The 57004-nt window shown below is 65.8% G+C and carries 54 protein-coding genes and 4 pseudogenes (1 of these 58 cut by a window edge); 29 read left to right on the top strand and 29 right to left on the bottom strand.

Going from position 1 to position 57004, the window contains the following annotated elements:
* Positions 1–251, bottom strand: a pseudogene (locus AB0M45_RS27880) (hypothetical protein); the annotation flags it as partial.
* A gap of 245 nt (positions 252–496) precedes the next feature.
* Between AB0M45_RS27880 and AB0M45_RS27885 the strand changes: the two are divergent.
* From AB0M45_RS27885 to AB0M45_RS27905, 5 genes and pseudogenes are all read left to right on the top strand, one after another.
* Positions 497–1867 carry an IS1380 family transposase gene (locus AB0M45_RS27885; protein ID WP_364335424.1) on the top strand — a complete coding sequence of 457 codons (1371 nt, stop codon included), beginning with the start codon at positions 497–499 and terminating at the stop codon, positions 1865–1867.
* 472 nt (positions 1868–2339) lie between these two features.
* Positions 2340–3164 carry a Dam family site-specific DNA-(adenine-N6)-methyltransferase gene (locus tag AB0M45_RS27890; RefSeq protein ID WP_364335302.1) on the top strand — a complete coding sequence of 275 codons (825 nt, stop codon included), beginning with the start codon at positions 2340–2342 and terminating at the stop codon, positions 3162–3164.
* Positions 3161–5458, top strand: coding sequence for a DGQHR domain-containing protein (locus AB0M45_RS27895; protein ID WP_364335304.1), 2298 nt, complete (start codon positions 3161–3163; stop codon positions 5456–5458). Before AB0M45_RS27890 ends, AB0M45_RS27895 begins: the two co-directional genes overlap by 4 nt.
* Before the next feature lie 896 nt (positions 5459–6354).
* Positions 6355–6627, top strand: a pseudogene (locus AB0M45_RS27900) (DUF6083 domain-containing protein); the annotation flags it as partial.
* Positions 6628–7433: 806 nt separating this feature from the next.
* Positions 7434–9077 carry a peroxidase family protein gene (locus AB0M45_RS27905; protein ID WP_364335306.1) on the top strand — a complete coding sequence of 548 codons (1644 nt, stop codon included), beginning with the start codon at positions 7434–7436 and terminating at the stop codon, positions 9075–9077.
* Positions 9078–9258: 181 nt separating this feature from the next.
* On the opposite strand, the gene AB0M45_RS27910 is transcribed toward AB0M45_RS27905, so the two are convergent.
* From AB0M45_RS27910 to AB0M45_RS27920, 3 genes and pseudogenes are all read right to left on the bottom strand, one after another.
* Positions 9259–10845: an ISL3 family transposase gene (locus AB0M45_RS27910; protein WP_364335308.1), complete on the bottom strand. Its 1587-nt coding sequence runs from the start codon at positions 10843–10845 to the stop codon at positions 9259–9261.
* A 247-nt stretch (positions 10846–11092) separates the two neighbouring features.
* The gene (locus AB0M45_RS27915) at positions 11093–11482 is read right to left on the bottom strand and encodes a DUF6188 family protein (RefSeq protein WP_364335426.1); all 390 of its coding nucleotides are present in this window, start codon (positions 11480–11482) and stop codon (positions 11093–11095) included.
* Between the two features lie 71 nt (positions 11483–11553).
* Positions 11554–12261 (bottom strand): annotated as a pseudogene (locus AB0M45_RS27920) (ATP-binding protein).
* Positions 12262–12316: 55 nt separating this feature from the next.
* On the opposite strand from AB0M45_RS27920, the gene AB0M45_RS27925 reads away from it, so the two are divergent.
* On the top strand, positions 12317–12670 hold the full coding sequence (locus AB0M45_RS27925; protein ID WP_364335310.1) for a hypothetical protein: 354 nt from the start codon (positions 12317–12319) through the stop codon (positions 12668–12670).
* Here the strand turns inward: AB0M45_RS27925 and AB0M45_RS27930 are convergent.
* The gene (locus AB0M45_RS27930; protein ID WP_364335312.1) at positions 12655–13110 is read right to left on the bottom strand and encodes a hypothetical protein; all 456 of its coding nucleotides are present in this window, start codon (positions 13108–13110) and stop codon (positions 12655–12657) included. The two genes, AB0M45_RS27925 and AB0M45_RS27930, sit on opposite strands and share 16 nt — an antisense overlap.
* Before the next feature lie 426 nt (positions 13111–13536).
* On the opposite strand from AB0M45_RS27930, the gene AB0M45_RS27935 reads away from it, so the two are divergent.
* Positions 13537–14697, top strand: a complete 1161-nt coding sequence (locus AB0M45_RS27935; protein WP_364335428.1) for a lipase family protein — start codon at positions 13537–13539, stop codon at positions 14695–14697.
* A 64-nt stretch (positions 14698–14761) separates the two neighbouring features.
* Here the strand turns inward: AB0M45_RS27935 and AB0M45_RS27940 are convergent, their stop codons facing one another.
* From AB0M45_RS27940 to AB0M45_RS27955, 4 genes are read right to left on the bottom strand one after another with little or no spacing between them, the layout of a single operon-like run.
* Positions 14762–15370, bottom strand: coding sequence for an acyltransferase family protein (locus AB0M45_RS27940; RefSeq protein ID WP_364335314.1), 609 nt, complete (start codon positions 15368–15370; stop codon positions 14762–14764).
* A gap of 27 nt (positions 15371–15397) precedes the next feature.
* Positions 15398–15643, bottom strand: coding sequence for a hypothetical protein (locus tag AB0M45_RS27945; RefSeq protein ID WP_364335316.1), 246 nt, complete (start codon positions 15641–15643; stop codon positions 15398–15400).
* Between the two features lie 7 nt (positions 15644–15650).
* The gene (locus tag AB0M45_RS27950; protein ID WP_364335318.1) at positions 15651–16664 is read right to left on the bottom strand and encodes an aldo/keto reductase; all 1014 of its coding nucleotides are present in this window, start codon (positions 16662–16664) and stop codon (positions 15651–15653) included.
* Positions 16665–16712: 48 nt separating this feature from the next.
* Complete coding sequence (locus AB0M45_RS27955) at positions 16713–16937, bottom strand: hypothetical protein (RefSeq protein ID WP_364335320.1); 225 nt, start codon at positions 16935–16937, stop codon at positions 16713–16715.
* 198 nt (positions 16938–17135) lie between these two features.
* Between AB0M45_RS27955 and AB0M45_RS27960 the strand changes: the two genes are divergently transcribed.
* Both AB0M45_RS27960 and AB0M45_RS27965 read left to right on the top strand, forming a co-directional pair.
* Positions 17136–17405 carry a hypothetical protein gene (locus AB0M45_RS27960; protein WP_364335322.1) on the top strand — a complete coding sequence of 90 codons (270 nt, stop codon included), beginning with the start codon at positions 17136–17138 and terminating at the stop codon, positions 17403–17405.
* A gap of 579 nt (positions 17406–17984) precedes the next feature.
* Positions 17985–19238, top strand: a complete 1254-nt coding sequence (locus AB0M45_RS27965) for a lipase family protein (protein WP_364335324.1) — start codon at positions 17985–17987, stop codon at positions 19236–19238.
* Positions 19239–19324: 86 nt separating this feature from the next.
* Here the strand turns inward: AB0M45_RS27965 and AB0M45_RS27970 are convergent, their stop codons facing one another.
* From AB0M45_RS27970 to AB0M45_RS27980, 3 genes are all read right to left on the bottom strand, one after another.
* On the bottom strand, positions 19325–20884 hold the full coding sequence (locus AB0M45_RS27970; protein ID WP_364335326.1) for a long-chain fatty acid--CoA ligase: 1560 nt from the start codon (positions 20882–20884) through the stop codon (positions 19325–19327).
* Between the two features lie 88 nt (positions 20885–20972).
* Entirely contained in the window at positions 20973–22100 is a 1128-nt protein-coding gene (locus AB0M45_RS27975) for a DUF5938 domain-containing protein (RefSeq protein WP_364335328.1), read from the bottom strand.
* A 32-nt stretch (positions 22101–22132) separates the two neighbouring features.
* Positions 22133–22936, bottom strand: coding sequence for an SDR family NAD(P)-dependent oxidoreductase (locus AB0M45_RS27980; RefSeq protein WP_364335330.1), 804 nt, complete (start codon positions 22934–22936; stop codon positions 22133–22135).
* Between the two features lie 210 nt (positions 22937–23146).
* Between AB0M45_RS27980 and AB0M45_RS27985 the strand changes: the two genes are divergently transcribed.
* Complete coding sequence (locus AB0M45_RS27985; protein WP_364335332.1) at positions 23147–23788, top strand: TetR family transcriptional regulator; 642 nt, start codon at positions 23147–23149, stop codon at positions 23786–23788.
* Between the two features lie 210 nt (positions 23789–23998).
* Here AB0M45_RS27985 and AB0M45_RS27990 read toward each other — a convergent pair.
* A pseudogene (locus AB0M45_RS27990) lies at positions 23999–24231 on the bottom strand (KUP/HAK/KT family potassium transporter); the annotation flags it as partial.
* A 65-nt stretch (positions 24232–24296) separates the two neighbouring features.
* Here AB0M45_RS27990 and AB0M45_RS27995 point away from each other — a divergent pair.
* Positions 24297–24422, top strand: coding sequence for a hypothetical protein (locus AB0M45_RS27995; RefSeq protein ID WP_364335334.1), 126 nt, complete (start codon positions 24297–24299; stop codon positions 24420–24422).
* A 171-nt stretch (positions 24423–24593) separates the two neighbouring features.
* On the opposite strand, the gene AB0M45_RS28000 is transcribed toward AB0M45_RS27995, so the two are convergent.
* The 3 genes from AB0M45_RS28000 to AB0M45_RS28010 form a co-directional block, all read right to left on the bottom strand.
* Entirely contained in the window at positions 24594–24953 is a 360-nt protein-coding gene (locus AB0M45_RS28000; protein WP_364335336.1) for a hypothetical protein, read from the bottom strand.
* A gap of 18 nt (positions 24954–24971) precedes the next feature.
* Positions 24972–25322 carry a metalloregulator ArsR/SmtB family transcription factor gene (locus tag AB0M45_RS28005; RefSeq protein ID WP_364335338.1) on the bottom strand — a complete coding sequence of 117 codons (351 nt, stop codon included), beginning with the start codon at positions 25320–25322 and terminating at the stop codon, positions 24972–24974.
* Between the two features lie 87 nt (positions 25323–25409).
* Positions 25410–26384 carry a helix-turn-helix domain-containing protein gene (locus AB0M45_RS28010; protein ID WP_364335340.1) on the bottom strand — a complete coding sequence of 325 codons (975 nt, stop codon included), beginning with the start codon at positions 26382–26384 and terminating at the stop codon, positions 25410–25412.
* Positions 26385–26516: 132 nt separating this feature from the next.
* Here AB0M45_RS28010 and AB0M45_RS28015 point away from each other — a divergent pair, with 132 nt between their 5' ends.
* The 5 genes from AB0M45_RS28015 to AB0M45_RS28035 all read left to right on the top strand — a co-directional run bounded on the left by AB0M45_RS28015 (position 26517) and on the right by AB0M45_RS28035 (position 31141).
* Positions 26517–26948, top strand: coding sequence for a VOC family protein (locus AB0M45_RS28015; protein ID WP_364335342.1), 432 nt, complete (start codon positions 26517–26519; stop codon positions 26946–26948).
* A gap of 121 nt (positions 26949–27069) precedes the next feature.
* On the top strand, positions 27070–27546 hold the full coding sequence (locus AB0M45_RS28020; RefSeq protein WP_364335344.1) for a DUF4254 domain-containing protein: 477 nt from the start codon (positions 27070–27072) through the stop codon (positions 27544–27546).
* A 117-nt stretch (positions 27547–27663) separates the two neighbouring features.
* The gene (locus AB0M45_RS28025) at positions 27664–28149 is read left to right on the top strand and encodes an anti-sigma factor (protein ID WP_364335346.1); all 486 of its coding nucleotides are present in this window, start codon (positions 27664–27666) and stop codon (positions 28147–28149) included.
* Positions 28142–28951: an RNA polymerase sigma factor SigF gene (locus AB0M45_RS28030; protein ID WP_364335348.1), complete on the top strand. Its 810-nt coding sequence runs from the start codon at positions 28142–28144 to the stop codon at positions 28949–28951. The genes AB0M45_RS28025 and AB0M45_RS28030 overlap by 8 nt, the downstream gene beginning before the upstream one ends.
* A 69-nt stretch (positions 28952–29020) precedes the next feature.
* Positions 29021–31141 (top strand): MMPL family transporter, encoded by a 2121-nt coding sequence (locus AB0M45_RS28035; protein ID WP_364335350.1) that lies wholly within the window; start codon positions 29021–29023, stop codon positions 31139–31141.
* Between the two features lie 85 nt (positions 31142–31226).
* On the opposite strand, the gene AB0M45_RS28040 is transcribed toward AB0M45_RS28035, so the two are convergent.
* The 5 genes from AB0M45_RS28040 to AB0M45_RS28060 all read right to left on the bottom strand — a co-directional run bounded on the left by AB0M45_RS28040 (position 31227) and on the right by AB0M45_RS28060 (position 35423).
* Positions 31227–31400 (bottom strand): CsbD family protein, encoded by a 174-nt coding sequence (locus AB0M45_RS28040; RefSeq protein WP_364335352.1) that lies wholly within the window; start codon positions 31398–31400, stop codon positions 31227–31229.
* A 213-nt stretch (positions 31401–31613) separates the two neighbouring features.
* On the bottom strand, positions 31614–32420 hold the full coding sequence (locus tag AB0M45_RS28045) for a hypothetical protein (protein ID WP_364335354.1): 807 nt from the start codon (positions 32418–32420) through the stop codon (positions 31614–31616).
* Between the two features lie 285 nt (positions 32421–32705).
* Complete coding sequence (locus tag AB0M45_RS28050) at positions 32706–33308, bottom strand: transposase (protein ID WP_364335356.1); 603 nt, start codon at positions 33306–33308, stop codon at positions 32706–32708.
* A complete protein-coding gene (locus tag AB0M45_RS28055) occupies positions 33233–33919 on the bottom strand; it encodes a transposase (protein WP_364335358.1) in 687 nt (228 codons plus the stop codon). The genes AB0M45_RS28050 and AB0M45_RS28055 overlap by 76 nt, the downstream gene beginning before the upstream one ends.
* Positions 33920–34277: 358 nt before the next feature.
* The gene (locus AB0M45_RS28060; RefSeq protein WP_364335360.1) at positions 34278–35423 is read right to left on the bottom strand and encodes an AI-2E family transporter; all 1146 of its coding nucleotides are present in this window, start codon (positions 35421–35423) and stop codon (positions 34278–34280) included.
* 210 nt (positions 35424–35633) lie between these two features.
* Here AB0M45_RS28060 and AB0M45_RS28065 point away from each other — a divergent pair, with 210 nt between their 5' ends.
* A complete protein-coding gene (locus AB0M45_RS28065; RefSeq protein ID WP_364335362.1) occupies positions 35634–36914 on the top strand; it encodes a VWA domain-containing protein in 1281 nt (426 codons plus the stop codon).
* Between the two features lie 123 nt (positions 36915–37037).
* On the opposite strand, the gene AB0M45_RS28070 is transcribed toward AB0M45_RS28065, so the two are convergent.
* Positions 37038–37313 carry a hypothetical protein gene (locus AB0M45_RS28070; protein WP_067480140.1) on the bottom strand — a complete coding sequence of 92 codons (276 nt, stop codon included), beginning with the start codon at positions 37311–37313 and terminating at the stop codon, positions 37038–37040.
* A 309-nt stretch (positions 37314–37622) separates the two neighbouring features.
* Here AB0M45_RS28070 and AB0M45_RS28075 point away from each other — a divergent pair, with 309 nt between their 5' ends.
* The 4 genes from AB0M45_RS28075 to AB0M45_RS28090 all read left to right on the top strand — a co-directional run bounded on the left by AB0M45_RS28075 (position 37623) and on the right by AB0M45_RS28090 (position 41340).
* Entirely contained in the window at positions 37623–37913 is a 291-nt protein-coding gene (locus AB0M45_RS28075) for a hypothetical protein (protein WP_364335365.1), read from the top strand.
* A 368-nt stretch (positions 37914–38281) separates the two neighbouring features.
* Positions 38282–39694 (top strand): DUF1254 domain-containing protein, encoded by a 1413-nt coding sequence (locus AB0M45_RS28080; protein ID WP_364335367.1) that lies wholly within the window; start codon positions 38282–38284, stop codon positions 39692–39694.
* 417 nt (positions 39695–40111) lie between these two features.
* Positions 40112–41071 carry a DUF1254 domain-containing protein gene (locus tag AB0M45_RS28085; RefSeq protein ID WP_364335369.1) on the top strand — a complete coding sequence of 320 codons (960 nt, stop codon included), beginning with the start codon at positions 40112–40114 and terminating at the stop codon, positions 41069–41071.
* Positions 41005–41340, top strand: a complete 336-nt coding sequence (locus tag AB0M45_RS28090; protein WP_364335371.1) for a DUF1214 domain-containing protein — start codon at positions 41005–41007, stop codon at positions 41338–41340. Before AB0M45_RS28085 ends, AB0M45_RS28090 begins: the two co-directional genes overlap by 67 nt.
* Here the strand turns inward: AB0M45_RS28090 and AB0M45_RS28095 are convergent.
* Positions 41337–41780: a hypothetical protein gene (locus AB0M45_RS28095; RefSeq protein ID WP_364335373.1), complete on the bottom strand. Its 444-nt coding sequence runs from the start codon at positions 41778–41780 to the stop codon at positions 41337–41339. The genes AB0M45_RS28090 and AB0M45_RS28095 overlap by 4 nt on opposite strands.
* Positions 41781–42037: 257 nt before the next feature.
* Here AB0M45_RS28095 and AB0M45_RS28100 point away from each other — a divergent pair, with 257 nt between their 5' ends.
* Together AB0M45_RS28100 and AB0M45_RS28105 are read left to right on the top strand one after the other, a co-directional pair.
* Complete coding sequence (locus tag AB0M45_RS28100; RefSeq protein WP_364335430.1) at positions 42038–43267, top strand: cytochrome P450; 1230 nt, start codon at positions 42038–42040, stop codon at positions 43265–43267.
* Positions 43268–43275: 8 nt separating this feature from the next.
* Positions 43276–43992: a TetR/AcrR family transcriptional regulator gene (locus AB0M45_RS28105; RefSeq protein ID WP_364335432.1), complete on the top strand. Its 717-nt coding sequence runs from the start codon at positions 43276–43278 to the stop codon at positions 43990–43992.
* An 8-nt stretch (positions 43993–44000) separates the two neighbouring features.
* Here AB0M45_RS28105 and AB0M45_RS28110 read toward each other — a convergent pair whose 3' ends face one another.
* Positions 44001–46043: a TerD family protein gene (locus AB0M45_RS28110; protein ID WP_364335375.1), complete on the bottom strand. Its 2043-nt coding sequence runs from the start codon at positions 46041–46043 to the stop codon at positions 44001–44003.
* 201 nt (positions 46044–46244) lie between these two features.
* Between AB0M45_RS28110 and AB0M45_RS28115 the strand changes: the two genes are divergently transcribed.
* Positions 46245–46742, top strand: coding sequence for a hypothetical protein (locus AB0M45_RS28115; protein WP_364335377.1), 498 nt, complete (start codon positions 46245–46247; stop codon positions 46740–46742).
* 15 nt (positions 46743–46757) lie between these two features.
* On the opposite strand, the gene pabB is transcribed toward AB0M45_RS28115, so the two are convergent.
* Positions 46758–48986 (bottom strand): aminodeoxychorismate synthase component I, encoded by a 2229-nt coding sequence (gene pabB, locus AB0M45_RS28120; protein ID WP_364335379.1) that lies wholly within the window; start codon positions 48984–48986, stop codon positions 46758–46760.
* Positions 48987–49066: 80 nt separating this feature from the next.
* On the opposite strand from pabB, the gene AB0M45_RS28125 reads away from it, so the two are divergent.
* Together AB0M45_RS28125 and AB0M45_RS28130 are read left to right on the top strand one after the other, a co-directional pair.
* The gene (locus AB0M45_RS28125; RefSeq protein WP_364335381.1) at positions 49067–50131 is read left to right on the top strand and encodes a phosphotransferase family protein; all 1065 of its coding nucleotides are present in this window, start codon (positions 49067–49069) and stop codon (positions 50129–50131) included.
* Positions 50132–50323: 192 nt separating this feature from the next.
* Positions 50324–51454 carry an NDMA-dependent alcohol dehydrogenase gene (locus AB0M45_RS28130; RefSeq protein WP_364335383.1) on the top strand — a complete coding sequence of 377 codons (1131 nt, stop codon included), beginning with the start codon at positions 50324–50326 and terminating at the stop codon, positions 51452–51454.
* Between the two features lie 10 nt (positions 51455–51464).
* Here AB0M45_RS28130 and AB0M45_RS28135 read toward each other — a convergent pair whose 3' ends face one another.
* The 4 genes from AB0M45_RS28135 to AB0M45_RS28150 all read right to left on the bottom strand — a co-directional run bounded on the left by AB0M45_RS28135 (position 51465) and on the right by AB0M45_RS28150 (position 54254).
* Complete coding sequence (locus tag AB0M45_RS28135) at positions 51465–51818, bottom strand: DUF1801 domain-containing protein (RefSeq protein ID WP_364335385.1); 354 nt, start codon at positions 51816–51818, stop codon at positions 51465–51467.
* A gap of 357 nt (positions 51819–52175) precedes the next feature.
* Positions 52176–52712 (bottom strand): hypothetical protein, encoded by a 537-nt coding sequence (locus AB0M45_RS28140; RefSeq protein ID WP_364335387.1) that lies wholly within the window; start codon positions 52710–52712, stop codon positions 52176–52178.
* A complete protein-coding gene (locus AB0M45_RS28145) occupies positions 52709–52987 on the bottom strand; it encodes a helix-turn-helix transcriptional regulator (protein WP_364335389.1) in 279 nt (92 codons plus the stop codon). Before AB0M45_RS28145 ends, AB0M45_RS28140 begins: the two co-directional genes overlap by 4 nt.
* Before the next feature lie 73 nt (positions 52988–53060).
* Positions 53061–54254 (bottom strand): serine hydrolase domain-containing protein, encoded by a 1194-nt coding sequence (locus AB0M45_RS28150; protein WP_364335391.1) that lies wholly within the window; start codon positions 54252–54254, stop codon positions 53061–53063.
* Positions 54255–54296: 42 nt separating this feature from the next.
* Between AB0M45_RS28150 and AB0M45_RS28155 the strand changes: the two genes are divergently transcribed.
* From AB0M45_RS28155 to AB0M45_RS28165, 3 genes are all read left to right on the top strand, one after another.
* Positions 54297–55130 carry a serine hydrolase domain-containing protein gene (locus AB0M45_RS28155; protein ID WP_364335393.1) on the top strand — a complete coding sequence of 278 codons (834 nt, stop codon included), beginning with the start codon at positions 54297–54299 and terminating at the stop codon, positions 55128–55130.
* A gap of 95 nt (positions 55131–55225) precedes the next feature.
* A complete protein-coding gene (locus AB0M45_RS28160; protein ID WP_364335395.1) occupies positions 55226–55759 on the top strand; it encodes a DUF3145 domain-containing protein in 534 nt (177 codons plus the stop codon).
* Between the two features lie 368 nt (positions 55760–56127).
* Positions 56128–57004: the 5' portion of a serine/threonine-protein kinase gene (locus AB0M45_RS28165; RefSeq protein ID WP_364335397.1), read on the top strand. It continues 1277 nt past the right edge of the window; only the first 877 of its 2154 coding nucleotides appear in the window; the start codon lies at positions 56128–56130; the stop codon falls past the right edge of the window.

Raw genomic sequence — 57004 nt, forward strand, 5'->3', positions numbered from 1 at the left:
AGCACGGAAGCCCGTGCGCCGTAGACGGTTCGGGCGTAGATGTCGCATCCCTGCTTGTCGAAGCCGAAGGGGTGGCCCGCGCTGCGCGGGTCTCGCTGTTCATAGAAAGTGTCGGCCGGGTGGGGAGGGAGCCAACACCAAACATTGGGAGGGATCAGGACCAGAAGAGAGAGACCGTAAGGGAGGACCACAAGGAAGGGGTGGGTGGGTGGTTGCGTCAGGTGCGGAAGTTGCGTCTTGAGCTGCGCCACCTGCGGTGGCGTGTTCGCGCGTCAGGACGCGCTCAGTGCGGTGGCGAGTTGGGTCTCGCCGCAATGGTTGGCACGGGACAGCTCCGATGCAACGGCTGCCAGTGCATGCGGTTAGCCTCGGCCAATCACGCCTATTGAGCTGAAGATGGTCCTGAAATGGCAAAAGTGGCTCTGAGCTGCGGTGATGCGACTTGTACAAGGTTGAATCAGCAGTATCGAGGAGCACCTTTCTGGTGAGGGAGTCTATGTCGTGGTACCCGTCGCTGAAAATTGACGGGGACGGATCGCAGGTGGTGTCGCAGGCCGGGGCGGTGGCGCTGCTGCGGACTGCGGCGAGGGTGGGGTTGGATCGGGCGTTGTCGCAGGTGCTGGCGCCGTGGCGGAAACCCCTCGCGATTCATGATCCGGGGAAGATCCTGCTGGACTTGGCCGTGACGGTCGCCGTCGGCGGCGACTGCGCCGCCGACCTGGCGTTGCTACGCGGTGAACCGGGCGTGTTCGGTGCCGTGGCGTCGGACCCGACGGTGTCCCGGCTGATCACGACACTGGCCGCCGACGCGCCGCAGGTGTTGGCCGCCATCGCATCTGCCCGTGCCACCGCCCGCTCGGCGGCCTGGCGGGCTGCTGGCGACCAGGCACCGGATCACTCGATCACCGCCGCGAATCCGCTGACCATCGATCTGGATGCGACGTTGCTCGATGCGCACTCCGAGAAGGAATGCGCGGCAACGACATTCAAGAAGGGATATGGTTTCCACCCGTTGCTGGCGTTCGCCGATCACGGCCCGGACGGCACCGGTGAACCGGTCGCCGAACTGCTGCGGGCGGGCAACGCTGGCGCCAATACCGCCGCCGACCACAAGCAGGTCCTGGCCGCCGCGATCGCGCAGCTGCCGTGGCAGCCGGGCTACCGGATCGGCCGCAAAGTACTGGTGCGCACGGATTCCGGTGGCGGCACCCACGATTTCGTCGACTACTGCACCGCGCGGCGGGTCCAGTATTCGCTGGGTTTCACCCTCACCGACACCATTGTCGAGGCGGTCGACCGGATCCCGAAACACGTATGGACTCCCGCCTACGACGCCGACGGCGAGGTCCGTGAAGGAGCCTGGGTCGCCGAGCTCACCGGCATGCTCGACCTGACCGGCTGGCCGGACAGTATGCGCCTTATCGTGCGGAAAGAACGCCCGCATCCCGGCGCTCAGCTGCGGTTCACCGACGTCGACGGCCTCAGGTTGACCGCGTTCGTCACCAACACTCGCCGCGGTCAGCTCCCTGACCTGGAACTACGTCACCGCCGCCGCGCCCGCGCCGAGGACCGCATCCGAGCCGCGAAAGACACCGGACTGCGCAACCTGCCGTTCAAAGGGTGCAACGCCAACCGGATCTGGGTCGCGATCGTCGCGCGCGCGCTCGATCTGACCGCTTGGCTGCAGACCCTCGGCCTGCACGACCATCCAGCCCGCCGCTGGGAACCGAAAACACTTCGCCTGCAACTATTCTCGATCCCAGCCCGGGTCGCACACCACGCCCGCCGTGTCCATCTGCGCTTATCCCGTCACCACCGCGGCACCGGCCTGCTACTCACCGCACTGAACTGCCTGCACCCAGGCTGACCAGCCCGAACCGCACCAACGACCACTGAAAGGACCGCCATCCGGGCCCGTGGAACCCGGTAGCCACCCCGCTGACCGGGCTACCCCGCATTGCCCACCGGTCGCTGATCAGCGACCGGAAACCAATCCGAACCCGATCACGCAGGGGAGGCCCGACGAAAGGTCGAGGTTAGTCTGACCTGCGGGCAAGGCGAAAGCAGCAGTACCCCAATGGGTTTGAAGCGGAAAATCGATCCTAGACTGCTCCCGATCCCGAGATCTCTTGCTAGGCTTTTCAGCCTGTCGCTTCTAGATGCTGCGGCAGTCTTCGGACGGTCCGGTCCAGTTGAGGACAGGAGGGGGTCAGTGTTGGTGCGTCGGGAGGATTTCGGGCTGACCTTGGGTACCAGCACGTTGTGTCCGAATTGCCTACGGGTGCGTTCGGGGTTCGTGGCACGAGCAGGAACAAAGCTGACGAAATAAGTAGGGGAACGTGCAAAACGTTGAACAGGCTGATCCAATCCTGCGTTGGGCAGGCGGAAAACGTTGGCTGCTGCCGACGATTAGAACCATCATCGGTGAGGAGCGGATCATAAACTACCATGAGCCATTTTTGGGTGGCGCGGCGGTATTCCTAGGGCTCACATACGCTGGCAAAGCTTTTCTAGCCGATACAAACTCAGATCTTATCGAAGTATACGAGTGCATTCGAGACGAATATCGTGCCCTGCACGAGCTGCTATCCGAGCATGTCAACACTTCTCAGCATTACTATGCAGTGCGTAGTGAAATACCGGAATTGGCCATCGAACGAGCGGCTAGATTCATCTACATGAACCATACATCATATAATGGAATATACAGGGTTAACCTCAATGGCCAGTACAACGTACCATACGGTCGTCGCGAGAACCCGAGAATGCCGACACTCGAAGCTTTAAAAACCGTCTCGCAGAGGCTGCAAAATTCTTCTTTAGATGCGCGCGATTTCGAGTCGTGCCTCGATAGTGTCGGTCCTGGAGATCTGGTATTTTTGGACCCGCCCTATACGGTCGCCCATAACAATAATGGATTTGTCAAATACAATCAAAAACTTTTTTCATGGGAAGATCAGCGCAGGCTAAGCAACGTCGTCGACGAAATTAAGAAGGCAGGAGCATACTACATTCTGTCTAATGCTGCTCACGATTCAATTGCAGAACTGTTTGATAAGGGCGACCGCCTCGTAGTCACGAAGCGCAGAAACGCGGTAGGTGGTTCTGCATCAGCGAGGGGATCGGCATCCGAGTATCTCTTCACTAACGTGGGTGTGCTGTGACCCGATTTGAATCAGACAACCAGGAATATCTGGTACCGCCTAGAAGTATTCCCGCAGAGATCCGCAGACGGTTCGCAGTCGCTCATTTTAAGACAGTGTCATTCTCTGCCGTTGCTGAATATGAGCAGAACGGCTGGTTCGTTGAAAAGCGGATGAAAACTGGTGTAAGGATGAGGAAGCCGAAGGATGTCCATGAACGATTTCGAGATCGTGCCTGGGCAGCCTTTGCAAAGCTCGGATTCGCCCACATGAACAATGAACAAGGCACTCTTCCATGGGTGCCGATTTCGGATAGCTCGCGTAGCGTAGAGATATTCGCAGCAGACGAAGAAGTTGCGCTAATCGCACTCTGTCGGTCATTCGATGACAATAAGAACCAGAGTTTCAAAGAAGATATTGCATTCATAGAAGATAACCGAGACAAGTTAATAGCTAGAGTCCGAGCTGCCTTTCCGGGAAGGAAGATTCGCTTCCTTCTTGTCACCAACAATTGTGAGGTCACTCCACAGACTGAGCGTCTGTTGGGAAGTGCCCAGATTGCTCATATGGACCATGACACTATAGAGTATTATATTGAGCTTGCGGAGCATTTAGGCAAGGCTGCCAAATATCAAATCCTTGGAAGCCTGTTTGCGAATCAGAAGATTCCCGAGCTGGATCCTCGTGTTGCTGCAATAGAGGCGCGCATGGGTGGGCACACGTACTATTCGTTTGTTATTGAGCCTGAGCGTCTACTAAAAGTGGCATATATTCTCCATCGGACTAGGGCCAACAGGGATCTGATGCCCACATATCAGCGCCTTATTAAGCGTCCAAGACTCAAGGTAATATCCAAGTTCGTAGAGGACGGCGGGTTCTTCCCTAACTGCCTGATACTGAATATAGATTCGGGCGGGCGCCGCGTGAAATTCGACCTGCTTGGTGGTCAGTTACAAGGAGCTGTGAGTCGCGTGGGAATATTGCATCTTCCGCAGAAGTACCGCGCCGCCTTTGTCATCGATGGCCAACATCGGCTATATGGATATGCCAATTCGAAGCGAGCCGGATCGGATCTTATCCCTGTTGTCGCATTTGTAGATCTGAAGCGCTCTGACCAGGTTCGCTTATTTATGGAGATAAACGAGTATCAACAAGCTGTGCCGAAGGCCCTTCGGCTTACGCTTAACGCAGATCTCCTTTCGGACTCGCCAGATCTTAGTGAGCGGGTGCGCTCACTAATTCTGCAGATTGCTCAGCATCTTGGAGAATCGAGAAATTCGGTGTTGTGTGGCCGGATTCTCATAGGAGAGAGCACCAAGTCGCCGACTCGATGCATAACGATCGATGCTGTTCGCCGCGGTATTGAGCGCGCAAACTATCTGGGCACATTTAGCAAGACTCAGGTGCTCCATGCTGGGACATTTTATAGGGGATCCAACGATCAGTCCTTCGGCCCACTAGCTAATTTCATTGAGAAGTGTCTCATGTATGTTCGTGATGGTGTAAGGGGGCAATGGGATCTGGGGAGCTCTGAAGGTGGGTTTATATTTATCAATAACGGCGTCGAAGCGATGCTTAGAATATTCAGTGACGCTGTCGATCATGTGGTCGCTGGTCGTGATTCTTCTCCGTTCTCACGAGATCCAGATAGAGTCTTCGAAGAGGTGAAGCCTCTACTGGATCCGATGATAACTCATCTACATGGACTCTCTCCTGAAGAGCGTTTAACGTATCGGAAACAATATGGATCGGGAGGGGCAATCCGATATTGGCGACGCTTGCAGATAGCGATCCACGAGTCGGTTCCCGATTTCAAGCCTCCTGGCCTTGAAGAGTATATTGCTAACGAGACTAAGCAATTTAATAAAGACTCCGTCGTCATGGTTAGAGAACTTGAGGATTTTCTTAAGAGTGACGTCCGCAAACGACTTGAGGGCGAGTATGGTAACAAGTGGTTCAAGCTGGGAGTTCCGGCCGTGGTGCGTACGAGCGCTGGGAAGCTGGCGGTGGAGAAGAATGCTGAACTCGACCTTGACGAAGAGGTAGAGGAATGGGACTGCTTGTACCTGGTCGATTATCAAAAGATACTTGTACAAAACAATGAGCTGTGGAAGAAGCTATTCGAGAAGAGGTACACCAAGCCGGGAGATGAACATAAGCGCGGGTCGTGGAAAGAGCGTACAAACTGGATTGGTCGACTCAACAAAATCAGAAATGACATCGTCCATGGGGGATCTGTCCGGGAAGATGATTATGAATTTCTGGTTACCTTGAAAACTTGGCTTGTAGAGGGTAAGGCGGACAACTACCTGTAATCATAATTACTGCTGACATCCGGATGGACGTGTCTTCGATGCGGCCCAGCCGGTCCGCCGGTTAGATGGCGCGGAACCCAAGTAGCGAATGCTCTGGCGGATGCAGAGGCTCACCGGACCGTGAAATGGGAACAAGTGCTTTTTAGGTTCCCCGGATCCGATCGCCGCTGCGCGTCGGTGGCACATGGCGGTGTATGACTTCAGCTTCATGGCGCTGGAGGGGGAGCCCTGAGCACGAGGAGGTTTGAGGCATTTCAGGATTTTGGGGACTCTTCGTGATGACTTCTATTCATCCGCGTGTACTGATCTGGGGGTGCGGGGAGCCACCCATCGCGGCGACGGCGACAACTGGCTTCCCCCGTACGTCAACTTGCGTGTCTCCAACATTGCAAGGGAAGGCGACGAAGAGGTGAGCGGAACTGTTCCGGGCGGAACGTAGGGAGTATAGACCAATAGATTATAGGAACCAGGTCTCTAACCAGCAGGTTCTTGCTGGCCGGCACATAGCTGACTGTAATTGAACTCATAATCTGGAGTTCAACAAGGAGCTTCGTGGACCTGAGCCTGCTATGGGTCGGCGACGGGTCGTGGGGCGGATCAACAACCCGCCGCCGGAGGTGCCCTTCGATGGAATTGGTGACGCGCAGACCGTCTGTGCACCGGTATATTTGGCGGTTGTGGATATTGTTGCGTGCATGGTCTGCGGCGCGAGCGAGGGGGCGCGGGAAAGACCTGTGCCGCTTCGTACGGTCGCCTGCGATGAGTGCTGGGACAAGGCGGTGCAGTTTCCCGACCGCGAACCACAGCGTCCCGATGTTGAACTGGTGGCTGAGCAAATCCGTACCGGGCCGACGGTTGATCCGAGGGAGGGTACGCCCAGCTAATGCAAGTACTGCGGTGCCGAATGTTCTTGGCACCGGACTTTGAACGGGCGTTGGCTGCTGCTGGAGCCTGGCGACTACCCACTTTCGAAGATACCACCGGGTAAGCGCTGGCGCGTTGCTGGTGACGGCACAGCAGTGAACTTGGGGTCAGCCAACCCGACTGACGAATGCCGGATCACCCACTTTGACGTCTTCCCGGCGAAACGAGCACCCGAAGACGGCACGCTGTTGCTGGCTGTGTGGCGGGGGAATCGGCGAGACTGGATGGCTAGAGAGAATCAGTAACAACATCGCCCCACTGGCGAGCGTCGGTCGACTCGAGTTGGTTGACTCACTGGGGGCGGGTTTTCATGTCGAGTAGCTGGACTCGGGGACCCACTTCGTCTCTGCAACCAAGATCGATAGAACGTGCTTCGACAGCAATGTATTTCGTCGGTATGGTCCTTACTTACGTGTGTATTGCCTGGTCAGGACAGTGTTCGGAGTGTTTGATCTCATAATCCATTGGTCGCGGGTTCGAGCCCCGCCCGCCCCACAAACGAGCCCGTCAACGGGCTTGGCGTCGAGGTGCGGACTGGGCTCCACGCGATTGTCCTCTGGGTGCGTGGGGTTCATGCGGTCCGGCAGTAGGTGCCCGTGTCGTCGGGCGGCCGGTCACCGTTCGGGCCGAGGGCGCACGGAGCCGGTGCTCGAGTTCCATTCGGGACCGACCTCGCGGGGGGTTTGCCAGGTGGGATTTCCACCCACAACAAAGAGTAGATTTTGCCCAGTGTCCCCAGTCGGAATGCGGCCTATCCGGAATGTCTCGATACCGCGCGTGTGAAAACCCTTACGCAACACGGGGACCGGGCGTATTCCGTTCTGCCGCAACGGTTCGGACTCGATTTTGAATCGTCGGGCCCGGCTCCCGGATCGACGATCCGGGCTGTGTTCTGTATCTGCATTTCAATGGAGCGGAAGGAAATCGCTCAACATGATCGATATCGGACACTCGGCGAACATGACATCGCTATACTGGCGACAGGACATCGCACCGGCTGCACTCGAGGGCATTATCCGCGAACTCTACCGAGCCGCCAGGAGGAAGCTTGATGTTCGAGCTGCCGGACGTTCCATTCAGTCGACAACTGTCAAGGCCGATCGCACTACTGGGGCTACGGCCGCCGATACTGCCCCCGGCGCTCAACCAGTTTCTGCCGAATGTGATCGAACCGCTGGGTAAAGTACCCGCCCTGCGGCGCGAGTTGAGCCGGTTTTTCGTCAACTACTACGGCTACGCGACCTCACCGCGGCCACGCCCGCTGACACTCGGTCGCGACTACACGACCTGGCGGACGCTCACCGACCGTACGTACACCGGGCGCCACCTACCGCCGGCTCCCCCGGAGCAGCAGGAGAAATGGCCCAATCAGGCCGATGTGGTCGCACTGTTCCGGCGAGATCAGGAAATCAAGTCCACTGACACCAGTGTAATGTTCATGTTCTTTGCTCAGTGGTTCACCGATAGTTTTCTGCGTACGAGTCACGGTACGGGTCCCGAAGATTATCAACGTAACACGTCCAATCATGAAATAGACTTGTGTCAGATCTACGGGCTCACCGAGGAAAAGACCTCCATGCTGCGCTCGAAGACCGGCGGCCGACTGAAGACCCAGTACATCGGCGACGAGGAATTTCCGGAATTTCTTTTCGAGCGTCGGCAGCCGGGAGCATCGCTCGTCGTCAAGCCGGAATTCAAGGGCCTCCACGACGAGGAGTTCCTCATAAAATTCATACTCGACGGTGCCCCAGAAGAGCACAAGGACACGATGTTCGCCGTCGGACTCGAGCACGGCAACTCGACCATCGGCCAGACGATGTTGAATACCGTCTTCTATCGTGAACACAACCGGATCGCACGAATACTCGAGCAGGAGTACCCGAAATGGGACGATGACCGGTGGTTCGATACCACTCGCAACGTCATGATCGTCATACTGCTGAAGCTGGTGATCGAGCAATACATCAGACACATTGCGCCTTTCGGCTTCCCGATCGAGACAGTCCCATTTTTGGCAGAAGGGGAACGCTGGAACCGCTCGAACTGGTGTGCCATCGAGTTCAACTTGCTATACCGATGGCACTCGCTCGTGCCGAACAGCATTGGCAGCGGCGCCGACCGGATGGAACCGTCCGAATTCCGCAACAATAACCCGTTGCTGTTGCGTCGGGGAATCGAGGCGCTGATGGCGCAGTGCTCGTGGGAGCGAGCAGGAAAGATCGGACTTCGCAACACCCCACACTTTCTTGTCGACCGGTCTCGACCAGAAGATCCCTCCACCGAGGAACGGACGGTCGCATTGATGAGAAAGGCGCAGTTGCGTTCCTACAACGAATACCGGGAAGCTTTCGGGCTCCGGCGATTGTCGAGCTTCGAGCAGCTCACCCGCGACCCGGAATTGCGCCGTAGGATCGAGGAACTCTACAAGAACATCGATGATCTCGAGTGGTATGTCGGGATTTTTGCCGAGGACTACCCCGATTACCTCATGATGGGTGAGTTGTTGACGACGATGGTGGCACACGACGCGTTCACTCAAGCCTTCACCAACCCGCTGCTGGCTCGCAACGTCTTCAACGAGGAGACATTCTCACGCATCGGCCTTGAAATCATAGAGGAGACCAACTCGCTCGGACAGATCGTCGCCCGCAATTCCACCTCGCCTGACAAGGTGGTGGTCGAGTTCAGCTGCTGAACTCAGCCCTCGAAACCGCGCGGACTGCTGCCTCCTGCACTTGTCCAGCACCGCCGGGAACGCGGCAGCCGTCGGAACCAGATGGACGACGTTATCGCCAACATCAAACCGCCGCAGGTGGGTGCAAGGTCACGCAGCTTGTCGCCTGCCAGGCTGAAGGGTTCTGGCGCGGGAAGCGTGATCATTTCGCCATAAGTTTGCTCACGGTGGGGTGGGTGAGTAGAAGGCGCTTGCGTATCAAGTCCAGCTTCGCCCGTCCGAAGCATTGGCGTTTCTGATGCTTCAGTTTGTTGACGGTGCCCTCGGTGGGCCCATTGCTCCATTCCAGAGTGAGTCCTGCGGTGACGGCGGCGAAGTCGTGTTCCAGGCCGGTGGCGAAAGAGTGCAGCGCGGGCAGGTCCTCGGCGCGGACCTGCGCGATCCAGTCCGGCAGGCGATCACCGTGTCGGTCGCGCATCATGACCGCGAAGGCGCCGACGTGGCGGCGGACAGCTGCCAGTTGGGAACAGCAGTCCAGGATCGCGGTCAGTTGTTGGGCGTCGTCGCCGGTGAGGGTGTCCGGGTCTCGCATGATCCAGGCGGTGACGGCACGGATTTTCGGTTTCGCTGGTGGAATTGCCGCTGGGCGAGGGGTTTTCCTGTCACTGCGGTAGGGCTGCAGGTAGCGGTAGACGGTGCGCTGGCTGCCGCGGTAGCCGAGCTGGTGCAGTTCGGCGGTGAGGACGGCGATGTCGGTGCAGCCGGCGTTCCAGCGGGTGAGTAGGTGTCCGGCGTACTCGTCCAGCAGCGCCGCCCGGGACGTGGCGGCAGCGATCACGTCGTCGGGGCTGGATGCGGCGGCGAATCGGCGGGCGGTTTTCCGGTCGATGTCGAGCTGTTTGGCGATCGTGCGCAGCCCGACGCCCTGGTCGAGCAGTTCGTGCACGGCGTGGTAGCGCTCGGCGGTGCGTGCCCGCAGCTGCGCATACCGATCGCCGGGATCCGCCGCCGGCACCGGCGGCAGTGTGCCCGCCGGACTGGATGCTTCCGTGGTTGCAGGCTGGTCAGCTACCGTGGAATCGGTTGCCGCCGTGGATGCTTCGCGCAGGCAGTTGCGATGGGCGACAACGGTTTTCTCCACCGCCTGGCCCAGGTTGTGCCACAGATGCCATCGGTCCGCGCACTGGATGGCCTGCGGTGCGCCGCGGCGCGCGCCGTCAGCGTAGGCTCCGGCTCGGTCTCGAGTGATCACCTCGACCCCTGGATGCGCGGACAGCCATTCGGCCAGGGTGTCGGCTTCCCGGTCGTCGAGGATGTCGATGGGCCGATGCGTCGACATGTCCAGCAGGACCGTGCCATAGGTGCGGCCGCGGCGAACGGCGAAATCGTCGACGCCGAGCACCGTGACGGTGCCCACCGGCGGATCCGGGACCGCACGGACCAGCCGCAACAGCGTGTCGCGGCTGGCGGCCAGACCCAGCCGCCGCGCCAGCCGCGCACCAGCGCGTCCGGCCAGCTCCAGCCCGATCGTGGTCAGCATCGACGTCAGCTGATTCGTCCGCCGCGACCTCCGCGTGGTCAGCCCATCCACCTGCTCGGCGAAAGTCTTCGCCGCACACCCAGTATTGCCGCAGAAGAACCGTCGCACGATCAGCACCAGAACCATCGCGCGCCCTGCGACAGCGGCGTCGCTCAACGTTCGCCGGTACCGGGAATGCACACGCCCGGAGGCGGTTCCGCACTCCGGGCACTGGGCCATAGCCGTGGCAGCAGCAGCTTCGACGATCACCGCATCACCATCACTGCGAATCCCGCCGATGACGACGGAACCCAAGTGCGGCAACAATTTTCGAACCAGATCACCAGCGCACGCCCGTCATCACTACCAGCAGCAGGCCGCCCACGGCAAGCCGCCGACCAGCGGCGTCACGCTTCCTGCGCCAGAACCTGAATATGGGACCGGGTTGGTTCCGGTCGCGTGGCCTGATGCTGATGGTGGCCGAGTGTGGGGTGGTTGGTCGATCCCGGGCTGGGTGTCAGGGGTGTGGCCAGTCGGTCTCGGGTCCGCCGGGCGGGCAGTGCCAGCGTTCGTCGGGAAGGTAGGCTGCCCAGGCTTCGTAGCGTTCCTGTGGCGGGCAGAGGATGTGTGCGCCGGTGTCGAAGGTGAGGGTGAGTTCCCAGTCCCGGACCTTCGCGGTAGTGAGTCGATGGTTCAGCAAGCCCAGGGCCGGACCTGCGGTGAGCGGATCGTCCTCGACTCGGACTTCCCGCTTCTTGTTCGCCGCGTCGGTGAACTGAAAGTCGGTCAGGTCCAGGTAAACACCGGGCTGATCGGGTGCTCCGAGATCGAAGACCAGGCGCAGACACGATTTCCAGACCCAGATCTGTTCGATCTCGAGTCCGGTCAACGCGGTGAACTCACCCATGGCCACGACCAGAGCGTAACGAAGACACCCGATGCGTGCGGACGATCGAGTGTCGGCGAGAGTGCTGCTGGTCAGCTCGTTTCGCCGGGATGGGCCGGTTTGCCGCGACGCGGCTTCTGGCGTTGCCGGTAGGACTCGCCCTCGATGACGAGTTCGTAGGCGGCCGATTGCAGCCGGTCCATCGCCGACTGCGCCATAGCGGGTCGGCCATCATGGTCAGAATCTCGGGGGCTTCCCGGATCAGCAGGTCGACGCGGTGCAGTTTGCGCATCTCGTCTTCGTAGCTGCCGTCCAACCTTCACCACGCAACCATTTGAACAGTTTGTCGGCGCGTTCGGTGTGAACGGTATGGTGGCGGCGGACGGCGATGTGTCCTAATACGTTGGCCAGGAAAGTTTTTCCGACCACGACTGGTCCCATCACCAGGACGTTGTAGGCGTCGGCGAGGAATCGTAGTGAAGTCAGTTCGGCCCAGAGTTCGCGGTCGAAGGTGACCGCGGTCGAATCGTCCCATGCCGCCAGGCGCATCTGCGGGTCCAGGTGGGCGGTTTTGGCGTGGCGTTGCTCGGATTGCCGGTCACGGCGGGCGACCTCGTCGGCGAACAGCATCTCCAGGAAGTGTGATGCGGCAGCCGGTTCGACCGCGCTAGAGCGAGGCGTTCGGGCAGAGTGTCCAGGAGTTGGCCGAGCTCGAGCCTGCGTATCAGCGACTTCAGCTCCGGGGTGACCTCGATCGGTTTGGCCGCTGGGGCGGCGGCGGGACGGCGAGTGGTGCTCATGAGGGCCTTCTGACCGCGAAATCGGTGGTGGAACAGACGAACCGGGACGGTGCCGGTGCGGCAGCAGGGTCAGCTGCTGGCCGGTAGTGCCGCGAGTGAGCATGCGGTCGATGACGCCGACGTCGACGACCTCGACGTCCAGGGCGCGGCGACAGGCGTCATCGACGGCGTCGGCGCTGTGGCGGCGCACCAACCCGAGCAGCCGGTAGACCTGCCGCATCTTCGTCCAGGGCAGTGGATGCTCGAGCACCGCCGCCGCATAAGCACCGACATGCGGGCCATCGGCTTCTGCATAGCGGTTGTTCGCGATCGGCTGGAACAGGATCGGCGCCGCAGCGTCGCTCGAGCCGACGCAGGTCAATGGCTACCCGGCTCTCACCCCTCGGGCTCGATTCAAGGATTCGGGTAAGCGGGGAAGTTGGTCGGGAAGGTCGGGGTCGGGAAGCTGGGGGGGAAAGTCGGGATTGGGAAGGTGGTCGGGAATGTCGGGGTTGGGAAGGTGGTTGGGAAGGTTGGGGTCGGGTAGGTGGGGAAGGTCGGGGTCGGGAAGTTGGTCGGGAAGGTCGGGAAGTTGGTTGGGAAGGTCGGGGCCGGGAAATTGGTCGTGTAGGTCGGGAAGGTGAAGGTGGGGAAGTTTGTCGTGTACGTCGGGAAGGTCGGGATCGGGTACTGGTCGAAAGGCTGGGCGACCAGACGCGCAGCCTCGGCGTCGGCTTCGGTGGCTTCGACGTAGGACGCGGCATCTGCCGCGGGGCCGGGTTCGGCGTCGTAGGCGGCCAGCGTGGCGACACCGGACAGGAGTGCGGCGGCGGACAGAACCGGGGCGAGGAGCGTTACGGGAGACAGCACGAATTTCCCTTCTCGAATCCTGGCCGATCAGCGTCGGCGACGGGTCGGGCAGCGGGTCAACCTCTGGAAAGCGTGCGGTCAGCAGGTTAGTGGCAGTGGCGATTGCTATCGGGAAACCACGCCGCGCCAATCTTCTCGATGGCTTCTCGGCATCGGGCGCCCTGCTCGAGTGTGGTTCTGCGTCGATGCAGCGGACACTGCACTCGTTATGGAAGGAATGTCGCGGGACGGTTTCATTTCGAGCACACTGGACTCCCGCTCCGGAGTGTTGCTGATAGTTTGCTGACGGTGGCCTCTAATGCAGGCCTGCTGATCGACGAATGGCCCGGACTACCAGTGGAGGTCAAGGTCGTGACTCGTCTGTTTCCTCGTTTCCTACGCAGCTGGCGTAGCGGTTCACCCAGAATCCTCGGTCCGCTCGCCGGTATGGCGGTCGGGCTGCTGCTAGCGGTGTCGGCAACCGCCGAGCCGTTGTATCCGCGGCCTCATCCGGACCCGTTCTTTGCTCCACCAGCGGATCTGGCGGCGCACCGACCCGGTGATGTGCTCGACGTGCGGGCACTGCCGCCGCTGCCCCTGTTTCCCGGCGCGTCGGTCACACTGGTCGAATTCCGGTCCACCGACTCGCATGGCGGGCCGATCGCGGCGACGACCACGATCCTCACGCCCGCCAACCATCCACCCAACGGGCCGCTGCTGTCGTATCAGCACTTCATCAATGCGCTCGGTACCGACTGCGCGGTATCGCACCTGCTCTACGCCGGCGATACGAATCTGAACACGACGACGCCGCTTTTGAACGTGCTGCTGCAGCAGGGCTGGAGTATCGCGCTGCCGGATCATCTCGGACCGAACTTCGCCTTCGGCGCCGCGCGCTTGGGTGGCCAGATCACGTTGGACGGCATCCGTGCGGCGCAACAGCTGCCCCCGCTCGGCTTGCAGCACAGCCCAGTGGTGATGACCGGCTACTCCGGCGGCGGCATGGCCACCGCATGGGCGGCTGCGCTGCAGCCCTCGTATGCACCTGACCTGCGGATCGCGGGCGCGGCCATCGGCGGCGCGCCGATGAACCTCCTGACGATGGCGGAGGCGCTGGGCTTGGAGCCACATCCGGCCTTCGGGCTGGCCATGGCGGCGGCGATCGGCCTGGAGCGGGAGTACCCGGACCGGGTGCAGACCAGCGCGCATCTCAACGCGCGCGGTCTCGAGATCCGTGACGCCATGGCCAACAGCTGCACCAACGACATCCTGGCCGTCGGCGCCGGCGGCAGCGCTCGGGAGTTCGTCACCACCACCTCGATCTTCGAGCGGAGCGAGGCCAGGGCGGTGGTGGAGGAGAACAGCGTGGAACTCTACGCCGGGGCGCCGGAAATGCCGATCTTCGAATGGCATTCGCCGGACGATCCGCTGATTCCGGTCGCCGCCATCGACAACACCAACGGCCGCTGGTGCGCGGCCGGGGTGCGGTTGCAGACACTGCGGGTGCCCGGTGTCGAGCATCTGTCCGCGGCGTTACTGGGCGCGCCCACGGTACTGCCGTGGCTCCAGGCCCGGGTTCGCGGAGAGCCTGCGCCCGTCACCTGCTGACGCATCGGTCACGCGAACCGCTCAGGCTGAAGTGCTGCTGCGGTTCGCGTGCCCGGTGCGGGAGTCACTGAGCGGGTCGCGCTGAGCAGGGCGGCCGCCAGAACGACGCCAACGACGTCATCAACCGGACGACGCCGAGGAGCACGATGCCGCAGCCGAGGACCCACAGTGGCCGGGTCAGCCACCAGGTATGCGGATCGCGCGGCAGGAGCAGCGCGGGCGCCGAAAGGGCGGCTCCGGTGACTGCCGCGATGACCGGGATGTGCCAGAGGTAGATGGTCATGAGGCGGGCGGACACGTAGTCGATGACACGACCTGCGCTTCCGCGTCGCTCCCAGGTGCGCATTCGTCGATCGGCGAAGGTGAATACCGCCAGCTGGATCACGGCGAGAATGGAGATAGCGGCGGTCGGGGGAGCCAAGTTGGATACGGCGGCGGCGGCTACTCCGTACATGGTCGGCGGATACGGTCCCGCCAGCACCATTGCCACGAGTGCGGCGATACCGATCGCGACGATCGCGAGCAGTCCGGCATCCGGGACCGGGTGCAGCGTTCGGCGAGCGTGCAGCACGCCGAGTTGATGACAGAACAACCATACGAACAGCAGATTCCATTCGGCGTAACCCGAACCCGTGAACCGCAGTGCATCGATCGTCAGTGACGCTGCGAGCAAACCGGCCACCGATCGATGACGAGGGTGTTAGCGAAGCCACCGGCGAGAAAAAAACAGCGGCATCACCTGCAGCACCCAGCTCAATGCCCATATCGGTCTGCTGTGCAGGGTGAGATCACCCCGAACGGCGCCCCCACCGCCGGTGACTCGCACCGAGATCCAATGCACGACCACGACCACAGCGATGGCGAACGCCCGGACGACGTCGACGTTCCAGTTCCGCGGTGTGGTCCTGCTGCGCGTCGCGAGTGTGCCGACCTCCGGTGGCTCCATGCAGCTCTTACCTGCGGTTGTCCGTAGACGCGGTACTCGGACGTGTTCGGCGGTGGGCGTCGACTCGGCCTACGGTGTCGCCGTAGACGTGCGGCGATCGGTCGCACTCGGCGATGAAGTCGCCGGGGAAACCGAGTTCGAACGGGACTGCCGCCTCGAGGGCGCTCACCGCGTCCTCCGGCAGCGTGAGGCTCGCGGCGCCGAGATTCTCCGTGAGCTGGGCGGCGGTGCTGACGCCGATGATCGGCAGCACGGTGGGCGAGCGGTGCCGGGTCCAGGCGATAGCCACATGTGCCGGTGGCACGCCGAGTTCGGTTGCGACGGTGTCGACGGCCGCGGCTGCGGCGCGTTCCCGTTCGGTGTGCTGGGCGGGGTCGGCGCGTCGTCCTGCGGCGCCGGAAAGGATTCCGCGGGCCAGGGGTGCCCAGGTTGTGACGCTCATGCCGAACGCCTCTGCCATCGGCAGCAGTTCCCGCTCGATATCGCGCTGCAGCAGGTTGTAGGGCACCTGCAGGCCGGAGAAGGGTGTCCGGTCTCGGCACTGGGCGAGGGTGTTCGCCTGGGCGACCACCCACGCGGGAGCATCGGAGATGCCGATGTGGAGCACCTTGCCCGCGCGAACCACGTCGTCGAGCGCGCACAATGTCTCCTCGATCGGGGTGTGCCGGTCCCATACGTGCACCCAGTACACGTCGATGTAGTCGGTGCGCAGCCGTCGCAGGCTCTGCTCGAGCGAGCGGATCAGGTTCTTGCGGTGATTGCCGGAGGCGTTCGGGTCGCTTGCGTCGCGGGTCAGTGTGTACTTGGTGGCGATGACGAACCGGTCGCGGTGGTCGAGCACCGTGCCGAGCATCTCCTCGCTCGCACCGTAGGCCGAGGCGGTGTCGATGACGTTGCCTCCGGCGTCGGCGAAAACATGCAGTATCCGCCGGTATTCGTCGACATCGTTGATCACCATGGTGCCGAGCACGAGTTCGGACACACGCAGACCGGTTCGGCCGAACAGCCGGTATCGCATCATGAGAGCAGTCTGCGATGCACACTCGCCCATAGGCAGGCCGTGTCAGGGCTAGTACTGATGGGCTTGCGCCACTGCCACGCCGCGCGGGGTGATCGACCAGCGCGCATCGTACGGCGTCGCCATGATGAGGCCGCGCGATTCGAGTTGGCCGATCGCCCGGCGGGCAATCCACTCGGTCAGTTGCGCGTCCCGGGTGATCTGGTCGGCGGTCAACATGCCGCCCGGCGCGAGTACGGCGAGCACCGCCGTTTCCGCCAGCGTGCCGATCCCCATCGCTTCCCCCTTGGCCGGATTGTCGTTTGGTGCACCCGCCGCTGGGGACGAACGGCGTGCACGGGCTCATGTCCGGCCGTGCCGATACGCCGGCATCCACCCGGTGGCGGGGTGGAATCACGTTACGCGGACATGATGTCGCGCGGATGAATTCGCCGTCTACAAGCGTTTCAGCATCTCGGCTATGCCGCGCGCCTGATGGACGGCAAGAAGACCTTGGCCGAGCATCGACGGCTACTCGTCGCGGTCGGTTGGCTGTCGCTGCTGGCGAGCAGATGCCATATCGACCTGGGAGAGCGGTCAGCGGCCGCGGCGCGCGGGCATTCGGCATGGGAAGTCGCGACCGAAGCCGAGCACGCGGAGATCGCCGCGTGGTGCTTGGAAACGCGAGCGTGGGAACAAGTGACAGACGGGAAGTTCGCGGTGGCGGCCGAGTTTTCACGCGACGACGCTGGCATGGCTCGGTGATCCGGCCGCCGAGTCATACGCGCGGCACGTCCTCGCGGGCCTCGCCGGCGCCGCGTCCGTCCGGCCGCGCCGGATCGCCTCGGCAAACCTGGATCTGGGTCTGGCGCTCGTCGCGGCCGACAAGCCGGGCGAGGCCGCGCACGCCGCCCTGACGGCCGTCACGTCCGGCCGACTGGTCCCGTCCAACTACTGGCGCGTCACCGAAGTGGTCGCCGGTATCGAGCACCGTGATGGGGCAGACGCTGCCACCGTGCGGGAAGCGTTCCGCGACATGTATTCGACGTAGGCCGCTCCTGGCAGCTGTTCGGGGAATCGCGGCAACACGTGTATCGAACCGCCGAGCAGTGAGAACTGCATAGTGGCTCGGGAATACCAGTTCACGTGGGCGGTGCCGCAGTCAGCAGGCCCCTGGTAGCGGCGCTGGACAGACCACAGAGCGTAGAAGGTCACGTTGCATCATTTTCTCGGCACAATCGGCTCTGTCCGGCGTGTCGCTGGGAGTTTGCCGGTGCTGTCGCATTTGAATTCATGCTGGCTGGTCGACGAAATGCCGCGTACTACCCGTGGAGGTCAAGGCCTGTGACCCGGCAGTTTCTTCTTTTTCTCAGCAGCAGACGCAGCGGTTCGGCCCAGGCCCTCGGTGCTGTCTGCGGTGTGGCACTCGCGCTGCTGCTCGCGGTGACGGCAACCGCGGAACCGTTGTATCCGCGGCCGGATCCCGACCCGTTCTACGCCGCCCCGCCGGATCTGGCGGCGCACCGACCCGGTGATGTGCTCGACGCGCGCCCGATGCCGCCGGTGGCGATCTTCCCCGGCGCCACCGTCACGCTGGTCAAATTCCGGTCCACCAACTCACACGGCGCGCCGATCGCGGCGACCACCACGGTGCTCACCCCCTTCGGCCAGGGGCCCGGTGCGCCGCTGCTGTCGTATCAGCATTTCATCAACTCGCTCGGCACCCAGTGCGCGGTATCGCACGCGCTGTACCGCGGCGATCGGAATGTGACGGTGACGATGCCGATTTTGAACGCGGTGCTGGCGCAGGGCTGGACTGTCGCGCTGCCGGATCATCTCGGACCGTACTTTGCGTTCGGAGCGGCGCGTTTGGGTGGTCAGATCGTGTTGGACGGTATCCGTGCGGTGAAACAGCTGTCCGCACTCGGCGTGCAGCACAGCCCAGCGGCGCTGGCCGGCTACTCCGGCGGCGGGCTTGCCACCGCATGGGCGGCCGCGCTGCAGCCGTCGTACGCACCTGACCTGGAGCTCGCGGGTGCGGCCTTCGGCGGCGCCCCGATGAACATGGTGACGATGGCGGAGGCGCTGGGCTTAGGTCCGCATCGGTCCTTCGGGCTGGCCATGGCGGCGGCGATCGGCCTGGAGCGGGAGTACCCGGACCGGCTGCCGATCAGCTCGTATCTCAACCCGCGCGGCCTCGAAGTCGGTGCGGAGATGGCCAACAGCTGCGCCGATGAGATCCTCACCGCAGGCATCGGCGGCAGCGCCGGCGAGTACGTCACCGACACCTCGATCTTCGACAGCCGCGAAGCCCGGTCGGTGGTGGAGGAGAACAGCCTGGAACTCTACGCCGGGGTACCGGAAACCCCGATCTTCGAATGGCATTCGCCGGACGACAACCCGATTCTGGTCGATGCCACCGAGAACACCCTCCGTCGCTGGTGCGCGGCGGGGGTACGGGTGCAGACGCTGCGGGTTCCCGCGGGTAGACAGATGCCCGAAGTCGAGCATCTGACCGCGGCGGTAGTGGGCACACCCCAGGCACTGCTGTGGCTCCAAGCAAGGGTCCGCGGCGAGCCTGCCCCCACTACCTGCTGACGAAGCGGTTGGTAGACGCGCCACAGGGTGCACCCGGCGGCCATGCGCATTCGGCGTCGCTCGCTCTAGTGACTATCGATTCCAACTCAGCGGGGAAGGGATTCCGGTGCGTTGCTCTGTGCGCGCAGTTGCGCGCGGATTTCGGGTTTGAGCACCTTGCCGATCTTCGAGCGGGGGAGGTCGGCCCAGATCTCCACTTGTTTCGGGGTTTTCACGCCGCCGAGCCGTGTCTTGGCGAATTCGCGCAGTTCAGCGGCGGTGGCGGTGCGGCCGGTGTGGAACTGGACGACGGCGGTGACGCGCTCACCCCATTTGTCGTCGGGCAGGCCGACCACGGCGCAGTCCTGGACGGCGGGATGGGCCAGCAGGGCCTGCTCGACTTCGGCGGAATAGACGTTGAAGCCGCCGGTGATGATCATGTCCTTGGCGCGATCGACGACGTAGAGGTAGTTGTCGGCGTCGAGGTAGCCGATATCGCCGGTGTGGTGCCAGCCGTATCGCGACGCTTCGGCGGTCGCCTCCGGATTCTTGTGGTAACCGGCCATCACCAGTGGTCCGCGCACCACGATCTCGCCGCGTTCGCCGGTGGGCAGCAGCCGGCCTCCGCCATCCATGATCGCCACCTGGGTCAGGGGAGTGGGACGGCCAGCGGAGGACAGCCGCTCGGTCGCGATGGAACCGTCCGGCCGGAAATGCTCCTTCGGCGCCAGGGTGGAGACCATCATCGGGGCTTCGGACTGCCCGAACAGCTGTCCCATGACCGGCCCGATCCGATGCAGCGCCTGCTCGAGCCGAGCGGTCGACATCGGCGCCGCGCCGTACCAAAGACATTGCAGCGAACCGAGATCGGTGCCCGGCAGGTCGGGATGGTCCAGCAGCATGTAGATCAGCGTGGGTGGGAGGAAGGTGTGCGTGACGCGGTGACGCTCCAGCAGTGCGAGGAATTCGGCCAAGTCGGGGGAGGGCATCACGACGATCTCACCGCCGAGGGTCATGATCGGGAAACACAGCACGCCCGCCGCGTGGGTGAGCGGCGCGAGAGCCAGGTAGCGCGGCCGTCCCTCGAACGGGTAGCTCATCAGCGTGAGCGCCGTCATCGCTTCGACGTTGTGCCCGGTGAGCCGGACGCCCTTGGGCCGCCCCGTGGTTCCGCCGGTGCCGACCAGCATGATGACGTCGTCCACCGGTTCGGCCTGCCACTCGGTTGCCGGACAGTCGCGGATCCACTCGTCGAAACGCATTGCTCCGGACACGTTCGCGTCCAGGCAGATCAGGGTCGTCAACGCGGGCAGCCGCGGTGCGATGGCGTCCACCAGCGGCGCGAAAGCGGAGTGGAAGATCAGGCATGTGCAATCGAAAAGATCCAGCAATTCCCCGTTTTCGGCGGCTTCGTTGCGCGGGTTCATCGGGCACCACACCGCACCGGCGCGGGCGATGCCGAAGACGCAGGCGAAGGCGAGTGCGTCGTTCGCCGACAGGATCGCGACCTTGTCGCCCGGGCGCACTCCTGAATCGTGCATGGCGCGGGCGACCTGCCAGGACAATAGCTGGACCTGCTGATAGGTCAGCGTGTTCCCGTTCATGGTCAGGCAGGGCGCGGTCGCGCCCAGGGAGGCGCCCTTGTCGAGATAGTCGGTCAGACGCACGGTCGTTCCTTCGAAAAGCGAAGCGGGTGGAATGGAAAATCCCGGCCTGTCGGCATGCGGCACCGGATGCCGACAGGCCGGGGCGCGATCAGCGGTGCACGGTGAGGACCGGTTCGGCGACCAGCCCGAAACCGCGCAGCACCCCGAGCAGTTCCCGGTGGCCGAACGCCTGGCAGGCCGAGGCGAACCCGACCTGTTTCGGCGGCGCCTGCAACAGCCAGTTCGCGGCGAACGCCTGCAGCAGACCGGTCTGCTTGTAGTTGCAGTTTCCGTAGATCACGCAGTGGGCGCGCGCCAGCGGACCCGACGCGTGGACCGAGTCCAGCGAGGTGTTGACGCGCGGATTCTCCCGCGGCGGCATCTCGCTGCGCACGGCCGACGCCTGCTCGGTGAGCACCCGGTATTTCTCTTCCACCGGAAGGTCTTTCACCTGCTCGATGACGGCCTGCACGATCTGCGGAACGCCCAGCATCAGCGGCCGGTTGAAGACACCGCCGAGCACCTTCACGTTCGCGACGCGTGGATCGCGTTTGAACCAGACCGGATGCGAGGTGCCGCCCCACGGCAGGGCGAGCCCGATTTCGTGCTGGCCGGGCACGACGACGTCGTAGAGTCCGCCGTCGGCGGGCCACTCGACGTACTGATTCTGCTCGAGGTAATAGGCCTTGGACAGTGCAGCGTTGACCAGGATCGTCTTCGTCGAGGCGACGGTCGGGAAGCCCTTCCAGAAGACCTGGATGTCCAAGGTGTCCAGGCCGGGCGTCTCGAGGCAGAGGTTGGCGGCGATCTCGCCGGTGGTGTACATCTGCGCGATGCCCGGCGACAGCAGCAGTCCGCGTTCGGCCATGTCGGTGCCGTATTGCTCATCGCAGTCGATGAGCCAATCCTGTTCGCCGGTGGTGTCGAGATAGTGCGTCCCTGCCGCGAGACAGGCTTGCACGACCTCGTGGCCGTATTGCGAGAACGGCCCGACGGTGTTGCAGACGACGGAGGCGCCGCGGAACAGTTCGGTCAGCGGTCCCACGTCGTGGGCGACCTCGACGATCTCGTGCTCGACGGTGTCGATGCCGGGGATCTTCTCGATCGCTTCCTGGAGGCGGGACTTGTCCCGGCCCGCGGCGATGAACGGAATGTTGAATTCGCGCAGGTATTCACAGACCAGTCGGCCGGTATAGCCGGAGGCGCCGTAGACGACGACGGGCTTGTCGGTACTCATGAGATCTCAGACCTTTCGATGTTGTTCGGTGCTCACATGCCCATGCCGCCGTCGACCGGCAGGCCGGCCCCGGTGATGAAGCGGGCGGCGTCGGAAGCGAGGAAGACCACCGCGTCGGCCATATCGGCGACCTCGCCGAGCCGTCCCTGTGGTGTCTGCTCGATCACGGCGCCGACGGCGGCCTCCGCGCTGGGGAACAGACCGATCTCGGCCACATCGCTGGCCAGCCGCGCGCCCATCTCGGTCGGGACGAGCCCGGGGTAGACGCAGTTCACCCGGACGCCGTAACCGAGCTTGCCGGACTCCATCGCGGCGACCCGGGTGAGCCGATCGACCGCGGACTTGGTCGACGAGTACACCCCGATGCCGGGGAACGCGATGGTCGCGGCCACCGATGCGATGTTCACGATCGCGCCACCGCGGCCCGCCGCCCCACCGGGACGCATCGCGCGGAAGGCGTGTTTGATGCCCAGCGCCGTGCCGAGCACGTTCACCTCCAGCATCCGGCGCGCCTCGGACGGATCGAGATCGGCCAGCAGACCGGTGATTTCGATACCGGCGTTGTTGACGACGATGTCCAGACCGCCGAGCGCGGCCACGGTGTCGGCGACCGCCTGCTCCCAGCGCGCATCGTCGGTGACATCGAGCGGAACGAATTCGGCGACGGCGCCGGAGGTGCGCAACGCCTCCACGGTGTCCTTGCCGAGATCCTCGCGGACGTCGCCGATCGCGACGGCGGCTCCGGCGCGGGCCAGCGCCTCTGCCATACCGGCACCCAATCCCCGTGCTCCACCGGTTACCAGCGCCCGGCGCCCGGTCAGGTCGTACCCACTCATCCGGCATCTCCTCCTCGAGATGGCTTGTGCGGCGCGGGCGCCCGATGCGGCGCTCCGTCCGACTGCGACGTGGATCACACTACTGGGAAATTTTGACAGTCGTCAAGATTTTCTTTGACGACTGTCAAGGTGATGCGGTCCGGTATCGATCGGCCGCGTTAGACTGAGCGGGTTCGCAGGGTGCGGACGCGTGGACGGAGAGAAGTCACGGTGACCGAGATCGTCGAGACCAGACGGGATCGCATCGCGCGCAGGCAGGTGGACAAGTTCGCCGAACGGCGCGCGCAGTTGGCCGCCGCCGCGCTGCACACCCTCGCCGAACTCGGCTACGCCCGGACCAGCCTGCGGGAGATCGCGCAGAAATCCGAGTTCACCCACGGCGTGCTGCACTACTACTTCAACGACAAGGTCGAGCTGATCACCCACGCGGTGCGGCAGTACGAGGCGGTGTGCGTCACCCGCTACGACGACATCGTCGCCACCGCGACCACGGCCGAGGGCCTGCGCCGCGACTTCGGCGCCGCCATGGCCACCACCGTGGACACCGATGCTCCGCTGCACCGGCTGTGGTACGACTTGCGCAATCAGAGCCTGTTCGAGGAGTCCTTCCGCGACGACGTCATCGAAATCGACGGGCGTCGCGAGCAGATGATCCACAACGTCGTGCGGCGCTACGCGGAGTTGTCCGGCAAACCTCTGCTGGTGCCGTCGAAAACGGCGTACGCCCTCTTCGACGGCCTGTTCCAGCAAGCGCTGCTGCACAAGCTCTCCGGACGCGCCGACGCCGTGGACAAATTGCGCGCCGACGCCGCCCATCTCCTGGACCTGGTGACCGGCGACGGCCGCCCCTGACTCGCCACGCTTGTGGCGCTGGTGCGCACCGCGACAGCTGCTGTCCGCCGCCTATACCTCCATACGGGAGTCCATGCTGACGGTGTGTTCGGGCGGTAATCCGAAATGCTCGGCGGCGTCGGCGGTGATGGAGGAGGTGGCGATGAACAGCCGCTTACGCCACGGTGCCATGGTGGGCGCGGTCCCGCGCCGAAGCTCGATCTTCGACGGTCGGCCCCAGCCTGGCACGAGCAGGAAGAACGGGCTGCTGATATTCCTCGGATCGTCGAGGATCAGCGCGCCTTGCCCGAGGTGGCTGACACGCAGGCGGGGAACACGAGGAACAGCCAGGCACGGGTGATCGCGCGGCGACCGAAGTGCCCCATGTCGGCGTAGAGCGCCTCGGCTCCGGTGACCGCGAGCACGCCCGCGGCCAAGGCGAAGAACGCGATGTGGAAATGGCCGGTCAGTCCGCCGTTAGAAACGATCATCCGGGGTACCCCTGAGCTTGGGTCTCAATCGAGAAGAGGTGAAAAACGATGATGACCTTGGATCAGGTGATGGCGATGGCACGCGAGTGGTGGAATCGGATGTTTCCCGGTATGCCGATGATGATGTGACGATTCCCCCGCAGACCCGCATTCAGCAGCGCTGATCTGAGTCCGGTTTGCCGCAGGCGGCTCGGCGGTCGTTGGACTCGGACGACCGTCTGGTCGGTCGTCAAATCGATGACCCCGAGTTCGTGGTGGTCTGCGGGCCGGGCATGGTGCCGAATGCCTGCGCCGCTGGCAGCGATGGCGCGCTCTGCTGGTCGTTGTCTCCCGGATCAGCAGGGCTGGGGATCGAGCGATCGGGTGCGTCCCACGCGGAGGACCAGCAGCAGTGCGACGGTCAGATAGACCGCGGCGATGATCAGGTTGATGGTTCCCTGGGGGGATTCGCCGTGGTCGAAGCGGTCGAGGGCGGCGACGGTGATGACGCCGGAGCCGAAGAAGTAGCCGGCGGTGAGGGCCGGGATCGCGAAGCGCCAGGGGAGGAAGGCGGCAATCAGCAGGACGAGGGAGAACGTGAAGTCGGGGGCGGCGAAGATATTGTCGGCTCGATAGTCGGCATTGAGGATGAGCGCGGTGATCAGCCACAGACTGACCGGAATGGCGCATACTCGCGCGACTGCGTTCAACGACATAGCGAACTTCCTTGCGGATCAGTTTGATTCGGGACGGCTGGACTGCCGGCCGTGCTCTGCTTGCGCGAGGATCGAGGCGACCAGACCAGGGAAGCGTGTGTCGAGCTCGGTGAGCCGCAGGGTGTTCATGCGCTGGCGGCCCTGGTCGAACTGGCGGATCAATCCGGCGTTGCGTAGTGCTTTGAAGTGGTGGCTGAGGGTGGACGGGGGGATCCCGAGGCCGAAGGTGCCGCACGGCCGGTCGCCCTGGTCGATGAGCATGCGCACGATTCTCCGGCGAGTCGGGTCAGCGAGAGCGTGCAGGACGGCATCGATCGACACGGCATCGATCTCGGGGTGATCGGCGGACTTCCAGCGCCCGAGTGGCATCGCACCTCCGCTTCGTCGCATCTTTTCTAGAAGCCTCGAAGAGATGGTAGCGCGCGCGGCGTCTATTCCGCACTGCCGGAAGAGAATTCAGTACGACACGCGAGTCATGCGGATTTCGGAGATCGACATGCCCCGGCGACGGCGGAACAGCCCGCGGAGGGTGCCCGCGTTGAGGTAGCCGACCTTCGCGGCGACCGCGTCCACGGTGAGGGGCGTGGTGCGCAACAGGTGCATCGCGCGTTCCAGGCGGATGTCGTGGACGAATTCGGTGGGCGACATGCCCAGTTCGGCATGGGTGGCGCGTTGCAGGCTGCGTTCGGTGACGCCGATGGCCTTGGCCGCCTGCGAGATTCGGAAGTTGTCGGCGAGATGGTCGCGGACCCACCGTTCGAAGGCGGCGGTGACGGAATCGCCCCTGGCGATGACCTCGGGAATGATGAAATCCCGCTGTGGTCTTCCCGCGCCGACCGCCAGATAGCGCATGGCGCGCTCGGCCAACGCGGGGCTCTTGGTGGCGATCAGCGACAGCGCGAGATCCATATGCGACAGTGCGGCGCCCGCGGTGGTGACGCCGTGCCCGCGGCACAGGGTGCGGCCTTCGTCCAGCTGGACGCGGGGGTAGCGATGCCGGAAGCTGGGGCCGAGCCACCAGCTCGTAGTGGCGGGGGAGCCGTCCAGCACACCGGCCTCGGCCAGGTAGAACGTTCCGGTGCACGCGCCGGCGAGATGTACCCCTCTTTCGCGCGCCGCGATCAGGCGGTCGAGCACGGGACGGCTGGCAGGGGCCGAGATGAGATCGATCAGCGCCTCGGCGGCGAGCACATTCACCGCGGGCACGATCATCAGCTCGAATTCGTCACCGAATTCGTCGAGCGGGACCGTCGGCACGGTGTTGCCGTTGCCCGAGCGGATGGTGGCGCCGAACGAGACACTGCGGACCCGCCAGGGCTGCGGCGGGTCGGTGAGCTCGGTCCGCACCGAGTTCGCGGTGTTGAAGGTCTCCAGCAGGGCGGCGTATCCGAAATCGGCCACACCATCCACGACGAAGACAGCGACGTCCATGTCGGAAACAGTACCGAAGATGTCGTTCACGACACTCTGTTCTGCCGGAATTCTGTCTTACTGTCATCCCGAGACGACTCGCCACCGGGGAGTCGGTCGAGCCCGCCCTACCTATTCACCTGGGGAGTTCGCGTGACCCTGATCGAAACGACCGGAACCCACCACATCCGGTTGACCGTGACCGACATCGTCCGGTCCCGTGCCTTCTACCGCGACGTTCTCGGCTTCCCCATCGCCGCCGAGTCGCCGGGCACTCCGGACGATCCTGCGGTGCGGACCGATCCGTTCCAGCTCTTCGGCGGAGTGGTATTCCAGGCCAACGGAATGCTGCTCGGCCTGCGCCCGGTGGCGCCCGCGACGGACCGCTTCGACTCCGATCGGGTGGGCTTGGACCATCTCAGCTTCACCGTCCCGGCGCGGGACGATCTGGCCGCCGCCGCCGCCCGGCTGAGCGAAGCGGGCATCGAACACGGTGAGATCATCGAAATGACCGACTTCGGTATCGCGATCCTGTCCTTTTCCGATCCGGATGGCATCCATCTGGAACTCACTGCGCCACTGTGACTTCGGCGCGCCACACCGCGCGACCGGCCCAGGCGTGACCGACCAGGAATGAACGTTGTCCTTATGAGTGCTCTGACGACCGGCCGCGGAATCGGTGTGGTTGTGCCGAGGAGGTAGGCCGATGCTCGTCCAGCGTGCGCGACTGCGAAAGGTGGCCGAGAGCTCGGTATTGCCGAGCCCGAGTACTCTGCTGTGCGCGCTGGGCGGTCAGCATGTGCACGGGCCGGTGAGCCGATGGGCGCGCGAACTCACCGAACTGCACCGCCGCCGCCGCGAAGTTCCGGGACTGCTGGTGGAGATCGATGGTCACCGTGCCGAACTGGTCGACCGGATCAACACCTGGGCGGCGGTGCACCTGCCGAGCGCGGCGGCCGGGGTTCGCTTGCACGAAGCGAGTCTGGGTGAAGTGATCGACCGGATGGCCGCCGTCGCGGAACGGGCATTCCATCTGTTGATGCACGACGATCCGGGCGGTGAACGCATGCACGCGGCATGGACCCGGCTGGCCGAATTGGAGATCGCCTACGCGGATCTGGTTCGCGAGGTCGGAGACGGCCGTCGTCGGCTCCCTCCGATACGATGGGGCGCGGATGGCTGAGCGGACGCCCGCCTGGGCGAGTCGAATACGCGCACCCGCGCATGGCGCGTCGAAACGATCGGGCAACAGGGCGTACGCTGGTCGCTCCTACGGACGGCGCGACTTCTGGAGTGGTGCATGAGCAAGGGTGACAGCATCGCGGAGCGATTCGATGAGGGGCGACGGCCGGAAGACGGGTGGACGGGGACTCCTCCCGCGACGACGCGGACCGGCGCGATCAGCGTGCGGGTGCCCGCGGAGTCCGAGCAGCTGGCGATGTTGCGTGCCTTGGCCGAGACCGTCGTGCTGATGGCCGATTTCGGCATCGATGAGGTGACCGATATCCGGCTGGCTCTCGACGAGGTCGCCAGCGCGCTGGTGCTGGACGCGGTGCCCGGCTCGGAGCTCGACTGCGCGTTCAGCTTCGACGGCGACGCCGTTGCCGTGCGCGTCAGCGCGCTCACGAGGTCGGACGCCACTCCGGATCAGGCCGGCTTCGGCTGGCACATCGTCGCGACGCTGACCGATTCGGTTTCCGCGTCCCAGGGCGCACACGACGCCGCCGCGGGCGGCTACCCGACTACCGTCGACTTCCGCTGGGTCCGCGGCGGCTCGGATGAGTAGCGAGTCGAATCGCAGCACGCCCAAGCGCAAGTCGGGGGGAGACAGTTACGACAATATCGAGCCGCTGTTCGCCGAACTCGCCGCGGTGGCGACCGACGACCCGCGCCGCGAGGCCCTGCGCGCGGAGCTGATCGACCGCTGCCTTCCACTTGCCGAACACATCGCGCGAAAGTTCAGCGGACGCGGCGAGAATTTCGAGGACCTGCTGCAGATCGCCCGGGTGGGTATGCTCGCCGCGGTCGATCGCTTCGATCCGGCACACGGCGCGACCTTTCTGTCGTTCGCGGTGCCGACGATCATGGGTGAGGTGCGCAGGCATTTCCGCGACCACGCCTGGTCGGTGCGAGTACCACGGCGGCTCAAGGAAATTCAGTCCACCATCGGCCCCGCGGTGGAGACCCTGTCGCAGCGGCTGGGCCGGATGCCGCGGGCACGGGAGATCGCCGAGGAACTGGGGGTCGACCTGAACGAGGTGACCCAGGCGCTCATCGCGCGCAACGCCTATCAGACCTCCTCGATCGACGCCGTCGCCGAGTCGGGCGACGCGGAGTCCGGCGGTCCCTCGCTGCTGGATTCGCTGGGCGCCGAGGACCCCGATTTCGGCACCGTGGAGAACTATCTGGCGGTGAAACCGCTGCTGGCCGCGTTACCGGAACGCGAGAAGCAGGTGCTCGTCATGCGCTTCTTCGATTCGCTGTCCCAGGAGCAGATCGCCAAGCGGATCGGCTGTTCCCAGATGCAGGTCTCACGCATTCTGTCGAAGACCTTGAAATCATTGCGCGAGCAGGCTTTACGAGACTGACCAGGTCGGCCGATGGTGCGGGCGGGGTGTCTCGCCTGCTCGAGGGCGAAGATCTGAGAGAGTTGCCGGGTGAGCGCTTGGGATCGCTACGCGTCGCTGGTGACCGCCCGCGGATCGTGGGTGCTGCTGCTCGTGCTCGCCGCGGCCTCGGTGGGACTGATCGGAGCCGTCGGGGAGAACGAGGCGGCCGGCCAGGCGCCCGACGCCCTGCCGCCGCCGGCGGACTCCGCCCGCGTCGAACAGGCTTTGGACGAGTTTCCGGACGCGGGCTGGGCGGCCGCGATCATCGTGGTCACCCGCGCCGACGGCGGCAACCTGACCGAGGACGACCGCAACGCCACGGCCGCGGCGGTGACCCGTGCCGCTGGGCGGTCGCCCGGGCCGGCCGACCTGATCATGTCGCCGGATCAGAAGGCGGCGATCGGACAGGTGCCGGTGCACGCCGACCTGAGCGGGTTCGCGCTGACCGACCGCATCGGGGACATCCGTTCCACCGCGGGTGACGGGCTGCCGGACGGGTTGATCCTGCAAGTCACCGGCGGTCCCGCGTTCGGCGCCGATATCGCCGATTCGTTCTCCGGCGCCAACGTCACCCTGCTCGCGGTGACCGCCATCGTGGTCGCGGTGCTGCTGATCGCGACGTACCGCTCCCCGGTCCTGTGGCTGGTCCCGCTGGCCGTGGTCGGCGCCGCCGACCGGGTCGCCACCAGCGCCGCAACCGCCCTGGCGCGTGTTACCCCGCTGGCCTTCGACGGCTCGACGTCCGGCGTCACCAGCGTGCTGGTGTTCGGCGCGGGCACCAACTACGCGTTGCTGCTGGTATCGCGCTACCGCGACGAACTGCACCGGGCATCGGATCACCGTGACGCGTTGCGGCAGGCAGTGCGGCGCGCCGGGCCCGCGATCCTGGCCAGCAACGTGACGGTGGTCGCCGCGCTGCTGGTACTGCTGCTGGCTTCGGTGCCGAGCACCCGCAGTCTCGGTGTGATGGCCGCGCTCGGGTTGCTGGTCGCGGTGGGGTTCGTCCTGCTCGCGCTGCCGGGCGCTCTCGCGCTGTGCGGGCGCAACGTGTTCTGGCCGTTCGTGCCCCGTGCCGACTACCGCGACACCGCCGGCCAGGGCGTCTGGCACACGATCGCCGCGCGTGTGGTGCGCAGGCCCGCGCTGGTCGCCGGGTGCGCGATCGCGGTGCTCGCCATCTGCGCGACCGGTTTGCTGACGGTGCGGGTGGGGCTTTCGCAGACCGAGCAGTTCCGGGTCCGCGCCGAATCGGTGGAGGGATTCGACACGCTCGCGCAGCATTTCCCGTCCGGTGCCTCCGACCCGGCGATCGTGCTCGCCCGCAGTGGCGCGGTCCCGGGGATCGATGCGGCGTTCCGCGCCACCGAGGGGGTGGTGATGACCTGGCAGACGGGGACCTCGCCGACCGGCCTCACTCGGTGGTCGGTGGTGATCGACGCGCCACCGGCTTCCGCGCGGGCCTTCGACACGATCGAGGCGTTACGAGCGTCGCTCGCCGAGGTGCCCGGAGCGGAAGCACTCGTCGGCGGCACCGACGCCCAGGTGCTGGACATCCAGACCGCCGCGGCCGAGGACCGCGAGGTGATCATTCCGCTGATCCTGGTCGTCGTGCTCGCGGTCCTGCTCGTGCTGCTGCGCGCGATACCCGCCGCGGTGCTCCTGGTCGCGGTCACCGTGCTCAGCGCGCTGGCCGCGCTCGGGCTGGGCAGCTGGATGAGTGAGCAAGTGTTCGGATTTCCCGCGCTGGATATCAGCGTTCCCTTGTTCGCGTTCCTGTTCCTGGTCGCGCTCGGCGTCGACTACACGATCTTCCTCGTGACCAGGGCGCGCGAGGAAACCCCTGGCCACGGCACCACACAGGGCATGGTGCGTGCGGTCTCGGTGACCGGCGCGGTGATCACCAGCGCCGGAATCGTGCTCGCCGCGGTGTTCTGTGTGCTCGGCGTGCTTCCACTGATCACCCTCACCCAGGTCGGCATCGTGGTCGGCCTCGGCATCCTGCTGGACACCTTCGTCGTGCGGACCGTCGTCATCCCGGCGTTGTTCAGCCTGATCGGCCCCACTATCTGGTGGCCGAGCGAACTACGCCTCGTGGCGGACGAAGGTGGCCAGAACACCGTCGCCGGTCCCAGGGGCGGAGATCAGTCACACGGGCAGCGGAAGAAATAGCTCGCCGCGGGCTCCGTCAGGACGCGTCAGAGCGGACGACCGCGCCGCGGCCATCCGCTCCAAGGGTCCTTTGCTACGTGCGGGGTCAGTGCCGGAAGGCGTCCTTGACCTTCTCGCCCGCGTCCTTGAGGTCGGACTTGACCTGATCGGTCCGGCCTTCGTCCCTCTTCTCCCGGTCATCGGCGGCCGTGCCGAACTTTTCCTTGGCTTGACCGGCGATTTTCTCGGCCTTGTTCTTCGCCTTGTCGGTGGTGCTCATGGGTAACCTCCTTGTGCGGCGACCGGCCTGTCGTATCCGCCGGTCCTCATCGCGATAACCGGTCACGGCCGAGCGAAACGTGCAGTGTTCCCTCGCGAACGAGAAGACCCGGCCGAAACCGGGTCTTCTTCGTAAATTCTGCGCGTATGAAATGGGTCAGGCGACTGGCGCGTAGTCCGATCCTGTTCCGCCGAGTATTGCCGGGAAGGTGGATCAGGAGGCCGGAACCGTGGGCGGGGTGAGCAGGCCCTGGGCGACGCCGACCCCGGCGCCGATGGCCGCGCCGAGAGCGATGGCCGGTGATGCGACGAACCCGTAGCCGACGGCGGCGCCGAAGCCCATAACCGCTACCGTCCCGGTGGGAAACATCGGAATACCGGCGATGGCGCCGCAGACCGCGCCGATGACCGCTCCGATCGAGGCCACGGGGGCGGCCACCATGCTGCCCACCGATGCGCCGATCGCGGTGGAGCCGATGATGTCCGCGGCGATACGGTCGGAGCGGGACGGCTCGAAGCCTGCCGAATCAAAGGTTTGCGCCATGCCCGCCTCCGGGCCCGCGATCGCGTCGTTGATCATTTTGCCCTGGTCGGGAGTCAGGAAATCAGGCCGCCCGATCACGACGGAACCGACGCGCAGCGTGCCGGGGGGCGCCTCGATCGGCGCGACCCTGGGGGCCGGAGCGCCGGGGAAGTGCAGGCGCTGTGGAACGACGGGAGCGAGCACGTTCGGGTCCGGCATCGGCCGGTTGGTGCTCAAGTCGTTGCGACCGGTGGAAAACGGCGCGGGAGCGGCGTCGGGCGGAACGGCGCCGGGGTCCGCAGGATCGGCGACCGGGGCTACAGCGGCGACGGCGGGTACCGGTGCGAACGGAATCTGGATGGAAATCTCGGGCACCAGTGGGTTCGCGGAGGCGGTCGCGGCGCCGACCACCGACAGCGGGATGGCACTCGCTACGACCAGTGTGGCGGCGCGGCGTAAGAAGGGGTGTGCTGGAATTTCCGGTGTTTCTATGCCCATGAAATTACCCACCTCATTCTGAAGAGGACATATACCTACCTTTCTAGTTCGATCCGGTAACCCTTTCGGATGCGTGAAAGTCGAACTTCAGTCGAGCAATCGGCTCGGGGAGGTGGTGGCGGATCGAGTCGCGGGCGACACCGAATAGTGGTAACCCCGCAGAGTATTTTGACTGAAATCACTAAAATTAGCCCGAAACGGGTCCTCGCCCCGTTGTTACCGCGCTCTACTGATTGAGGATCAGTAATTTCACCAGGCCCCGACCCGGATGTAGGAGGTGGTCTGCTAGTTGACGTCCTCCCCGCCTGAAGAAAGCCGGGGATTCCTGGCTGTCTGTGCGACAGTCAGGGGTTCCTGCTTCACAGACCGGCCGGTGCCGAGGTCTCCGCAGGCTGTCACCGCACGTCCTGCGGCGAGAATGTTCTTGGCCGCGTTCACATCCGCGTTCGCGCTGTATCCGCAGCTGGTGCACCGGTACACCGCTTGGCTCTCACGGCTCACCGGGTCCACACTGCCGCAGCGCGAACACGTTTGCGACGTACACGCGGCCGGGACCTTCACGATCCGGCAGCCCGTGTACCGGGCCACGTTGGTCAGCGCCTGTTCGAACCGGTACCAGCCCTTGCCGAGGATGGCGCGGTTCAACCCCGCCTTCTGTACGACGTTGCTACCGGGCTCGGCGAGGGTGCCCTTCGCGCTGGCGGTCATGTTCGTGATGGTGAGGTCCTCCAGCACCACCGCACTGTGGCGGGTGGCGAGCTGGTTGGCGACCTGGGCGGCGAAGTCGCCACGCCGATCCGCCTCACGCCGCTTCAACCGCCACATCGCGGCGATGGTTTTGCGCCGGTTGGCGCTGTGCTTCTGCTGCCGCGCGAGCTTCTGCTGCAACCTGCGGCAGCGGTTGCGTTCACCGGGGTGGTGAATGCGCGGTCGTGCATGCTGCCGTCCGAACAGGCGAGGGCGACCGCAACACCACGATCCACCCCCACCACGCTCGCGCTCGGGTGCTGTGCGGGTGTCTGTTTGCCGTCCTCGACCAGGAAGGACACATACCAGTGCGCGCCGTCACGCGACACCGTGGCCGACCGGATGACCCCGCCCAGGGGGCGGGACCACCGAAACCGCACCCACCCCAGCTTCGGCAGCTTCGCCCGGCCCCATCGGCGGCCCAGCCGCTGGATCTGGATCTTGTTGCCTTCGGGGAACCGGAATGACGGCCGCCAACGGCGCGCGGACCGCCACCGCACTTTCCAGGTGCCGCGTTCCCGGCACGCCCGGTCCAAGTCCATCAGAGTTTGCTGGAGGCAATGCCCGGGAGCGGCGCACAGCCACGGATGCTCGATCTTCGCGGCGGCCAGCTGCCCGGCTTGCTCGCGGTAGTTGATCCAGGCGTCCTGGCGGCGGTACTCGCGACGCTGTTCCAACCCGGTGTTCCATACCGCACGGCAGGTGTCGCCGATCAGCTCGGCATACCGGCCTTGAGTCTCATTGAGAGACAAGCGATAACGGCGACCGGTCAACACATCCCGGGACTTTGGCCTGGGGCACCGACATACGTGGCTCGATGCCGCTGCCTCACCATGAAGGGCAGGGTACGCAGACTGCGTTTCTCAGATCGGCAGCGCGCGGGCGTTCGTGGCGCCGTCCGGAATCTGTCCGACGTGGATCTGCTTCGTCTCGAAACTCCAGTCCGTGGACAGGTCGGGTTCGGTCATCGGGAAGGTCCTCCTTCGGGTGGACGATCGATGGGGTTGGAACAGCGGCTGATCCACGCTAGGGACGACGACGGGCGACGGCGAGAGTTACATTCGGACCGATTCCAACAATGGTGTGCGCGACGATCGCCGGCCGCCGCGGCTATTCGGTGGGTTCGGGTTCGCTGTCCGGGTCCGGCAGCGCGACCGTGGCCGCATCGATCTGCTCGCCGACGTAGCGCAGCACCACCGCCGCCATCGCGACAACCGGGACCGCAAGGAAGGCGCCGACGATCCCGTACAGCGAGCCGCCCGCCGTGACGGCCAGCAGCACGATCACCGCGTGCAGGTTCATCGTGCGGCTCTGCAAGATCGGTTGCAGCACATTGCCTTCCAGTTGCTGCACGGCGATGACGATGCCGAGCACGATCAGCGCCGTGACGAAGCCGTTGCCGACCAACGCGACCAGCACCGCGAGCGCGCCCGCGACGAATGCGCCCACCATCGGGACGAACCCGCCGAGGAAGGTGATCACCGCGAGCACCAGCGCCAGCGGCACCCCGAGAATCACCAGGCCCGCGCCGATCAGGACGGCGTCGATCAGGCTGACCAGCGCCTGCGTGCGGATGAACCCGCCGAGCACCACCCAGATCCGGCCCAGCACCTCTTCCAAGTGCCTGCCGCTGTGACTGCCGGACACGCTGTGCAGCCAGGGCAGGAACCGCGGCCCGTCCTTGACGAAGAAGAACGTGAGCACCAGCACGAGGAACAGGGTCACCAGCACCGACGTCGCGGTGCTCACGCCGCTGAACACGCCGGTGGCGATCTGCTCGGAACTGGATTGCAGCCGGGACACGATCGCGTCGACCGCCGAATCCAGTTCCTCGTCACGGAGTCTCAGCGGTGGGCCCTGCAACCACTTCCGCACCTGGTTGACGCCCTCGCTCGCCTTGTCCGCGAGTTCGGGTGCCTGGTTCACGACCGAGGGCACGATAAGCCCGATGACGCCGGCCAGCAGACCGATGAAGCCGAGCACGCCGATCGTTGCCGCGAGTGCTGGCCGCAGGCCGTGTGCGGTGAGCCAGCGCACCGGCGGCCACAGCACCGTCGCGACCACCACGGCCAGCGCCACCGGCAAGATCACCACCCACAGCCGGGCGATCAGGAATCCGAGCACCCACGCGCCCGCCGCGATCGCGACGATGCACACCGCCCACTTGGCCAGCCACAGAATGCCCGCGCCGATGACGTCACCACGATCCCGGGTCGTGTTGTCGTCCGGTCGCTGGTCCTTGTTCGCTTCGCTCACGACCGCACCTCGCTGGCGCTCGGCTCGGTCGTGCGCGAGGGCGCGCTGTGTTTCTGGTTCACTCGCTGACGCTCGATCACAGGCCCAGTCTGGCACGCGGACGCGGTGTCTAGGAGGGCCGGCGGAACCAGGGGTTATGGTCCGCGCGCATCCCGTGGTGGACCTACGCTGATCGCGGTAGCGATTTCGGCGCAACGGCTGGGAGTTTCGATGGGTGCCGCGTTGGTCAAAGGGCAGAACGGGGCACTGGACGCCGCCCGGCTGCTGGTATCGGTGCGGACCGAGGCCGCGGTCGACGTGTCGGCGCTGCTGGTGACCGAAGCGGGCCGGGTGCGTTCGGACGCGGACTTCGTGTTCTTCAACCAGCCGGATGGCCCCGGCGTGTCGCTTCGGCCGGGAACACCTGCCGCGCTGTCTGTTTCGCTTGCCGAGCTCCCTGCGGACATCGCGCAGCTGCGCGCGGTGCTCACGCTCGACGATCCCGCGGCGACCTTCGGCCGGTTCGCGCCGCCGGTCGCCACGGTCGCGGACGAGGCGGGCAACGTGCTGTACGAGTACCGCATCGAGGGGCTGGGCACCGAATCCGTGGTGATCGCGCTGGAGCTGTATCGCCGGAACGCGGCGTGGAAGGTGCGGGCGGTCGGGCAAGGCTATGCGGGCGGGTTCGCCGCGCTCGTCACCGATCATGGCGTGAGCGTGGACGACGACCCGGTGCCGGACCCGATCGCCGCGGGCTCGTCGTCTCCCGGCACCGCGGCGGTGGACGTCTTCACGGTGCCCGGTGAGGCCGAGTTGTCCTTCGAGAAGCGCGCCACGCTGGATGTGCGCAAGCGCGCGGTCGCGAAAGTCCTGATCGATGGGGACGCCTTCGGTATTCGCGCCCGCGTCGTGCTCGTTATCGACAAGACCGGCAGCATGAACCGGCAGTATCGCGACCAGGTGGTGCATCGCGTCGTGCAGCGGATGATTCCGGTGGCCACTCAGCTCGACGACGACGGCACCCTGGAGGCATACCTCTACGCCCTCTCGTTCGCCAAGCTGCCCGATATCACCGTCGAGCACGGCGAGGCGTGGGCACAGACCTATCTGCATCTCGGCGGAACCCACGGGGGTATCGACTACGACAAGCTCGGTGGCCGCAACGACGAACTGCCGATCATGCGCACCATCATCGACTCGCTGCGTCCAGGCGACCGCCCCACGCTCGTGCTGTTCTTCACCGACGGCGGCTTCGCCAAGAAGCGCGAGATCGCGGCCCTCATGCGCGAAGCCTCGCTGCTCCCGGCCTTCTGGCAGTTCGTCGGCCTCGGCCGGGCCAACTACGGCCTGCTGCGGACCTTGGACGAGTTGTCCGACCGGGCGGTGGACAACGCCGGCTTCTTCGCCCTCGACGACATCGATCAGGTCGACGACGCCCAGCTCTACACGCGCCTGCTCGGCGAGTTCCCGGACTGGCTGCGCGCCGCGCGTGCCGCGGGCATCCTGCGTTGATCGGCCGTCACGGACCGCGCAGCGGCACGCTTGCGGCGCACAGCGCGAAGCCTGGCCGCGCGGCCGGGCTCGTGTTATAGCGAGACGCTATGTCCGAGTGTGACTTCGGGACGGGTTCCGCGGTCAGCCGATGACGGCGTTCATGATGGTGCCCGCGCTGGTGGCGATCACGCCGCCGATCATGGCTCCCGCCACCATCTTCGGCGACTCGAGTCCGCCGCCGGTCCACTTCTCCCAGGCGAAGCGGCCACCGGCGTAGATGATGCCGCAGATGCCCGACAGGAGAACGAACCACGTCAGGTAGCGGACCAGTTGGAGGAACTTGTCGGAGATCGGCGGTGCTTCTGGGGTCGGGTTGCCGATCTGCGCCAGGGTGTCAAAAGCGGCGGCCAAAATCATCGTCGTTCGCTCATTCTGGATTCGGGACAGGGGATAGTGATTCGCTGTGAAGATCGTATCCGTTCGCTCGCCGTGATGCAGTCAGGTCGGTGCAGCACAGGGAAGTTCGCGTCTTCCCGCCTTGCCGGGCCGGCCATCGCTCTGGACGAAGGGGTAGGTGCGCCAGCGTCGGCCGGTGTTCCGCACAGCGCGCACACAGGTGCCGCCCAGGGCCGTATCCTCATCTATGACCGAATTGATCGGTGGCCGAACAGCTTTCGCAGCAGTTCGGCGGGCGGCAGGATTGTAATCGAACATAGGGAGTAGACGGTGAGCATCATTCTGACGTCGGTCGATTCGTTCACGACATTGGCGCAGATCGGCGACCCGACCCCGGAGGCGCCGCCCTTGGCGGACAAGCTCTTACGGTTCGTCCGCTACTTCACCTGGTTCGCGCTGCTGTCCGGCATCGTCAGCATCATTTACGCGGGCGGTCGCTTCGCCTGGGAGAAGTGGAGTGGCAGCGGGTTGCAGTCGCCGAAGATGATCGCAGGGGCGATGCTCGGTGGCGTGGTGGCCACCAGTGCGGGCACCATCATGAACACCATCCTGGAGATCTGACCGCAAGCCCGGGTGCGATGCGCGTACATGTGTGGCGGCGGCGCGCCCGGCACGAACGGCGGCCCGTCGATCGTGGCAGCCGAGGGGCGAGCGCGGCGGAAGTCCGGTGTGGATCGAACGTTGCGTGCCGCTTGCACGACATTCCGGCAACCGGCGGGCCGCGGGTGCCGGTCGGCGCCGCGCTCGCATCGCCTGACCGAGCGCGCGTCGCCGCGGCCACTGGTACGCGTCCGACGCGCCGATGATTCCGCCGTCCGGCGCGCCTGTTCCGCCATCAAGGCGCTGACCTGCGATTTTCGCGACCGAGGGCCGCTATACTCCGGTGCGGATCTCGCGGTGTCCGATAGGATCGGAGGCGGAGCAGGATCATGGACCACAGGACCGACGGCAAGGTGATGTTGTCACGGCGCTCGGCGCTCGGCCTTGCGGCGACATCGGTGGCCGCACTCGGATTGGCGGCGTGCGGCGGATCCGAGGACGAGGACTCCGCCGTGCCCGGCGACGCCGTCGAGATTGCCAGGGACGCGTACATTTTCGGCTTCCCCCTCGTGCTGATGGACCTGACACGCGCAACGGCCGAGGTGGCTGTCCCCGCCAACCGGTTCCGCCACACCACCTCGTTCGTCGCCCCCGAGCAACGTGAGCTGGTACGACCGGACCTGGATACGCTGGACTCGTCCGCATGGCTCGATCTGACACACGAGCCGATGGTGCTGCAGGTCCCCGCAATGGACCGTCGGCGCTTCTGGCTGGCGCAACTCCTGGACGCCTGGTCGAATATCGTGCACAACCCCAGCAGCATGCGCCCGCAGGCGAAGTCGGCGGCACCGCCGTACACCTATGCGGTAACCGGGCCCGGCTGGTCCGGTGCGCTGCCGGAGGGGGTCACCCCGCTGCCGATGCCGACGCCGACGGTCTGGCTGCTCAACCGGATTCAGGTCGACAGCCCCCGCGACCTGCCCACGGTCCGCGCTATCCAGCAGGATATGAAGCTCGCTCCGCTGAGTGCGTGGATCGCGGGAGTGGACGTGCCCGCGCCGGCGGTGCCGCCGACCCGGCCGACGGCGCCCCCGGCCGCGCAACTCGCGGAGATGGCCCCGCGCGCCTTCTTCGACCGGATGTGCGCGGTGATGGAGGTCAATCCGCCCGCACCTGAGGACGCTCCCGCGATGCGGCGCTTCGCGAGCATCGGCATCGAGCCGGGCGGCGCGGTCAAGAGCCTTTCCGACGACGAACTCGCCACGGCGGTTGCCACCGCACGGCAGCGGATCCCGGTGTATGTCGGGGAGACGACGATCATCGAGAACGGCTGGATCTACGACCCCGGTACCGGCCGGTACGGCGCTGACTACCTATTGCGCGCCGATATCGCCTGGAACGGTCTCGGCGCCGCTCTGCCCGAGGACGTGATCTACCCCACCCTGTTCGCCACGGCGGACGCCAGCGGTGGCCAGAATCGCTTTCGGCTGCATTTCGCGCCGGGTCAGTTGCCGCCGGTCGACGCCTTCTGGTCGCTGACCGCCTACACCGCCGACCTCTCTCTGGTGCCCAACCCAGCCGAGATCTACGCGGTCGGCCACCATGTCCCGGTGGTGCTCAATTCCGATGGCTCCCTGGATCTCACCCTCCAGTGGGCTGATCCGGGCGGGAGCGTTCCCACCGGAAACTGGTTGCCCATTCCCGAATCTGGCCAATTCTCGGTGACGTTGCGCCTGTTCGCCCCGAAGGCCCAGGCGATAAAAGGGATTTGGCGTCCGCCGCCGCTCACGCCGTTACGGTGAGCTGATCGTCGCGCGCCCACGCGGCACCTCGTGGATCGGATGCAGTTCCTCGTCGCTGGTCGCGTGCGAGTTCTGCTGCGCCCATTCGCGCTCCCGAAGGCAACGTGCTCGTAGACGGCCGTGCGGAAGTCCTTGCGTCCAGCAGCAGGGTCCTGGAACGCACAATGAGCGTGGCGCGAACGGCCCGCCGGTCGAGACGGGCCGCGGCGAGCGCGGTGGACACAGCCGCTGCGTGGATTCGAATCGCTGGCACCCAGCCGCCGCGCCACGGCCCCGCGCTCGGATCTGTCCCTTATCACGGCGCTGACCTGCGATTTTCGCCGCCATGGGTGGCTATACTCCGGTGCGGATCTCGCGGGCCCGATAGGATCGGACGCGGAGCAGGATCATGGACACAGGACCGACGGCAAGGTCACGATGTCGCGGCGCACTGCGCTCGGTATGGCGGCGACATCGGTGGCCGCGCTCGGATTGGCGGCGTGCGGCGGATCCGACGACGAGAACCCCGCCGTGCCGGGCGACGCCGCCACGATCGCAAGGGACGCCTACATATTCGGCTATCCGTTGGTGTTGATGGATCTCACCCGCGTGGCGGCGGAGACGGCCGCACCCGCCAACCGATTCCAGCACGCCGCCGCGTTGCCCACCCCGGCCCAGCGAGACGTTGTACGGCTGGACCGGGACACCCTGCGTTCGACCGCCTGGCTCGATCTGCAGGCCGAGCCGATGGTGCTGCAAGTTCCCGCGATGGGCGCTCGGCGGTTCTGGTTGGTGCAACTGCTCGACGCCTGGACAAACAACGTGCACAACCCGAGTAGCGTTCGGCCCCAGGCGGAATCGGCGGCGCTGGCGTACACCTACGTGGTGACCGGTCCGGGTTGGTCGGGTGTCTTGCCCGGCGGCCTCACCTCGATGCCGATGCCGACGCCGACGGTATGGCTGATCGCCCGGATCCAGCTCGACGGAGACGACGACATGCCGGTCGTTCGCGCGCTGCAGCAGCAGCTGAAACTGGTTCCGCTGAGCGTGTGGACGAACGCCAGGGAGCCGCGCGCCGCGCCGCCAGGCGGGCTGTCGACGGCGCAGCCGCCCTCTGAGCAGATCGCGGAGATGAACGCGCGCGACTTCTTCGACCGGATGTGCGCGGTGATGTCGACAAATCCGCCCGCGCCGGAGGACGCGCCCGCCATGCGACACTTCGCGACCATCGGGATCCGGCCGGGCGGAAAGGTCCACGGACTCTCCGATACCGAACTCACCGCCGCGGTGGAGACCGCCCAGTGTTCGCGTCGGCGGACGCCCGCGGCAGCATGGGTCGTTTCCGGCTGCATTTCGCACCCGGCCGGCTACCACCGGCCGATGCGTTCTGGTCGCTGACCGCCTACGACGTCGACAGCCAGCTGGTGCCCAACCCGGCGGGGATCTACTCGGTGGGCCACCAGGTCCCGGTGGTGCTCAATCCCGATGGCTCCCTGGATATCGCCGTTCAGTACGTAGATCCTGGACCGAGTGTTCCTGCCGGAAACTGGCTGCCCATTCCGGATTCGGGCCAATTCTCGCTGACGTTTCGCCTGTTCTCGCCGAAAACCGAGGCGGTGCAGGGGCATTGGCAACCTCCGCCGCTCACACCGCTGCGGTCGAGTTAGTCGTCGCGCGCCCAGGTCCAGCGTGGCACCTCGCGGATCGGGTGCAGTTCCGCGTCGCTGGTCGCGTGCGAGTTCTGCTGGGCCACCTGTGCTCCGAAGGCCACGTGCTCGTAGACGGCCTTGCGGAACTCTTCGTCGTCCAGCAGCTCGGCTTCCTCGAACGTGTGCATGTAGACCTCGACGAAGCGCTCCCGCTGCTCGTCGGTGATCTTCAGGTTCCGGTGCACCGCGATGATGTGGTCGAAACCCAGCTCGCGGGTGAATCGCTCGGGGCCGCTGAAGGATTCGGCGGTGAACCAGGTGAGACGGTCGACGTGGTGCGGCAGTCGTTCGGTGAACAACGTCTTCAGCACCGGGTCGGCCAGTGCCTTGTCGTAGAACGCCGCTTCGACACGATGGAGCACATCGTCGCCGCCGACGTGCTCGTAGAGGCTGGGCATGGAACCTCCCGCAGGGAGAGTGGGCTGGGGCCCTCATTACAGGCAGACAGTTCAGCCGGTGTCCAGGTGAGTCGGGGGTTGTCCGATATCGGCCAGCGGGCGGACCGACCGGTCGCGTCGATGGTCGTCGAAAAAAGTGAACGGGTTTTACTAAACACTGTTCACGGACGTCCGTTCTGTGGTTGCATCTCCTTGGACCATGTTCCCCACAACGCCCGTGCGGTCCGCGCCCAGACCGGTAGGAGTTAGCCGTGCCCGTGACCACGCCCTCGATCCCCACAGGATTCGACTTCACCGACCCCGACCTGCTCGCCACCCGCCTGCCCATCGAGGAGTTCGCCGAGCTGCGCCGTACCGCCCCGGTGTGGTGGTGCGCCCAGCCCGACCGGGCCAGCGGCTTCGACGACGGCGGCTACTGGGTCGTCTCCAAGCTCGAGCACATCAAGGAGATCTCCAAGAACCCGGAGGTGTTCTCCTCCCAGCAGAACACCGCGATCATCCGGTTCAACGAGGAGACCACCCGCGAGCAGATCGACATGCTCGGCGACATGCTGCTGCTGAACCTCGATCCGCCCAAGCACACCAAGACCCGCCGCATCATCTCCAAGGGCTTCACGCCGCGCGCCGTGGAGAGCCTGCGCGTCGCGCTCACCGAACGCGCCGCAAGGATCGTGCACGAGGCCAAGAAAACCGGCGGCGGCGACTTCGTCGAGCAGGTCGCCTGCGAGCTGCCGCTGCAGGCCATCGCCGAGCTGATCGGCATCCCGCAGGAGGACCGGAAGAAGATCTTCGACTGGTCCAACCAGATGATCTCCTACGACGACCCGGAGTTCGAGGGCGACCACCACGCCGCGACCGCCGAGGTGATGGGCTACGCCTGGAACATGGCCGAGCAGCGGCGGTCCTGCCCGGCCGAGGACATCGTCACCCAGCTGGTCAACGCCGATATCGACGGCGAGCATCTCGGCTCGGACGAGTTCGCGTTCTTCGTCATCCTGCTGTCGGTGGCGGGCAACGAGACCACCCGGAACTCGATCACCCACGGCATGAAGGCGTTCGTGGACCACCCCGAGCAGTGGGAGATCTACCAGCAGCAGCGTCCGCGCACCGCGCCCGACGAGATCGTCCGGTGGGCCACCCCGGTCACCGCGTTCCAGCGCACCGCGACCCAGGAGACCGTGCTCGGTGGCCAGCAGATCAAGAAGGGCCAGCGGGTCGGATTGTTCTACAGCTCGGCGAATTTCGACGAGGACGCGTTCGCCGACCCGTTCACATTCGACGTGCTGCGCAATCCGAACCCGCACGTCGGTTTCGGCGGCACCGGCACACACTACTGCGTCGGCGCCAACTTGGCACGGCTGCAGATCGATCTGATGTTCAACGCCATCGCGGACGTGATGCCGAACCTGCGGCAGGTGTCCGAGCCGGAGCGGCTGCGCTCGGGCTGGCTGAACGGGATCAAGCGCTGGGACGTCGAATACGCTTGAATCGAGTGGTGCAACAGTCCAAACCACGAGGCCGTGCGCCGGTGGTGACCGACGGCGAGATCCGGAGGGTCGCCAGCGCGCTGCTGGTCGAGCACGGGCCCGGCGCGGTCACCCTGCGCGCCATCGCGCGTGAGCTCGGTGTCACCGCTCCCGCGCTGTACCGGTACTACAAGTCGCTGGAGGACCTGCTGGAGCGACTGCGGCTGGACTTCTGCGCCGACCTGGCCGAGGAGCTGACCGCCGAGATCGCCACGCTGCCCGACGACGGCGCGGTGCAGTTCTTCGCCATCTGCCGTGGCTTCCGGCGCTGGGCGCTGGCACATACCAGGGAGTTCACCCTGGTGTTCGCCTCGCCCGGCGCCGGGCAGGCCCGCCGCTTCGACGAGCCGTTCGGCCGGATCTTCCTCGCCGCGACGGGCCGGCTGCTGGCGAACTACGACATCGTCACGCCGCCCACCGACGTCATCCCGCCGGAACTGCGCGAGGATCTGGTGTACTTCCAGACCGAACTGCTGGCGGCGCTGTCGGAATCCGGTCAGAAGTTTCCCGCCGAGAAACTGGATCTCGGGGTGACGTATCTGATGATCCAGATCTGGGCGCGGCTCTATGGTCACGTCACGCTCGAGGTGTTCGGGAATTACCCGATCCCGCTGGACAATCCGGAGATCCTGTTCGACGCCATGCTCGCCGATCTCGGGCGGACGGCGGGCCTGCTCGTCGACTGAGCCGCGCTCTAGATGCGGGCGCCCTTGGCGCGATTGCACGAGCGGCACAGGATCTGGAGGTTGGCGGCGCTGGTCGCGCCGCCACGGCTGAGCGGGATGATGTGGTCGAACTCCAGGTAGTGCCCATCGCCGCATTCCACGCATTTGCCGCCGTCGCGCTGCCACACCTGCGCTTTCACCTCCTGCGGGATGCTGCGGGTGTCGCGCTGGCCCGGGGTGAGCACCAGTCGCTTGGCTACGCGCAGGGCGCCTTCCAGCGCGGCGGCGACGTAGTCCGGATCGGCGACGGCGAATCTCGCGCCACCGCGTGCCGAGGTGGCCGAGATCACCACGCAGCCTTGCTCGGCGTGCACGGAAACCACGCGTGACCACGGCATTTCGGTGCCCGCGCCGGCGCCGACGAAGCGCAGCTTCTTATTGCTGCTGATCAGCCTGCCCTCGGTGACTTTCGGCCCGCGGGCCAGCTGACGCACGTGCGTCGCGGGCAGATCCAGATGCACCGCCTCCTCGGGGTCCAGGTGCAGGCCCGGGGTGCGAACCACCGGCAGGTCGCCCGAGCGCAGCCGGTACAGCGTGTTGCCGCGGTGCATGCGCCTGCGCAGGTCCTCGATCAGCGGGCCGCCGAGCCCGAGTTCGGTCACCGCCTGCTCGAACAGTTCCAGTTCCGCCGCCCTGACCTCGCCATCGGCGAAGGCGAAAGTGACCAGGCGCTCCACATAACTTTGCGCCAGGTCACGCAGCACGAAACGGCCCGCGTCGGCATCGATGCGCTGATAACGCAACGACGCCCACAGCGCCGACCATTCGGGGCCACGTGGACCGTGCGTGGTGAGCACCCGCCACGCGCGCGCGTGCCAGTGGGTGAGGTACTCCTCGATCTCCGGCTCGCACCGGCCGCAGGGCGCGAGACCGCCGAACAGCTTGCGGCGCAGCGCGCTTCCGCAGCGTTCGCAGTGCCGACCGCCGGGCGGAGGACGCAGGTAGGCGTCGGCGGTCCACTCCGTACCGTCCCACCAGCGCATGCGCTGCGGGTTATCGGTATCCGGATGCCAGTCGGCGCGTTCGGGATTCGGCGGCGGCGGGGGAGCGATCGGTGCGGTTTCCGTGTTGTACCGGGTCAGATCGACCGGACGGTGGGTGGGCGTCCGGGGCATGACCGAAGTCTCCCGACGGTCGAGCAGGTCGGTGCGTGGCCATGCGGTTTCGCCGTAGCCGGGCTGCGTCGCCCGGCCGCGTTCGCCCTGTCCCGGGGGGATATCGGCAGGGCTGTGGTCCTCGGCGATCCGGAGCACCGGAGCGTCTTCCGAGACGCCGCTCGACCCATCCGGCCGCTCGAGCGGCGCCGTGGCGGACTCCTCGTTCCCGCGCGACGGGCCGGAGGGTAATTGCCCGCGCGGACGATGCCGAGCCGGAGCGAGATCGGGTGTTCCGGGTGCTGGCTCCAGCGTTCCGGGTAGGTTCGAGGGCCTTTCCTGCGCAGCTGAAGTGCGGGCGGGCCGGTGCACGCGGAACGGGTTGGCCGGATGGGTGGTGCGGGCAGGCTCGGACGGATCGTTGACCTGGACGCCGAACTCGGTGACCAATCCCGCCAGTCCGCTGGACCAGCCCTGCCCGATGGCGCGGAACCGCCACTGCCCGTCGCGGCGGTAGAACTCGCCGAACATCAGGGCGGGCACCGCGTCCACGTCGTCGATGTCGAACGTCACGACGGCCCCGTCGACGGCGTGCACGGCGACGGTCAACCCGTGGATGTCGCCGAAAGTCGCCCCGTCCACCGAGCCGCAGACGACGATGCGATCGACGTCGGCCTCGGTACGCGGCAGCGAGACGCTCAGCCGCGCGGTTCGCGGGGCGGGTTCCTGGTCGAGCGTGACCGCCTGGGAGACATGTCGCGGCGCGTTGTAGAACACCAGGTCCCGGTCCGAGCGAACCGCGCCGGAGGCATCCAGCAGCAAGGCGTGCGCGTCCACAGCATGGTCCGAGCGCCATGAAACAACCACGGCTAGAAGGGATGTCGGTACTGCTGCGTTCGCGCCCTTGCTGAGTTTCATGGTGCTCGAACTATGCCACGACCCTCCGACACGCCGATCGGGCGAGGGGATCTCATTCGGCGGGGCGAGTTCGCGCACCGAGGTCGAGTCGCGATCGCTCGGCCTGGGTACGGCGGCGTGCCGAGGCAATCGAGTCTGGACACAAACCGGCTGGTTCGGGCAATACCGCGCGCCGGCTGTCCGGTACGGCACAGTGTTCTCATGACGAACCCGAAATCTCCGGGTCGTAAGCCGTCGACCCCGAAGTTGTCCGGCGGGCGCGTGCCCGGACCCGCCGACGTCCTGAACGCCGCGCAGGCCGCGGTCGAAGCGGCCCAGACGGCGGCGGGCCAGGCGCTGGAAGCCGCGCAGCTGACCGCGTCATCGGCGTTCGACGCGGCGGTGCGGCTGCCGCCCGCCTCGGCCCAGCTGGCCGCGCAGCTGCCCGACCTGATCGAGAGGCTCTCGATCGCGGTCGAGCGGCTGAATTCCACGATCGATCGCCTCGACCGCACCCTGGCGCTCGCCGACCCGGCCTTCGCCGCCTACGACCGGCTGCTACCCAGGCTGGAGGCGATGATCTCGCTCGGCGAGGACGTGCTCGGGAAGCTGGCCAAGTTGCCGGGCATCGCACTGCTGGGCAAGCTGACCGGCCTCAGCGCGCCGGAGCAGCAGGAGCCCGAGCCGCCGCGGCGAAAGCCCACCAGGCGGCGCAAATAGCGACGGTGCCCAATATCAGCGGTGCGCGTGATCGGCGGCGGCCCGCAAAGTGGCGGCCGCCTTGAGCAGCACTTCGCGGTACTCGTCCGCGGGTTCCGAGTCGAGTACGATCGCGCCGCCCGCCCCGATCCGCCAGCAGCCGTCGTAGCGAACGGCGGTGCGGATCACGATGTTGAGGTCCGCGGTGCCGCCGAGCCCGAGGAAGCCGATGGTGCCCGAATAGACCCCGCGCGCTCCGGTTTCCAGCTCGTCGATGATCTCGCAGGTGCGCAGCTTCGGCGCGCCGGTCATCGAGCCACCGGGAAAACAGGCACGCAGGCAGTCGACCACGCCGACCTCCGGCCGCAGCCTGCCGCGCACCGTCGACACCAGCTGATGCACCGTCGCGTACTGCTCGGTGGCCATCAGCTTCGGCACGTACACGCTGCCGATCTCGCAGACCCGGCCGAGATCGTTGCGCAGCAGGTCGACGATCATCAGGTTCTCCGCCCTGGTCTTCGGGCTGTCGGCCAGCTCGCGGCGCAGGCGCTCGTCCTGTTCGGGCGTGGCGCCGCGCGGCGCGGTGCCTTTGATCGGCTTGCTCTCCACGACGCGGTGACGATTGATCTTCAGGAACCGCTCCGGTGACGAGCAGGCGATGTCGAGGTCGTCGAAGCGCAGGTAGGCGGCATACGGCGCCGGGTTGCAGCGGCGCAGCGTGCGATAGAAATCGAGCCCGTCGGCCGCGGCGGCGGGGATCGTCGCACTGTCGGTGAGGCAGATCTCGTAGGACTCGCCCGCGTGCAGACGCTCCTGGCATACCGCGATATCGGCGAGATAGCGCTCCCGGCCGCGGGTGAGCAGCGGTGCGACCGCGTCGCCATCCGGCGGCAGTTCGAGCGTCGGCGGATTCGACCAGGTCGGAAGGGTTTCCAAGGTCTCGCGGGTGTCGCGCAGCCAGTCCGCGCCGGACCGGGCGGTATCCGGTGTGTCGCTGAGAGCGAGCAGATGCGTCCGCCCGCCCACGTGGTCGACCACCACCAGCCGGTCGGCGAAGATCCACTGCGCGTCCGGGGTCGGCGCGCGATGGACCGCGGTCCCGCCGCAGTCGGCTTTGACTTCGTAGCCGAGGTAGCCGACGTATCCACCGGCGAAGTCGAACGGCAGATCGGGCAGTTCGAGCCGGCGCGTCCGCAGCTCGGCGGCCAGGAAGTCGAGGATGCCGCCGCGGACGGTGCGCCGATGCCCGTCGGACGTTTCCACGGTCACCTCGCCGTCACCGACGCGGTAGCGCAGCACTTCCGCCAGCGGACCGCTCGCGTCGCCCAGGAAGGAGAACCGATCCACTCCTGGTTCCACGTGCTCACTGTCCAGCCAGAACGCCGTGGGGGAGTTGCCGTACAGCCGTACGAAAGCGCTCTCGGTGTCGATGGCCCGCTCGATCACGTCCTGGTGGAGCCGGAAGGTCCGCCGCGGTGCAGGTTCGGTGCGCGTTCGCGCGGAGGATGTTTCGCGCGAGCGCTCGAATCCGGCCGCAGCGGCCGGAAACTGGGCGGGCGCCAGCGGAACGCGCGTCTCGGAGGAGGCTTGTGACGAGGGAGGCGGGAAGCCAACCGCCTCCGGCGCGACTTCGCGCTGCACCTCGACCGATCCGCGCGAATCCGGGAAGCGCGGCGCAATCCGATGTGCCGCCGTGAGCTTCGCGAAGTTGCGCAGCAGTGCCGCGCCGAACTCGCTGGCGATCGATTCCGGATGGAACTGCACCCCCCACTGCGGGCGCGTGCGGTGCCGCACGCCCATGACGACGCCGTCGGCGGCCACCGCGGTGACCTCCAGGTCGTCCGGCAGCGGCCGCAGCGCGCACAGCGAGTGATAACGCACGGCGGTGAAACCCTGCGGGATTCCGTCGAACAGATCCCGGTCGTCGTGCTCGATCCGATCGAGGTAGCCATGTCTGGCGGCGGGCGCCTCGGCGACCACACCGCCCGCCGCGACCACGATGCCCTGATGGCCCAGGCACACTCCGAGCAACGGGAGGCCGGTCTCCGCGATCACCGCCGCGGAGATCCCCACGTCCCGCGGTACGTCCGGCCGTCCCGGTCCCGGCGAGACGACCACGTTGTCGAAGCGTCCCAGACGGAGTTCGGCGACCGTGCGCGCCTCGTCGTTGCGCATGACCGTCGGCTCGACGCCGTTCACCGCACTGATCAGCTGATACAGGTTGTAGGTGAACGAGTCGTAATTGTCGATCAACAGCGTGTGCATGGTTCTCGAAACCCTACGCCGCGCCGGTCGGGGCAAACTGTTGTCATCTGCCTTCAGTTTGGCTCGGCAGGTGGTGCACAATGTGGAGCATGTCTGTTGCGCAACCGGTGGATGTGGATCCAGCTGTCGTCGACTTCGCCCTTGTCGACAAGTGGATGGATGAGCAGGATCTGCCGGCGGGGGATTTCGAGGACGTGACCGCGCTTGGCGGCGGCACGCAGAACATCATGCTCCGCTTCACCCGCGGTGGCCGGGCGTACGTGCTGCGCCGTGGGCCGAAGCACCTGCGGGCCAAGAGCAACGACGTGATCCGGCGCGAGGCCCGTCTGCTCGGCGCGCTGGGCGGCACCGAGGTGCGCGCACCCCGGGTGATCGCGGCCTGCCCCGACGAATCGGTGCTGGGTGCGGTCTTCTACCTGATGGAGCCGATCGACGGTTTCAACCCGCAGAACGAACTGCCCGAGCCGCACGCGAGCGATCCGGAGATTCGCAGGCAGATGGGTCTTTCCGCGGTCGAGGCCATCGCGCGGCTCGGCGCGCTGGACTACCAGGCGCTCGGCTTGGCCGATTACGGCAAGCCGGAGGGCTTCCTGGAACGTCAGGTGCCGCGCTGGCTGGGTGAACTGGAGTCGTACTCGGCAAACGAGGGCTACCCGGGCCCGGAGATTCCCGGCGTGGAATCGGTGGGCGATTGGCTGGACCGCAACCGTCCGGCCGAGTGGACGCCCGGCATCCTGCACGGCGACTGTCATCTGGCGAACGTGATGTTCTCCTTCGACGGCCCGCAGGTGGCGGCGATGGTGGACTGGGAGATGTCCACCATCGGTGACCCGCTGCTGGACCTCGGCTGGCAGATCGCCACCCGGCCGGAGCCGGGGACCACCGGCGCGGCGCTGGTCGGCAAGCTCGGCGCGGTCGGCGGGCTGCCGACGCCGGAGGAGATGATCGCGCACTACGGGCGGTGCTCCGACCGGGATCTGAGCGCCATGCCGTGGTACACGGTGCTGGCCTGCTTCAAGCTCGGCATCGTTCTGGAGGGCACGCACGCCCGCGCGTTCGCGGGCAAGGCGCCCGTGCAGGTCGGCGATTTCCTGCACGCGATCACGCTGGAGCTGTTCGAGCGGGCGCACCGGCTCATGGAGTGACTGTCGGGATGTTGCCGATAGTGCATCACATCACCAACACGACGTCCGCGGCTGACACGAACTGTAACGCGTTCGGGACTGGTGTCGCGCCATACGCCGGAAATTCCGCCGCGACACTAGAACGCGTTACATTTTTCTCGTACTGTGGGTGCAGTCACATATAAGCACGTGCATGCGAGAGGGTCGACAGGAATGAAGACGAAGGGCGCGATCCTGTGGGGGATCGACCAGCCGTGGTCGGTGGAGGAGATCGAGATCGGCGACCCGGTCGCCGGCGAGGTGCAGATCCGCATGGAGACCGCGGGCATGTGCCACTCCGACCACCACATCGTGACCGGCGCGACCCCGATGCCGTCCTTTCCCGTGATGGGCGGGCACGAGGGCGCGGGCGTGATCACCAAGCTCGGTCCGAACTGTCCGGCCGACCTGCAGGTCGGCGACCACGTGATCCTGTCGTTCATCCCCGCCTGCGGCCGCTGTCCGGCCTGCGTTGCCGGGCACATGGCGCTGTGTGACCTCGGCGCGGGACTGCTGCTCGGCCAGGCGATCAGCGACGGCACCTACCGCATCCAGGCCCGGGGCGAGAACGTCATCCCGATGTGCCTGCTGGGCACCTTCGCGCCGTACATGACGGTGCACCACACCTCGGTGGTGAAGATCGATCCGAGCATTCCGTTCGAAGTGGCCTGCCTGGTCGGCTGCGGTGTGCCGACCGGCTTCGGGTCGTCAACCCACGTCGCCCAGGTATCCCCCGGCGAGACCGTGGTGATCGCGGGCATCGGCGGCGTCGGCATGAGCGCGCTGCAAGGCGCTGTGCTATCGGGAGCCTCGAAAGTCGTTGCCATCGATCCGAATCCGTGGAAGCGCGAACAGGCGCAGAAGTTCGGCGCCACGCACACCTACGAGAGCATGGCCGCCGCGATCATGCCGCTGATGGAGGCCACCGAGGGCCGGATGGCGGAGAAGGTCATCCTGACCATGGGCGAGATGCACGGCGAGTACATCGAGGAGGGCCTGATCCTCACCGCGAAGGCGGGCACCCTGGTGGTCACCTCGATGGGCCGGATGGACGAGAACGACGTCAAGCTGAACAGCTTCCTGCTGTCCATGCTGCAGAAGACGGTGAAGGGCTGCATCTTCGGCGGTGGAAACGCCCGCCAGGACGCGCCGCGCCTGCTCGCGCTGTACAAATCCGGCCAGCTCAACCTGGACGACATGGTGACCCGCAGCTACTCCCTGGAGCAGATCAACCAGGGCTACCAGGACATGCTCGAGGGCAGGAACATTCGCGGCATCATCAAGTACACCGAAGCCGACTGGTGATCGCGGAGACTCAGTTCTGACCCCGCTCGGCCAGTTCGGTGGCGATCCGCGCGATCAGCTCGTACGGGACCGGCTTGCCGAGCGGGAATTTCAGTGTCCCCTTGCCCGCTCGGTACGGCTCGAGCGCGCGCTGCAACGCCGGGTCGCCGTCGGGTATGGGGTAGAGGCTCACGTGCTGCTTCCAGCCCGCGAAATGAACGACGTTGTGACCGTGTAGCCGAAACGTGGGAATGCCGTAGCTGATCGCCTCGGTCGCATCCGGTAGCGCTGTCCGAATGGTGCGCCGGATCCCTTCGAGGATGCCCCGCACGTCATCGGGGAACTCGGCGAGGTATGCGTCGATGGTGGTCGGCTGTTCTGCCACGATGTCCCCTCGATTCCACGATGGTTTACCGGTGGATACTTCGCTGAGCTGGGCGCCATGAGTGTATGCAGCCAACTCTGCCGAACCTGCACCAGCCGTGACGGTTCGGCGCGCCGCTCGCCGCCACCACGGTGGGGTTCCGGACCGGTGAGGTCGCGTATTCAATTGTCGACTTCATCATGATCCGGCCCGGATCAGCCTCGTCGCCCGGCCCGGCCGGGTGGATTGCCGCGGCGTCGATCAGGTCCAGCAGCACTGCTCCGGCGAGAACCCTTGGTAGACGGGTGCTGTCGGCCACCTAGTGCTCAGTGCGTTCGTCGAGAAGCGGCAGTATCAGTTCTCCGGTGAGCAGATTCATCACTCGTCCTCCGGGTCCGCGTCGGGCCGGGTCCAGGCCAGGATCATCGTCGGGGTGCAGCCGCCGACGAGCAGCGCGGTCAGCAGCATCACCCCGCCCGCGTAGGCCGCCTGGATATTGCCGAGGTCGGTGAACCCGCCCACGACGATCAGCCAGATCGCGGGAATCATCGCCAGCGTCTGTGTGAGGGTCAGCCCCACCGAGCGAGCCGCGTTGCGCTGCTCGATCTCCCATTCGTCCAGGGCGCCGACAGGCGCGTCGGCTTGGCGTCCAGAGACGATCTGAAGCGAGATCCACAGCGGAAAGAACACCAGACAGGCCGGCGCCCACAGCAGGGGTCCCCGCTCCAGACCGCACGCGATCAGCACCGCGACGACCGCCAGGGCCAGGAACATCGTCGCGAGGGCCACCACCAGCAGCCGGCGTCGGCGACGCGTCCGCCACCGCGGCAACATGTGGGCCCAGCGCTCGGCGTAGAACTCGAACCGGCGTGTCCGGCGAGCCTGGTAGCGCTCCAGCAGATTCGGGTGCGTCATCGACTATCCCCTCCGTCGTTCCGGTAGACCGCCGTGGACAGCGGCGCGAATTCCTCCCGCGAGAACACCGCCTCGACCGGCAGCCCGAACACCTCGCAGATCCGCAGCGCCAGATCCAGGCTCGGATAGTGATCGCCCCGCTCCAGCGCCCCGACCGTCTGCGGATTCACCTCGATCGCCTCGGCAAGCTGGACCCGGCTCATTCTCCGCTCGGCACGTAACACCCCGATGCGGTTGTAAATGGGAAGATTTTTCCCACGTCTCACGGGACTCATGCAACAAACTGTTGCATAAACCCAACAGTCCGTCAACGCTGGAAGCAGCCCGCAGCGCTGCTGCCCCCGGTGCTCAGACTCGGCAGCGCAGCAGGGCTTCGCGCAGGTTGCGGCTGCGGACGTCGTCGAGGACGGCGAGCCCGAGCCGGTTCATCGTGTAACCGAAGCCCAGACCCGTTGTGGGGTCGGCGAATCCGAACGAGCCGCCGAGTCCGGTTGTGCCGTAGGCACGCTTGTCCGAGCCGAAGCGGAACGTGCCGCGCGACTTGCGGAAACCCAGGTGGTAGCGGCTCTTGGTGTGCAGCACCACGTCATTGGCGGGGACGTCGTCGGCGGTCTCGGCCGCGGCGAGCCGGTCCAGCAGCGCGTCGTCGATCGGCAGTGCCCCGGTGCGGGCCGCGGCCGCGCCGTAGATCTCGGCCAGCGCGCGGGCGTTGCCGACGCCGTTGTGCCCGGGCAGTTCCACCTCGAGGAATTCGCGTCGCGCCGCTCGTGCCGGGGCTCCGCAGCGCGGATTGGTCAGCGCCGCGTAGGACAGCCCGCGTTTGGCGTAGACCTCCGCGCCGATCCGCAGCGGGATATCGCGCTCGTAGCGCAGCATGTCCAAGCCGCGAGTCGCGGACAGCGTGGCGATCCGGTCCATGCTCTGCTCGGCGGGCAGGCCGATGAAGAAGTCCAGGCCGAGCGGTGCGGCGATGTCCTCGGCGAAGATGCGCCCGAGCGTTCGGCCCCGCTGGTCCACCCGGCGCAGCAATTCGCCCTGGTAGAGCCCGAGCGTGATCGCGTGGTAGCCGTGTCTGGTGCCGGGCCGCCAGGCCGGTTTCTGCGCGGCCAGAATGGTGGCGAGACCGTCCAGATCGGCGATCTGGGGCAACCGGACGATTTCGCTCAGGCCCGACAGCCCGGCTTGGTGGTCGATCAGTTGACGCACGGTCACCGCGTCCTTGCCGTGCACGGCGAACTCCGGCCAGTACTTCGCCACCGGCTGCTCGTAGTCGAGCAGGCCCTTGCTGACCGCCGCGGCGACGGTGAACGCCGCCATGCCCTTGGTCGAGGAGAACACCGGCACGATCGTGTCGCGCTCCCACGGCAGCGTGCGACGCCGATCGCGGAAGCCGGCCCACAGGTCCACCACCGGGCGGTCGCCCGCGTACACCGCGACGGCGGCGCCGATTTCGCCGTGCCGGGCGAAGTTGCGGCGGAAGGCGTCGGCGACCGGTCCGAAGCCGGACGCGACGTCGCCGTGAACAGTGGGCTTTTCACTCATGGTGGGTCGATGGTACTGCGGCGGCTCTCGTAGGCTCGCAGGGTGCGATCACTCGAGCGGATTCGGGAATGGCCGGTTCGGCACGCGGCGGCGGCGGTGGTCACCGCGGACGGCGGGACCATGAGCGACGGCGATGTCGACCGGGTGTTCCCGCTCGCCTCGGTGACCAAGCCGCTGGTGGCCTACGCCGTTCTGGTCGCGGTGGAAGAGGGTGCGGTCGAACTCGACCAGCCCGCCGGGCCGCCCGGCGCCACGGTGCGTCATCTGCTGGCGCATGCCTCCGGACTCGCGTTCGACACCACCGACATCCAAGCCGCCCCCGGCGCCAAGCGGATCTATTCGAGCGCGGGCTTCGAGGTGCTCGCGGAGTTCGTCACCGAGCAGACCGGGATCGCGTTCGACGAGTACCTGCGCGACGCGGTGTTCGCGCCGCTGGGGATGGCGGCGTCGGTGCTGGCCGGTTCCGCCGGGCACGCCGCACGGTCCACCGCCGCGGATCTGAGCCGCTTCGCCGCCGAATTGCTGAACCCGCGGTTGATCTCCGCGCAGACGCATGCCGAGGCCATCTCCGTTCAGTTCCCTGGGCTGAACGGTGTGCTCCCGGGCTACGGCTCGCAGCGTCCCAACGACTGGGGACTCGGCTTCGAAATCCGCGACGGGAAGACGCCGCACTGGACTGGTGGCACGAATTCGCCACAAACCTATGGACATTTCGGCCAATCCGGGACATTTTTATGGGTTGACCCTCGAACGGGTTTGGCGTGTCTCGCCTTGAGCGACGAGAATTTCGGCGACTGGGCGCGAGCGGCCTGGCCACCGCTCAGCGATGCGGTCATCGCGGAGGCGGCGGCCGCTCGCAACACGGCTGTGAAGTAACACGCGTAACTTCGGGCACTCCAGTAGACTCGGGCAACGCCAGTTCGATGAGTCGTTGGGGAAGACGTTCCTCGTCGAAGCTGGAGGTGTTGGTGGTGCGCGCATCGAGTCAGTTCGCGGACGCGACGGCGGGTGTGGTCTACATCCACTCGTCGCCTGCCGCGCTGTGCCCGCATGTCGAGTGGGCACTGACCTCGGCCCTGGGCGCCCCCGCGAAACTGCGCTGGACCGCGCAACCGGCCGACGGACAGCTGCGCGCGACCAGCGAATGGATCGGCCCCGTCGGCACCGCCTCCCGGATCGCCCAATCGTTGCGGTCCTGGCCGGTGTTGCGCTTCGAGGTAACCGAGGAGCCCAGCGACGGCGTGGACGGCGAGCGCTACAGCTTCGTCCCCGGCCTCGGTCTCTGGCACGGCTCCACCAGCGCCAACGGCGACGTCATGGTCGGCGAAATGCGCCTGCGCGCCATGCTGCAAGCCACCCGCGAACTGGGCAAGTATTCCGCCTATGACCTGGCCGCCGAAATCGACCGCGCCCTCGGCACCGCCTGGGACGAGGACCTCGAAATCTACCGCTATGGAACGGAATCCGGCGCCGAGGTCACCTGGCTGCGCCGCGACGTGGGATAGGTAGCGGAGTTCGGCCGCTCGGTGCGTCGCTACGTCGACGTGCCGAACGCCGCTGCCGTGGACTGGGTGGACGCCACCCGAATCCAGCTCTCCGCACCGCCGCACGGTATCTCCCCGGTGAATGCTGTGCGGTGAGCGGCGGGAGCAGTCCGCCGCGCCCGATCCTACTGTTGCTACCCATTAGCTCGCCTAGCGGCGTTACTCTTGAGCGGGGAAGGTGCGGCGGGAAGGAGATGGCGTGGGCCAACTGCTATACGCATCGGGTAGCCGCCGTGTGATCGCCTTCGGTTGATCTCGAGCTACCGATGCACGAACCGATCGATCCGGTTGATTCAGCTGAACGGACCCGCACAGCTCTGGTCACTGCGGTGGCGCGGTTCGCCGAGGCGTGGGCCTCCGGGTTCCCACCCGACCTGTCCGAGTATCTGCCTCGTGGACCGGCCGAGCGGCGTACGGTACTCATCGAACTGATCAAGATCGACCTCGAATACCGCTGGGTTCGCTACCACTTTCCCAAACGACTGATCGAATACCGCGCCGAATTCGCCGAGCTGCGCGATGGTCCGCTTCCGGACGCGCTGCTGTACGAGGAATTCCACGCGCTGCGCCGCGGTTCGCCGGAACCCGATTCGGCCACCCTGTCCGCCGAGGTCACCGCCCAGGCGGCCGACTCGGAGTTCGCGCAGCTCACGAGCGAGTACCGGAGCACGATAATCGCTCGTCCAAGTGCTCGAGTCTCGCTCGACGCCATCAACGTCGGCGACCATGTCGATGACTTCGACCTCTTGATGAGAATCGGTGCCGGCGCGTTCGCCCAGGTGTATCTCGCTCGGCAGCAATCAATGCAGCGACTGGTCGCGGTCAAGATTTCCCATAACCACGGCATCGAGCCGCAGACCCTCGCCCAATTGGACCACGAATACATAGTGCGCATTTTCGACCAGCGGCTCATCGCCGATGGCGAGCTGAGGCTGCTCTACATGCAGTACCTACCCGGGGGAACGCTGCTCGACGTGCTGCGCTTGCTGCGCTCGACGCCTGCCGAACAGCGCAGTGGCCACGTGCTGCTCGACGCCGTCGACGAACAACTTGCCGATAAGGGTGAGGTTCGGCCTGCCGAATCGGCTATCCGGGCACGGACCGCCACGCTGACCTGGCCGGAGACCGTCGCCTGGCTGGGCCGCCGACTCGCGGACGCCCTGCAGCATGCCTCCGAACGCGGAGTGCTGCATCGGGACATCAAAC

This window comes from Nocardia sp. NPDC051787, assembly GCF_040681325.1.
Classification (GTDB): Bacteria; Actinomycetota; Actinomycetes; order Mycobacteriales; family Mycobacteriaceae; genus Nocardia.

Bases quoted from the DNA above. Each gene is read 5' to 3' on its own strand.
- AB0M45_RS27885 (WP_364335424.1), top strand. From the start codon at position 497: ATGTCGTGGTACCCGTCGCTGAAAATTGACGGGGACGGATCGCAGGTG.
- AB0M45_RS27905 (WP_364335306.1), top strand. From the start codon at position 7,434: ATGTTCGAGCTGCCGGACGTTCCATTCAGTCGACAACTGTCAAGGCCG.
- AB0M45_RS27915 (WP_364335426.1), bottom strand. From the start codon at position 11,482: ATGGGTGAGTTCACCGCGTTGACCGGACTCGAGATCGAACAGATCTGG.
- AB0M45_RS27935 (WP_364335428.1), top strand. From the start codon at position 13,537: ATGGCGGTCGGGCTGCTGCTAGCGGTGTCGGCAACCGCCGAGCCGTTG.
- AB0M45_RS27945 (WP_364335316.1), bottom strand. From the start codon at position 15,643: ATGGAGCCACCGGAGGTCGGCACACTCGCGACGCGCAGCAGGACCACA.
- AB0M45_RS27950 (WP_364335318.1), bottom strand. From the start codon at position 16,664: ATGATGCGATACCGGCTGTTCGGCCGAACCGGTCTGCGTGTGTCCGAA.
- AB0M45_RS27955 (WP_364335320.1), bottom strand. From the start codon at position 16,937: ATGGGGATCGGCACGCTGGCGGAAACGGCGGTGCTCGCCGTACTCGCG.
- AB0M45_RS27960 (WP_364335322.1), top strand. From the start codon at position 17,136: ATGGACGGCAAGAAGACCTTGGCCGAGCATCGACGGCTACTCGTCGCG.
- AB0M45_RS27975 (WP_364335328.1), bottom strand. From the start codon at position 22,100: ATGAGTACCGACAAGCCCGTCGTCGTCTACGGCGCCTCCGGCTATACC.
- AB0M45_RS27980 (WP_364335330.1), bottom strand. From the start codon at position 22,936: ATGAGTGGGTACGACCTGACCGGGCGCCGGGCGCTGGTAACCGGTGGA.
- AB0M45_RS28000 (WP_364335336.1), bottom strand. From the start codon at position 24,953: ATGTCGTTGAACGCAGTCGCGCGAGTATGCGCCATTCCGGTCAGTCTG.
- AB0M45_RS28005 (WP_364335338.1), bottom strand. From the start codon at position 25,322: ATGCCACTCGGGCGCTGGAAGTCCGCCGATCACCCCGAGATCGATGCC.
- AB0M45_RS28010 (WP_364335340.1), bottom strand. From the start codon at position 26,384: ATGGACGTCGCTGTCTTCGTCGTGGATGGTGTGGCCGATTTCGGATAC.
- AB0M45_RS28020 (WP_364335344.1), top strand. From the start codon at position 27,070: ATGCTCGTCCAGCGTGCGCGACTGCGAAAGGTGGCCGAGAGCTCGGTA.
- AB0M45_RS28025 (WP_364335346.1), top strand. From the start codon at position 27,664: ATGAGCAAGGGTGACAGCATCGCGGAGCGATTCGATGAGGGGCGACGG.
- AB0M45_RS28030 (WP_364335348.1), top strand. From the start codon at position 28,142: ATGAGTAGCGAGTCGAATCGCAGCACGCCCAAGCGCAAGTCGGGGGGA.
- AB0M45_RS28040 (WP_364335352.1), bottom strand. From the start codon at position 31,400: ATGAGCACCACCGACAAGGCGAAGAACAAGGCCGAGAAAATCGCCGGT.
- AB0M45_RS28045 (WP_364335354.1), bottom strand. From the start codon at position 32,420: ATGGGCATAGAAACACCGGAAATTCCAGCACACCCCTTCTTACGCCGC.
- AB0M45_RS28065 (WP_364335362.1), top strand. From the start codon at position 35,634: ATGGGTGCCGCGTTGGTCAAAGGGCAGAACGGGGCACTGGACGCCGCC.
- AB0M45_RS28070 (WP_067480140.1), bottom strand. From the start codon at position 37,313: ATGATTTTGGCCGCCGCTTTTGACACCCTGGCGCAGATCGGCAACCCG.
- AB0M45_RS28080 (WP_364335367.1), top strand. From the start codon at position 38,282: ATGGACCACAGGACCGACGGCAAGGTGATGTTGTCACGGCGCTCGGCG.
- AB0M45_RS28085 (WP_364335369.1), top strand. From the start codon at position 40,112: ATGTCGCGGCGCACTGCGCTCGGTATGGCGGCGACATCGGTGGCCGCG.
- AB0M45_RS28090 (WP_364335371.1), top strand. From the start codon at position 41,005: ATGGGTCGTTTCCGGCTGCATTTCGCACCCGGCCGGCTACCACCGGCC.
- AB0M45_RS28095 (WP_364335373.1), bottom strand. From the start codon at position 41,780: ATGCCCAGCCTCTACGAGCACGTCGGCGGCGACGATGTGCTCCATCGT.
- AB0M45_RS28110 (WP_364335375.1), bottom strand. From the start codon at position 46,043: ATGAAACTCAGCAAGGGCGCGAACGCAGCAGTACCGACATCCCTTCTA.
- AB0M45_RS28115 (WP_364335377.1), top strand. From the start codon at position 46,245: ATGACGAACCCGAAATCTCCGGGTCGTAAGCCGTCGACCCCGAAGTTG.
- pabB (WP_364335379.1), bottom strand. From the start codon at position 48,986: ATGCACACGCTGTTGATCGACAATTACGACTCGTTCACCTACAACCTG.
- AB0M45_RS28125 (WP_364335381.1), top strand. From the start codon at position 49,067: ATGTGGAGCATGTCTGTTGCGCAACCGGTGGATGTGGATCCAGCTGTC.
- AB0M45_RS28130 (WP_364335383.1), top strand. From the start codon at position 50,324: ATGAAGACGAAGGGCGCGATCCTGTGGGGGATCGACCAGCCGTGGTCG.
- AB0M45_RS28140 (WP_364335387.1), bottom strand. From the start codon at position 52,712: ATGACGCACCCGAATCTGCTGGAGCGCTACCAGGCTCGCCGGACACGC.
- AB0M45_RS28145 (WP_364335389.1), bottom strand. From the start codon at position 52,987: ATGAGTCCCGTGAGACGTGGGAAAAATCTTCCCATTTACAACCGCATC.
- AB0M45_RS28150 (WP_364335391.1), bottom strand. From the start codon at position 54,254: ATGAGTGAAAAGCCCACTGTTCACGGCGACGTCGCGTCCGGCTTCGGA.